Consider the following 54,960-nt stretch of genomic DNA (forward strand, 5'->3'; position numbering starts at 1 on the left):
GGCCTATGTCATCAGCGACGCTTGCGTGAGCTGTGGTTCTTGCGAGGGCGCTTGCCCCGTGGGTGCCATCTCTCAGGGCGACGATCACTACGTCATCGACGCCGGCTCCTGCATCGATTGCGGTAGCTGCGCCGACACCTGCCCCACGGGTGCTATTTCCCAGGGCTAATTTGGTGCATAAAAGTGGAAAACAGCGGCACGCCGTCCGGTGTGCCGCTGTTTTTAACCCAATCAGGAGGTAGAGACATGCAGTTGCGTGGAAAAAACCTGATTTTGGTGGGCTTTACGTTGTTTTCCATGTTCTTTGGCGCAGGCAACCTGATCTTTCCGCCGGGCATCGCGGCTCAGGCGGGCACCGCTACCTGGCTGGCTACGATTGGCCTGGCGGTGAGTGCTGTGGGTCTGCCGGTGCTGGGCGTGGTGGCGGTGGCCCGCTCCGGCGGGATGGATACCCTGGGCAGCCGGGTGCACCCGCTGTTTGCTCGGGCCTTCACCATTGCCGCCTATCTGGCTATCGGCCCCTGTCTGGCCATCCCCCGTACCGCCACCACTTCCTTTGAAATGGCGGTGCCCCCCTTTGTGGACGCGGACGCCCCCATCCCCATGTTCCGGCTGATCTACTCCCTGGTGTTTTTTGCTGCCGCACTGGTCATCGCCCTGCGGCCGGAAAAGCTCACCGACCGGCTGGGCAAGATCCTGTGCCCCATCCTGGTGGCTCTCATTATCATCACCTTTGTGGGCTGCCTGGCCAACCCGCTGGAGGGGTACGGTCCGGCTTCGGGGAACTATGTGACCCACCCGGTGATCCAGGGCTTCGTGGAGGGCTACCAGACCATGGACACCATTGCCGCCCTGGCCTTCGGTATTATTATCGCGGTTAATATCCGGGCCAGAGGGGTGGAGGAGGAGAGTGCCGTGGTTCGCGGTACCGTCCGCTCCGGCATCATCGCGGGAGTGATGCTCCTCATTATCTATTGTATGCTGGCCCATATCGGCGCCCTGTCTGCCGGAGCGGTGCCCAATCCCACCGACGGTGCTCAGGCTCTGACCAATGTGGTGGGCCTGCTCTTTGGAACCTGGGGCAATGTGCTGCTGGCGGGCATCTTCATCATCGCCTGCTTTAATGTGTGTGTAGGCCTGATCAGCTCCTGCGGCGAGTATTTTTACTCCATCTGCCCCAAGCTGAGCTATAAGGGCTGGGCGGTGCTCTTCGCGGTGGTGAGCATGGTGATCTCCAACGCGGGCCTGGCCCAGATCATCTCGGTGTCTGCTCCGGTGCTGGGCATCCTGTACCCCATGGCCATCGTGCTTATCGCCCTGTCCTTCTTCCACCGCTGGCTGGCGGGGAAGCGCTGGGTCTACCCCCTGGGCGTGCTATTCGCCGGTGTCTTCAGTGTACTGGACGCTTTGAAGGGCCTGATCCCCGGCCTGAGCGATGTGCTGAAGGCTATGCCCCTGGCCTCGGTAAGCCTGGGCTGGGTGCTGCCTGCCGCAGTGGGTATCGTGCTGGGCTTGATTTTGCCATCCAAACAGAAATAAAAAAGAGCGTCCGCAGCTGCGGACGCTCTTTTTTTATGACTTAGACTTGGGCTTGAAGAGCAGGGCCACCACCAGACCGAAGAATACCGCCGCAGTGATGCCGCCCGCGGCGGCCGTGACTCCGCCGGTAAGGGCGCCCAGCACCCCCTGTTCCGCCACTGCCTTGGCTACGCCCTTGGACAGCAGCCAGCCAAAGCCGGTGAGGGGTACGGTGGCTCCCGCTCCGCCGAACTCGGCGATATATTTATAGATACCCAGACCACCCAGAATGACGCCTGCCACCACATAAGATACCAGAATGCGGGCAGGGGTGAGTTTGGTTTTGTCAATGAGTATCTGACCGATGAGGCACAGCACGCCTCCGCAGAGAAACGCCCGGGCGTATTCCCAAAACATATCCATTCTTATCCCTGCCTTTCCTGTTCGATGGCCACCGCATGGCACACCGAGGGGATGCTCTCGCCCTGCTGGGTGGAGGTAGGGGAGAGCAGGGCACCGGTACCGCAGAACAGGATCCGCTTCCACCGGCCCTCCATCATGCCGTTGAGCAGCAATCCGCACAGCACGGCTCCTGAGCAGCCGCAGCCAGAGCCGCCGCAGTGGACGTCCTGCCCCTCCAGATCGTAGATCAGGGTGCCGCAGTCGGCCAGGTGAGGGAGCTGGAGCCCCTCCATCTGCAAGAGCTCAGCCAGCAGCTCGTGGCCCAGCTGGCCCAGGTCGCCGGTGATTACCAGATCATAGTCGGAGGGTTTCCGACCGGTATCCCGGAAGTGAGCCAGGATGGTGTCGGCGGCGGCGGGAGCCATGGCCGCACCCATATTGTTGGCGTCCTTGATGCCCTTGTCCACGATTTTACCGGTGGTGACGTGGGTGACCCTGGGCCCCTGACCCTCCCGGCCCAGAATGACGCACCCGGAGCCGGTGACCGTCCACTGGGCGGTGGGGGTGCGTTGCCCGCCGTATTCCAGCGGCGTACGGTACTGACGCTCCGCTGAGCAGAAGTGGGAGGAGGTCATGGCCGCCGTGTGTTCCCCAAAACCGCCGTCCAGGAGCAGGGAAGCCAGTGACAGGCTCTCCGCCATGGTGGAGCAGGCGCCATACAGACCTAGGAAGGGTACGTCCTGATCCCGGGCGGCAAAGGCGGAACCGATACACTGGTTGAGTAAGTCGCCCGCCAACAGATAATCCAGAGCGCCGGGGGCCAGGTTGGCCTTTTTCAGGGCGGTGGACAAGGCCATCTTCTGCATGGCACTCTCCGCCTTTTCCCAGCTCTTTTCTCCAAACGTGTCATCGGTCCCCACCACATCGAAGGTGGCGGCCAAAGGGCCTTCACCCTCTTTTTTTCCCACCACGCTGGCCCAGGAGAGCAGACAGGGCCGGGAGGGAAGTACGGCGGTCTGCCCGCCGGGCTGCTTTTTATTCATAGCCTCATCCCTTTTTCCTTGTGTGGTGCTATTTTGAACGAAAAGCCGTGAAAATATGAGGGCGGATTTTACGGGCGGGGCGCTGGTCAAAAAAGGGACTTTGCGATATAATAACAACAATATCATTTCGTTTGTGAAAGGGAGGCATAACATGGCCCAGGAAGCCAAACGTACACTGGCCTATTTCTGTCCCTCCTGCCGTCAGATCGTAGCGGCGGAGCGGACCGTTTTTCAGCTGGCCGCGTCGGCCAATACCCTGCCCTGCCCCTGCGGCAAGTCCAGCCTGCAGGTGGAGCTGATGGGAGACCGGGTAAAGCTGACGGTACCCTGCCTGTTCTGCGGCAAGGACCACTCGGTGATCTGCTCCTCCCAGGCTTTTCTCCACCAGCGTCTGCTGGGCTTCTCCTGCGCTCAGTCCGGCCTGGACTGCTGCTATGTGGGAGAGGAAGGGGCGGTGTTCGCTGCTCTGAAGCGCCTGGAGGAGGCGGTGGACAAGCTGGGTGCGGAGAACCGGGAGAAGGGCAGCTTTTTGGACGAGCTGGTCATGCATGAGGTGCTCTCCGAACTGAAGGAGATCGCCCAGCGGGACGGCATCTCCTGCACCTGCGGCTCCCACCGCTGGAAGCTCCAGGTGAATTACAGCTCCATCGACCTGTTCTGTGCCGACTGCGGGGGCGCTATGCGGATCCCGGCAGCCACAGCCAGCGATATCGACGACATCTGCTGCAAGACCAAGCTGCTGATCCACGGCAGTAAGGGGGAGGGGTAAGCGTGTTCTGGGAAGGAACTTACCCGGTGGACTCCCGGGATGTGGACAAGTGGTACAACTGCCGGCCATCTGGTCTGCTGGGAATTTTGCAGGAGGCGGCGGTGTCAGCCGCCTGCCAGCTTCACGCATCTCGGGAGGAGATGGTGGAAAAGTATAATCTGTTCTGGATGATGGCCCGACTGTGGTACCGGCTGGACCGGCCCCTGAAGTGGGGAGAGCAGGTTACAGTGCGCACCTGGCACCGGGGCGGCAAAGGGGCTTCCACTTATCGGGACTTTGATCTTTTGGTGAACGGTGTGCCTGTGGGGGAGGCGGTCTCCCTCTGGGTAGTGGCCGACGCCGATACCCATCGTCTGGGCCGAATGAGCGGCATTCAGGAGTTCCAGGGTACCGATGGTGGGGAATTGTGCAAAAAAAAGACTCTGGCCCATCTGCGAATGCCGGAGCATATGGAGCTGGCCGACCGGCGGGCCATGCATTACAGCGATACCGACGTCAACGGCCACGTAAACAACGTGCGCTATGCTGATTTTATCTGTGACGCCCTCCACATGGAGAACCTGGGCGGGGACCAGTTTGTTTCCTCACTCCAGGTGGGTTACCTGGCGGAATGTCAGGCGGGAGAGACTCTGGAACTCTACACCGAGGAGCAGGACGGCCTGTGGTATGTCCACGGGACGGATGCTGAGGGAAAGAAGCGGTTTGACGGAGCGCTTGGCCTGTCCCATATTCCTCTTGACGGAAAGGCTGTCATCAAGTAAAATAGATAAAATTTTATAAAAATGGAAAAGGAGATGCACTATGGTCAACACCGAGCAAAGCCAGAAGTTCACCCGGCAGGGCCTGACCTTTGACGACGTTCTGCTCATTCCCGCGGAGAGCGACGTCCTGCCTGCCGACATCGACCTGCACACCCAGCTCACCCGCAAGATCCGACTGAACATCCCTCTGATGAGCGCCGCCATGGATACGGTTACCGAGTACCGCATGGCCATCGCCATCGCCCGTGAGGGCGGAATCGGCATCATCCACAAGAACATGTCCATTGGAGCTCAGGCTGAGCAGGTGGATATGGTCAAGCGCAGTGAGAACGGCGTCATTACCAATCCCTTCTGGCTGGCTCCCGGCCACACCCTGGCTGAGGCGGACGAGTTGATGGCCAAGTACCGCATCTCCGGCGTGCCCATCTGTAAGGACGGCAAGCTTATTGGCATCATCACCAACCGCGACATGAAGTTTGAGACTGACATGAGCCAGCTGGTGGACAACGTGATGACCAAGGATCACCTGGTCACCGCCCATGAGGGGGTCACCCTGGAGGAGGCCAAGGAGATCCTCCGCCGCCACAAGGTGGAGAAGCTGCCCATCGTGGACGAGCAGTTCCATCTGAAGGGCCTTATCACCATCAAGGATATTGAGAAGGCCACCGTGTACCCCAACTCCGCCCGCGACGAGAAGGGCCGCCTGCTGGTAGGCGCCGCCATCGGCGTTACCTCCGACGTGCTGGACCGTGTGGCCGCCCTGGTGGAGGCCGGTGCCGATGTGCTCTGCCTGGATTCCGCCCACGGCCACTCTCATAACATTCTGGACTGCGTCCGCCGGATCAAGGCTCTGTACCCCGATGTACAGCTCATTGCCGGCAACGTGGCTACCGCCGAAGGTACTCGTGCCCTCATCGAGGCTGGTGCCGACTGCGTAAAGATCGGTATCGGCCCCGGCTCCATCTGTACCACCCGCGTGGTGGCCGGTATCGGCGTGCCCCAGATCACCGCTGTGTATGACGCTGCCTGTGTGGCGGCCGAGTACGGTGTGCCCATTATCGCCGACGGCGGCGTGAAGTACTCCGGCGATATTGCCAAGGCCCTGGCTGCCGGCGCCAATGTGGTTATGCTGGGCTCCCTGCTGGCCGGCTGTGAGGAGTCCCCCGGGGATACCGAGGTCTATCAGGGCCGTCAGTTCAAGGTCTACCGGGGCATGGGCTCTCTGGGTGCTATGAGCAAGGGATCCAAGGACCGCTATTTCCAGGAAAACAACAAGAAGCTGGTTCCTGAAGGCGTAGAAGGCCGTGTGCCCTACAAGGGACCCACCGGCGAGACCATCTATCAGCTTATGGGCGGTCTGCGGGCCGGCATGGGCTACACCGGCTGTCATAATGTGGAGGAGCTGCATGCCAAGGCGCAGTTCATGCAGATTACCGCCGCCGGTCTGAAGGAGTCTCACCCCCACGATATCTATATCACCAAGGAAGCTCCTAACTACACCCTCAATCCCCAATAAAAGAAGTAAAAAAGGCCGCTGTCCAACTGCTCCGTGTCATAGGGACACGAAGTGAACCTCCCCTAATGGGGTAATATCGATACGGTAAAAGACTATAGCTGCAAGTCATTATGAGGGCTTGCGGCTATAGTCTCTTTTCTTGTTGACGAAAATAAAATAATTGCAGAACATTTAAGTATCAAACATCCCTTTGTGCATTCTGATGTATAGCGAGATACTCTTGTAATTCTGCCGAATCCTGCTTTGTCAAATCAGGATATTCCATGATTCTCCTCCTGATTCGATGTGTGCATTGAGGTATTGGACCTTTCTTTTGTATACAAGCGCAGTCCGATTCTTTCTGTTGCAAACGCACTAAGCAAAAATGGAACAAAATATGTGGAGAGCCGATAGAGAACAAGTACAGAAGATACATCTGCCGCATCCATGTAACAGGAAAACAACAGCAGAAAAGCTGCTTCTACTGAGCCCATTCCAGCAATATTAGGCAGAGCATTGGAAATAACATGTGCCAAAGCAGATAATGTCTGTATTTGAATAAGAGAAAAATAATCAATGCCAATCGCTCTCATGCACAGGTATGGAATTGAATAGAGCCCCATCAACTTGATTGCGTTGATTCCTACCCCAACCAAGATTATATTTGGGGTGTGAAGCAAATCCTTTGCTCCTATATGTAGCGCATCTACTTGTTGTTTCCATTGAATCGCACGATCTGCCCACTTTGAAAGACTTTCTAATCGACAAATTCCTTTGCAGATGAACCGATAGAAATTTTCCAGAGTACATATCAGAATGAGCAATATAATGATAATAATACATATCAGATACCCGAACACGACATATCTGAGCAAATTTCGATGTTGCCTAAAAAGCTTCTGCCCCTCAAGCAGAAGTAGTACGCTACTACACAGCAAAATGGTTGATTTATGGAGCACATATTCCATACTCATGATTCCCGCAGCTTCTCCAGGCTCCATTCCCTTACGATGTAAATAAGCGCTTTGCATGGGGATTGATCCCACAGAAAGGGTAACAACATTTCCAAACACACCCAATAGTGTGACCTCTACCGCCTGTTTGAAAGAAAAAAAACGAATCGTCCTTCTTACGAATATGAGACAGAGCAAACTATCTAAGAGTTGATAGACAAATCCCATGCAAAGGATCCAAAGCAAGCCTCTTATACTGGCTGTTTGAATGTTTTGAAATATTTCTTTATAGTGGTTTCGGAAAACAAACCAAAGCAAGGTAAACAATGTAAGAAAACTGAGTATTGCGGAACATACTATTTTTTTCTTTGGGGACAGACTTTTTCTCATAGGGCACCTCGAAAAGTTTATAACGACTATCTCATCCGATTTCATCGCCTTTCGGGGAAAATGGCGTTTAGCAACAGTGTCGCCCCCAAAATAGCAATATGTGGTGTGAATTTTCCATACGGGTCAAATAACAGAAGGAGAGATAAAATCAGACGAATAAGTAGTTCTCCGAGAGCAGATAGGACCCCCTGTTTTGCCTGATATGCTTCCCAGAAGTCAACGAAAGCATCTGTCGTCTTCCAAAGCCCCAAGACGGCCCAGATAATTCCTATTGGCACCAGCGCGGTTTTGCCTTGAACCAGAAAAGAAAGTCCCAAGATCAATAGAACCAATTTACGAGCAAATATGTCAGGAGCCTGCCGGAATTTTTCCCCAACTGGTTGGATACCAATCAGGCCAATTAGGATCATCATAATGCCCATCAAATATGGTAAAAGAGAGGTGATTTGCTTTGGAAACAAGATACAAACTATTCCAATAAGCCCAAGTGCAATTTGTGTAACACTTATCATAAAATCTCCCCATAATTTAGAAGCCGTCGAAATCTCTGCCGCAAACAGAGATTCCGACGGCTTGCTCTGTCAGAGACAGCCCATTGGCTCAATTCTTATTTCTTTCGTTCCATAAAAGGTCCGCTTCCGGGGCCCAACAAGCAGCATAGTTACGGCACTTGTCACACAGATGGTCAGCACTCTCCGGAGATTGAAGATCCGTAGAATGGGCTCCGGACTGATGTACCATCATTTTTAACATGTCAGGATTCTCCAACATGGGGCAGGGACGCAGGTGGTTGCAATTGAAGGGCTGGTGGTTGTGATAGGCCATAAACAGAGGAGATTGGAAAGCTTCCAGCAAGGTTTTTTCTCTGATATTGGAGTCAGAGTAGTGGATAAACGCACAGGGTTCCACATCGCCATTGGCGTTAATATGGAGATAGTTACGGCCTCCTGCGATGCAGCCGCCTACATACTCGCCGTCATTCTGAAAATCAATCGTGAAGATGGGCTTGGTGGAACGGTACTCCCGCACTTTCCGGTACATGAGCTTACGCTGCTCCGGATTGGGCAGCAGGTCGGTCACTGCTTCGTTCCCCACCGGCATGTAGTGGAAGAACCAGGCAAACTTGGCCCCACACTCCACCAGATGATCGATAAAAGCCTCGGAACTGATGGAGTCCACATTTTTCGAGGTGTAGCAACAGGATGCACCAAAGGGCAATTTGTATTGTTTCAGAATAGCCATAGCCTTCATGATTGCCTGATAGGTGCCCGCCCCCCGTCGAAAATCGGTAGCGTCTTCAAACCCTTCTACACTGATGGCGGGAATAAAGTTTTTCACCCGCAGCATTTCCTTCGCAAACGCATCATCAATCAGAGTAGCATTGGTAAAAGCCAGGAACTGGCAGTCGCTGTGTTCGGTGCACAGCTGGAGGATGTCCTTTTTCCGAACCAGAGGTTCACCGCCAGAGAAGATGTACATATAAGTTCCAAACTCTTTGCCTTGGCGGACAATGTCGCTGAGTTCCTCGTATGTCAGGTTCAGCTTGTTGCCGTATTCAGCAGCCCAGCAGCCAGTACAGTGAAGATTACAGGCAGAGGTAGGATCCATGAGAATCGCCCAAGGAATATTGCAGTTCAACTCCTTACGATAGTGTTCCTGCTTGGGCCAGCCGATTAGACTGGCATTCAGGAAGAAGTTCTCAAAAACCACCTTCAACACATCATTGTCAATGTCCCGGAAAACGCTCATAATGAGCTGGTACATGCTACATTCCGGATCGTTTAAAACATTTCGAAACGCTTTGCGCTGTGCGGGGAAGCTGTTCGGTCCATCTCCTGCCAGCTTATCCACCCAGTCCATCAGTTTAAGCACATTTTCCTCGGGATTTTTTTCAATATATCCCAGCGCTGTGCGCAGAGCTGTTTTTTTTATCTGCATAGAAACGTCCATCTTCTATTTCTCCTTTTCAAATAGGATCTTTCCATTAAGTGCTGCTTACCGCACGGCTATGCACTGCACGGTTTACAAATGTTCTAACTGAAAGAATTGCTAAAATACGATATCGGTCTATTTAGTGGAAAAGGTATTAAAGGTCAGATGACATGATATTCCTTTAGCAGCTTCTCCACATCCGTACCAGAGATTTTTTTCAGCACTTCCTTCAATGCCATCCGCTCTTTTAAGCCCAAATGCATATCTGTGATCTTCCGGCCGTCCCTCAACTGTACCGTTGCATTGAGCAGGTCTCGAACATCGAAGGTACTGCCCCAGACCTCTGGCACTCCCCGGTCGATGTCCAGCAGGGTATATACCGCCTCCATGCCGGTACGCATGGAGTATTCCGTAGTGAAGATGGTATCTCGGGGGGTCTCGGCGAACTGACCGATGAAGGCAAAATTGACAGCCTCCCTGGGCACCACATCCGGTCGGTCCCCCGCCGCCCGGGGCATAAAGAAGGCGGTGATATAGGGCATCATGCAGGGGACAGTATTGGCGCTGCACTCGGCCAGAGACTCAATTTCCCCCTCAGGTACACCCAAGTGGTAGAGCCACTCCATGCAGATCTCCTTGCCGGTACACTCCCGCATGGGCTTTTTCACATAGTTGCCGGGCTTATCGCTGAACAGACCGTAGATCCAGCCCACCAGCTGGCCCTTGGGCTGGCTGCGGAACTGGGGTTGGCGGTTGAAGGTCCAACTCAAAAGCCAGTTGGAATCCTTCACGGTGACGATGCCGCCGGTGACCACCTTGCCGCTGAAAGGATCCCGCTGACAGATTTTTTGAATATAGGGCGGAATTTTGTCATCCAAGGTGGTGACGGTGGCGCTCATCCAGTTGCTCTTCTCCGGATCGCCGCAGAACTTCTCGGGATGACCGAAGGAAGGATCCTGGGCCGCGATGCGCCGCCACATATCCCAGCCGCCACCCTCTTTCAGCTCCGGCTTGTAAGGAGCGGGAGTGTTCTGAGAACCCAGAGCAGAGTTCTCCACGCAGCCACCCGGTGTGATAAAGACCAGATCCTGCTCAATAAGATCGATCTGTTCCTCTCCGGTTTCAAACTGCAAGGTGAGGCGACGAGCAAGCTTTTGACCGGCGCGAATGTCAAACTCCACATCAATAACCTTGGTATTGTAGTGGAACTGTACGCCTGCCTTCTCCAGATAGGTCACCATGGGCAGGATCATGGATTCGTACTGATTGTAACGGGTAAAGCGGAGAGCCTTGAAGTCGGGTAAACCGCCAATGTGATGGATGAAGCGACGGAGGTAGAGCTTCATCTCCAGGGCACTGTGCCAATTTTCGAAAGCGAACATGGTGCGCCAGTAGAGCCAGAAGTTGGAGTTCAGCACCTCGTCACTAAAGTAGTCTGTGATGGGCTTGTCGTAGAGCTCCTCGTCGGGGGTGAAGAACAGCTTCATGATCTCCATGGCCCCGGCGTCGGACAGGCCGAACTTCCCGTCGGTGTGACCGTCCTCCCCACGGTTCTGGGTGGCCCGCATGAGGGAGTAGTTGGGGTCCCGTTTGTTGAGATAGTAGTACTCGTCCAGCACGCTCAGTTCCGGGTTCTCAATGGAGGGAATGGATCGAAACAGGTCCCACATCACCTCGAAGTGGTTGTCCATCTCACGGCCGCCCCGCATCACATACCCCAAGCCCGGGTACTCCCAGCCGTCGCAGGCCCCGCCGGGGATAGGATCCTTCTCAAAGATATGGATGCGTTTTCCCGGCATCTGCCCATCTCTCACCAAGTAGCAGGCAGCAGTCAAAGCTGCCAGACCGGTTCCAACAATATAGGCAGATTTTCGTTCCACACCCTCCGGTTTGAGTGGCCGAACAAAAGCTTCATAGTTTCCACTGGAATAATACATTCAAATGACCTCCTTCGTCATTTCTTTGCCTTCATTGTATCTTTTCTCCAATGTCCAAACAATAAACAAAGCCTCTCGGATGATGAAAATTACATCATCCGAGAGGCTTTGTAAAAAGTTTTATCATTCCAGCTCTTTTGATAAAATTGGTGTCTCTGCCATATTTTTAATAGCTAAAAGAAGTTGGCCATGTATCATCTGACTCACCCGACTGACAAATATTTTCGGATCTTCTTTCATTCCATACTTGACCCACTCCAACATGATACCCACAAATCCATGTTTGTAAAAATCGGCGATATACTGTTTGTTTTCGAGAGAAATGGAGTAGTCCTTGGATAGTTCACATACAACATCAAACAGCAAATCATAAACAACTCGGCAAAGATAATTCTCAATTTTTTCTCGCTGGATGGAGTGATACACACCTTCCACAAATGCCCTATTCTCCCTTGTTGCGCAGCATAAAGCGAGAAAACCTTCCTGCCAAGTTTTATAATTTTTTCGTCCTTGTATGGCCTTAGCACCTTCTTCTTGGCATATCCAATCAATGAGATCAAAGATATCTTGGAAATGATAATAGAATGTCATGCGGTTGATGCCGCAGGCTTCCGTAATATCAGCAATCGTGATTTTAGACAGAGGCTTTTGTGTCATAATACATTTCAACGCCATAGCCATTGCCCATTTTGTTGTTTGAGACATTGTTATCTCACCCCTTATGTTAAGTATAGCATGATTTACAAGGTGTGAAAAGTAATTATCCTCTTTTGATGAGCATTTACTAACAATTATGTCGTGATATGCGCCATTTCTGGGAGGGCCAAAATTACGGAAGACTTTTTTAGATGAAGCATTAGATTCTGTGCCTCCTTACAAAGTTTACCAGCACTGGCATAGTTCAAAAATTTCCCTTTCAAAAAGGAATGTTAAAACCACTTCTAAAGTAACTTTTCTTCTTGCTTGTCATCCAATTCTGCCTCCAACCGGTACCGGCAAAGCCCAAAGCCTGTTTCAGATCGCTCTAAAATGGTCTCTGGGATCTGCCTGAGATACTTCCGCCCAAAGCTGGTGGTGCCGAAATATGCGTCAAAGTTGGCCACCGGCAGCACCACCCAGTCGGAGTCCTCCGTCTTGTTGGCAAAGTAGTAGGCCACCAGCGTCTCCACCATCTCCACGGGAACGCCCTTGGGCGTGAGGCTGCGAAGTCGCTCCACCAGCGCAGGCGAAAGTTCCGGATCTTCGCTGCCAAGCGGCCCAAGTTCCAGCGCCTGGGCCAGAAAACTGTCAAACCGCAGGCCCCACTGCCCCTTGGTGGTGGGGGCGAACAGGGGGATCTGCATCTGGATCACCTTGTCCCGCCAGGCCTGGTCAAAGCCTTTCTCAATGGCAACACACTTCTTCTGGGCGCTGCTGGATACCCGCTCCGGATTTTCCCGCACAAAGGCCGCCACCCGATGCACATGCCTATGGAACCATCCGCTACCGTTTTCATCCACAAGGCTGGGGAATTCAGAATGAAGGTCCCCAAAATCACTACCGAACTGCCACGCCTCCCGGGGCGTGGCGTTTTTGTTGCTTGGCACACTGCACCAGGCGCACAGGCCCCGCTTGGCATAGTCTATGCGTTCCCGGGGTGCTTCGGCGGAGCTGCCATTCTCGTTATGAAACAGAAACCCTCTCGCCAGGATGGTCAATACCCGGTTGAGCCCCTCGAAATCTAAAATAGTCTCAAAGGTAAAGCGGCCCAAATAGGTGGTGTCCTGCTTGTTCCTGGCGGTGTAGTTTACCACACCGATGTAGTCCTGAAACTCCTTCCACTCATTCAGCATGGTCCACCTCCAGAACATGTTCCTCAATGTGGTCCTGCAGCAGGTCCCACAGCAGGTTCCGCTTACCCAGGGCCACCACATAGGGCGCCGCCAGGCTGGGCCGGACAATCTTGTCCAGCAGCTTGCGGCAGACCTTGGACACTACGGCCCGCTCGTTGCCGCTGAAGGGGGCAGACAGATAGGCCTCCATCATCTTCTGGAAGGCCGGGGAGTCCGCCGGGCGGCGGAGCTGCTTCCGTTCCCGGGCTGTCGCCAGATCGTCCATATCACAGACCAAATCTCCCAGCAGACGGAACCCGCCGTGGCGGAAGTCGGTCAGAAGATCATAGTAGTCCGCCGCCTCCGGCAGATGCCCTTGCAGAAATGTTTCTCTCTGTGCTTCTGTCATCAGGTGCCACTGCTGGTCCACGATGGCCTTTCGCAGAGCGGCGATGCGCTCCGGGGAAAGCTGCTGAAAGAAGGCGTACAACTCGTCGCTGTCGAAGAGCTCCTCTTGTCCTCTGGCGTAGAGGATGCGATCAATGTCCGTTTTTCGCTGCTGCCCCTTGGCAGGAGCGCGGCAGGCCCGGATGCGGGAGAGGCAGTGCTCGTAGTCCCACAGCAAGGCAGAAACAGAAGAAAGTGTTTTCTCATCCAGCTGCCTCTTCCAGTTTCGCTCCTGGGCGAAGGTGAATAGTTCGCTATCCTTCGCTGGTTTCTCCTGAATCTTGGGCGTATTGCGCTCCAGCTGGCGTGCCAGCCAGGGCAGCCGCTCCACCGGGGAGTCCACGGTGTCCCAGTCAATCCCGGCAAAGAAGGTCTCCAACCGCTCCCGGTGGGTGGGCTCATACCAGGCGCGGCGGCGCTCCTCCGCACGCTCCAACAGATATTTGTACTGCAGGAAGGGAGTGCGCTTTACCTTCCGTCCACCCAGAAATTCATCCAGATTGGGCCGTACACCGGTCTTGGCCGCGTCGATCTCCAGCCCGCTGTAAATGGCCAGGGCCTCCAAGTCCCGGCTGCACCGCTTGCGCTCCTCCGGGTCGGCGTGGTCGTTGTAGGCGATGACGCTGCGGTCCAGGGCGGCGTTGCAGATCTGCCCGATACGGGCGGCAAAGGTGTTCTCTACCGTCTGAAAACGAGCCTGCCAGTCGTTGGCGTCGGACTTGGGTGCGGACAAGGACGGAATTTTCAGCAGGGGCAGGTTGGCGTTGTTGGAGAGCTGCTGATGGACATCGTAATCATAGTTCCGCTTCACACAGCGGTTCAGGATGGGATCGGCAATGGTCTTGATGAGGTCGCCGTCGTAGTCAGCGCCGCCCAGCCGCTCTGCTGCCAAACTGTCAGCGGACACCATGACCACATCGGTGAGGTGGCCCAGGTAGTGTTGGCGCAGTTCGTCTCCCTCTGGATACACCGACAGCTGCAATTCCTCGTTCCGGGCGATGTGGGGATTGCGGAGAAGGGTGCAGCTGTCCTCATGGTCATAGGCCGCACCGGGTGCAAAGAAGCTGTCCTCCGCAAAGAAATCTCCCATCACCTGATTGCAGAAGTCCCGCTCACCGGGCAATTGGAACACACGGGGCGCGATCAGCTGCCGCAGCAGTTCCAGCAGGTCACCTGAGAGGAAACGGTTGTCCCCTGGCACCAGAAGTCGCCCAACGGCGTAACCTCGGAGAATCTTCCGGGCCTGCCCATCCAGCTGTTCCGCATAAATAGGTTCCCGAATAAACTTCGGGTTTTTCTCCAACACCCGGGCCATGATGTTCGCCCGGCTTCCCCTGGGCTGGCTCAGGCCCCGGCGAAAGTATTCCTGCTGATATGCTTCATTGGCACGAAAGTTATAGTAGGCCGTCTCGGTGGCCTTGGTCAGCCACTGACGAGGATCATCCTCCGGACTGTGGTCCCAGCCTTCCGGCAGGTCAGCGGGGCGGAACTCCTCCGGCTGAATGGAGAGGGTGGAGAGGGACTGGTAGTTGAGCTCTACCAGCTCCTCCGGCTCCGTCTTACTCAGGTTGGTGATGTACAGGGCGTGGTTGTAGTCCCGGAAGGCGTCCCAATAGTCCTCCCAGGTCATACCGTTCTCCCGCAGCCATCCGTATGCCTTGAACTGACTGCGGGTGAGAATGATGTCCACACTGCGGACGGGGTGTGCCTTGCCCCAGATGTCCAAGATGCTCTGGGTACCGCTTCTCTTCAAAAAGTCTTTGAAATCCACCTGATGGAGCATCCCCTTGATGTAGGGCATACGGATCTGGAAGGAGGTGTGGGTGTGGATGCCGCAGCAAGCCTTGTCTACTACCTCTGCATACTCTTTGGAGATGAGGCCCACGCCGTCAAAGCAGGTGATGTCCAGATCTTCCAGTGTATCCGCCCGATAGAAGGTTCCCGGCTCTCTGCCTTCCCGCAGGGTGATGACGGAGGCTCGCTCCACTCTCTTGGTTGGATTGTCTATGACGATGACCCGGTGTTTTTTGTCAATGTGGATGCCGTCCACCCGGGTTCCGCTGGAGAACATGAGACCGTTGTAGGCGTAGAGTTTACTGAGCTGGCAGCGATCCAGTTCCATGTTCAGCATGATCCGCTGGCGCATGGGTTCATACAGATCCGCCCGGATGAAGGAGAGCCGGGACTGGCGGCTCATGCTGGCGGAGCGTTCAAAAGCCACATAGCGGTGTGGGCCGCTGCCGAAGTCCAGAGTGATCCCCTCGGGACGGAACATGTCTCTGGCCTTCTCCCGGCGGGCCTGCTGCGTCCTTCCGGTTCCACGCCGGTCAAAGATCCCGGCGAAGTCCATATAGAACAGCACATCGGAAAGCAATGTGACTTTCTCATCGCCACGCTCCCGCCAGCCCTCCCCGTGGAGTTGGTACATCAGCTGATGGAACATGGCGCAGCTGTCCTGCTCGTGCTTGGCACCCGGTACCTTGCAGTGCTCGGTGGCACTGCGGTTCAGAGCAAAGATGTAAACGCCGTCTTTCTCCGCGGCATAGCTCATCACTGCCCGGGCAGAGAGTTCGTAGATCTGATAGGTCGCCATTGGCTCACCTCCGTTTGCTCCATTCTACCATAAACCATTTCAAAATCAAAATGAATACTACTCCCACTTCTATTGAGGTGGGAGCTTTTTGTATTCAAATTTTTGAAACGGAGGTACCAAACATGAACAACAAAATGAACCATCCCCTGATCACAGTGGACGGCAGAACCCTGATGGATCGCCCACTGGAGCCGCCCAATTTTGTGGTGGACACCCTGATCTCTCAGGGTCTGCACATCCTGGCGGGCTCACCAAAGGTGGGTAAGTCCTGGTTGGCTCTGTGGCTGGCGGTGACGGTGGCCAAGGGAGAACCGGTGTGGAACATGAGCACCAAGCAGGGCACCACCCTCTATCTCTGTCTGGAGGATTCCGTCCTCCGCATCCAGAATCGACTCTTTGAAATCACTGAGGATGCACCAGACAGCGTCCACTTCTGCACAGAGTGTGCGCTCATCGGCCAAGGGTTGGAGGAGCAGGTGGACGCATTTGTCGCCGCACACCTGGACACCGTGCTGGTCATTATCGACACCCTGCAGATGGTCCGTCCGATCCACGACGCCACCTACGCCAATGACTACCGGGATCTGTCTGTGCTCAAGCGGCTGGCGGACAAGCACGGCATTGCCATCCTGCTCATCCACCATCTGCGGAAAGAAAAGGCGGAAGATGTGTTCCACCGGATCTCCGGGACCACTGCTATCAGTGGTGCGGTGGATTCCAGTTTCACACTGGTGGAAGAAAAGCGGGGCAGCGGCAGAGCCAGACTGACCTGCGTGGGCCGGGACATCGAATACCGGGAGCTGGAGCTTCGACGCAGCGAGGAAAATGTGTGGGAGTTGGTTTCGGATAGCAGAGAAGAACCCGTGCTGCGTGAGGATCGGATCGTCGTTCTCCTCTCTGCATTTATGAGTACCAGAACAATATTTATCGGCACTCCCACGGAGCTCTCCGAAAAGATCGACCCTGATAAGGCTGAAGGGGTAACGCCTAAAAAGATTTCAAGGCTGATCCTGCAAAGCGTTGAGGCCCTAAGGAAGAACGGAATTGCTGCAGTGGTCCGCCGAAGCAACGGCAAGCGTGTAATCGAGCTGAATCGTGCCGATAGTGTCGATTTGGAGGGTGCCGAAGAAATCGTCCCTATCGACCCTGTCGAGGCGCTGTGCGGCGATTTGCGGGCGGTTTCCGGGTGCGGCAAGTAAACTCCCGCAAGGCAAAAGAAACGCCGTGTTGGGCCGCTTGTGGCCCAAGGAGGAGCGCGGGTGTTCGGTGCGGGAGAATCACCTCCTTGGAGGTGGCCAGCATCGCGTTTGTCTGGTCAACGGCACAGCCGCCGCCCGCCTTCCGCATAATTTCCGGGCAGAAGCCCGGACCCACTTTATCTGTGATTTAGAGGAAACGACATGAAAAAAGATATCAAATTCAGCACCAGGATGGCATCCGAAGACCGTGAGGCCATCAAGGAATTGGCGAAACGCTCCGGGATGTCCATGAGCGATTATGTGACGGCCTGCTGTCTGGGAAAGCAGGTTGTGGTCATCGATGGACTGAAAGAAGTGCTCAAGGAGCTGAAGTCAATCGGCAGAAATCTGAATCAACTCGTCACCCTGGCGCACATGGGACGCGTCACGGCGATCAACCTGGACGGTGTACGCCAGGCATTCTCTGAACTCTGCGTTGCTGTCCGGCTGATTCTGGAACGAAGGCGGTGGTGAAAAATGGCGATCATCAGCTTCACTAACTACAAGCGAGGACAGACCACCGGATGCATGGGAGCCGTAATGCGGTACACCATGCAGAACAAGAAAACCGAGTGTGACGGGCAACAGTTGGTCACAGGCATCAACTGCCAGCCGGAATCTGTCTACGCGGACTTCATGACCACCAAGCGGCTGCATCACAAAACCGACGGTGTGCTGTTCTACCACATGGTGCAGAGTTTCCCAAAAGGCGAAGCGGTTGATCCGGTCACCGCTCATGCGGCGGCACTGAAGCTGGCTGAGTACTATGAGGGCTATGAAGTCCTGGTCTGCACCCACACAGACCGGGAACACATTCATTCCCACTTCCTCATCAACTCCGTCAACTTCGACACGGGAAAGAAACTGCACGTGGCAAAGGAGCAGCTTCAGGAATTGCGACAGCGCAACGATCAGGTCTGTGTGGAGTTTTCTCTCCCTGTGTTCAACCCCACGAACAGGAAAGAGAAGACCAAGACGATGTCCATCGGCGAGTATCACACGGCCACCCGTGGCCAGAGCAAAAAACTGCAGCTCATGAATATCATCAACGACTGTATGCTCCACGCCTCTAACCGTGAGGAGTTTATTGCGCTGATGGAGAGCGAGGGCTACAAGGTACGCTGGGAAACCTCCCGGCGGAATATCACCTACACCACACCCAGCGGCTGGCAGTGCCGTGACCGCCTGTTGTTCGGGGACAAATATTTGAAGGAGAATATGGAATATGAATTCAGGATCAGAGAAGAAATTATCTATGGACGAGCTGTTGGAAAAGAACCGTCCCGCGCAGATGGTACAGACCACGCCGCAGCTTCCGGTGCAGGAGTTGACACTGCCTCCCGAAGTGCATCCTACGAAAGCAGAGTGGGAGGATCTGCAGAGCGACCTCTACACACTGGGGTACCACACCGAGAGACAGACTGGCTATCTCAAGAAAGTCAGCGAACTGCTGGCGCAGCTCCCGACCCGGACGCAGATGGACGAGCTGCTGAAAGCGGTGAAGCATCTGGAGCAAATGAGCGAACAGGCTGGGAAACAGAAAGAGAAGCGTTTTTCTCTGCCCAGCATCAGGCTGCCCAGACTGAGTCTGCCGTACATTCCATGGACCAGTCTGCTGTTGGGACTGGCGGCCCTGGCGCTGACTGGGCTGGTGCTGTGGGTGGTGTGGTCCAGCTTGGACACGCTCTGGAGCGCGGCCAGGGGCCTGCTCCCGTGAAGGACGCCACCACTACGCACTACCACGCAGACAGCAAGGCCCTCCGGAAAGAACGACAAAAGAAAATCGCCCAAGGCCACGCCGAGGACGATCACAAAGAAGAACAGACTTGGCAGCAGACCATGTGACGGTCTGCTTTTTTGTTGCCCGAATTGGTTTTGGGAGAAAGGAACACTATGAAAAGTGAATTCGAAGTGTATATGGAGACAGGTATTCTGGGTGGTTATATTCCGGAGCGAGCAATTGGTCTCCGGAACGAAAACATGATCACACCAATCTACCGGGATACATCCTATCACGAAACGGAACATGGTACGGAGCTCCGCCGGGAGATGATCGTGGGCGGACGAAAATTCTTTGTCCGCTCCATCTTTTCAACTGCCGAGAAAGCAAAAACACCTACGGAGCAGATGCTCCAAATCATCGACAGTGATTTAGAAAAAGGTTCGATTTGAGGATAGACATTGGGCAGGAGATACGGTATGTTTGTTGTTACCGTATCGGCTTGCCCGGAAAGGAGTAGCAATGGCAAGCAACGAAAAATATACCATCCTCTATGGCCGGCTGAGTCAGGAGGATACGCAGAAAACAAATAAGACGGATGACTCTAACAGTATCCAGAATCAAAAACTTCTGCTGGAGAAGTATGCAGCTGAGAAAGGATTCACCAACACCCTCTTTCTGTATGATGACGGTTACTCTGGAACGAACTTCAACCGCCCAGGCTGGCAGCAGGTCATGGAGTTGATGGAAAACGGTCAGGTGGAAACACTGATCGTCAAGGACATGTCCCGACTGGGCCGTGAATACCTTCAGGTGGGTCAGTACACGGAACTCATCTTCCCAAGCTACGGTGTGCGCTTTATCGCCGTCAACGATGGCGTGGACAGCCTGTACGAGTCCACCAATGACTTCACGCCCTTCCGGAATCTGATGAACGAGTTCTATGCCAAAGACTGCAGCAAGAAGGGACGCTCTGTGGTTCGTCTCAAGGCTGAGACTGGTGCCAGAGTGTCCTCCCGCCCCCGCTATGGGTATATAAAGGACCCGGCAGATCCCAAACGGCACATGGTGCCTGATCCTGAGACTGCTCCGGTAGTGCGGTACATCTTTGACCTCTGCGTTTCTGGAAAGGGTCCTGCCCAGATTGCAAAGCAGCTCAAGAAAGACAAAATTCCCACGCCTGGATATTCCTACTACCAGAAGCATGGGGTGGAACTGACCGGAGTGGACATCACTCAGCCATACAACTGGTCCACCAACACCATCGCTGGCATTCTGGAGGATGAGACTTACCTGGGTCACACCATCAACCTGAAATCCACCACCCTGTCCTTCAAGAACAAGAAGCGCATTGAGCGTCCCGAGTCTGAGCAACTCCGCTTTGAGAATACGCACGAAGCACTCGTTACGCAACAGACCTGGGAGATCGTACAGGATATCCGCAAGCATAAGAGGCGTCCGGCAAAGATGGAGGAGCAGAATATCTTCTCCGGGCTGGTCTACTGTCTGGACTGCGGGGGCACCATGGTACTGCACCGAGCACACACCATGGATGCGGTGAAAAACAACTTCATGTGCTCTACCTACAAGAAGAAAGGCAAAGATGTTTGCTCTGGGCATTACATCAGAGAACAAGAACTCAGTGCCATCCTGCTGGATGACATCCGGCGTGTCACGCACTTCGCTCGTCAGAACGAGCTACGGTTTGCGGAGCATATCCGCAAGAAACAGGGCAAGGAGGCGCAGCAAGAGATCACGGTGCTTCAAAAGAAAATCGACACCATGCAAAAGCGCCAGGACGAGCTGACAAAACTCTTCAAACGGCTCTACGAGGACAGCGTCCTTGGCCGCATCCCGGACGAGCAGTATCGCATCCTCTCTCAAGAGTACACTGCCGAGCAGAAAGAGATTCAAGAACAGCTCCCTGCCATGGAAGTAAGGCTTCAGGAACTGAAAGACTCCAGCTCCAATATTACCCGGTTCATTGAGAACGCCAAACGGTACAGCCAGATCCCGGAACTGACCGCTGAGATCTTGCGCATCTTCATCAAGCGGGTGGAGGTCGGTGAGCGTGCGGAGAAATACTCCCGCACAGCACCTCAGGAGGTGCGTATCTATTACCGCGACATTGGTCTGGTGGATGAACTGCCTCAGAGTATGGCGAATTCCGTGGCAGAAGCAATCCAAAACGAGGTTGCATGAGCAGAAAAGGGAGGCTGTGCCGAAACACAGCCTCCCTCCACAGGAACAAATATTGAGTTATATGGGTAGGTTCATAAATTGTCCCTATGGAACGCCGGAGAATGGACAGCGGCCTTTTTTTCAATCCGAAAAGATGGACTCCATCCCCACTTTGCAGCAGCCGGATGGGGCGTATTTCCATTTTTCGATGCGGCCCTGGGTGAGGAAGTATTTGAGAGGCTCCGGACGGAGCATCGGGGGCAGAGCGTCGATGGCCAACAGCTTGATCTTCATTCGCTCCGGCAGGATGGCCTTGATGTACACCGAGACCCGCCCTCCCTCCTGAAGCAGGGGACTGTGCTCTGCCAGGCCGGACAGGTTGGGGGTGAGTTCCACAAAGGCCCCGTACTCCTTGATGCCCCGGACGATGCCGGGCACTGTCATGCCGGTGTGAAACTTAGCGGCGTTCTCCTGCCAGGTGCCCAGCAGCTCCTTATGGGTCAGATAGATCCGTCTGCGGACTGGGTCCAGGTCCTGGACCACTGCCAAGATATCATCCCCCACGGAGAAGCGTGCCTGTGGGTGGGGGATACGGGCCACGGAGATATTTTCAATACCGATAAGGGAGACAACGCCGCATCCGATGTCTACAAAGGCTCCGAAGGGCTCTAAATGGGTGACGGCGGCGGGAATGATCTGACCGGGCCGCCACTGTTCCAGCATGTAGTCCAGAGCCATCTGCTGGGCCCGGCGGCGGGAGAGCAGGGGAACCAAATTCCCATCGCGTGCCTCCAGCCCTTCCACGGTAAAGCATACCGGCTTGCCTACCCGAGAGAGGATAGCGATGTCCCGGGTCTCCCCTTGGGCGATGCCCAGGGCGGCTTCCTCCCGTGGAATCTGGCCGATATATGGGCCAAGCTCTACGGTCAGGTTATGGCAAGCGTCGCAGGAGAGTGCAATGCCCTCCAAAATGGTGCCTTCCTCCATGGCTCGACGCAGGGCATCGGGCGATGCGCAGACCGCCTGATTTTCTGGTGTGTGCAGCAGCCGCCCTTCCGGCGGGAAACAGCTCGTCAATATGACCAATCCTTTCTGTGTTCCGGACGTTTTTTTCTCGATAGGGCAGTATATGCACCGGGCATCCTTGAATTGACAGGGAGAAGCGGGGAAATTATAATATACTTTATAGCGATAAAGCGCCAGAGGAGGAGCGGAAGCCATGGATATCCGGGTAGGCGATGTGCTGGAACTGAAAAAAGAGCATCCCTGCGGGAGCCGCCGCTGGCTGGTGCTGCGGGTGGGGATGGACTTCCGCCTGCGCTGCCAGGGGTGCAGCCATGAGCTGATGCTGCCCCGAAGCAAGGCGGAAAAAAGCATCAAAAAGGTGATCCGAAGCGGGGAGGACGAATCAGTATGAAGGAATTCTGGAGCAAGCGTGCCAAAGCCCTGACCCCTTACGTTCCCGGTGAACAGCCCCGGGAGCGGAAGTTTATCAAGCTCAATACCAATGAAAATCCTTATCCCCCTTCGCAGACAGCACTGGCCGCTATTCGGGAGGCCGCCTGTGAGAGCCTGCGGCTCTACCCCGACCCGGAGTGTACCTCCCTGCGGGAGGCACTGGCCGCCACCTTTGATCTGAAGCCCGATCAGGTCTTTGTAGGCAATGGTTCCGACGAAGTGCTGGCCCTGTGCTTCCAGGCCTTTTTTGATCCGGACCGGACCATCCTGTTTCCTGATATTACATACAGCTTTTATCCCGTCTTTGCTGATCTGTACGGCCTGAACTACCGGGAGGTGCCGCTGGACGAGTGCTTTGGCCTGCCGGTAGAGGAGTTTATGGGGAACAACGGCGGCGTGGTGATCGCCAATCCCAATGCGCCTACCGGCCGGGCGCTCTCCCTGTGCCATATTCGTGCTCTGCTGGAGGGCAATCCGGACGCGGTAGTGGTGGTGGACGAGGCCTATGTGGATTTCGGCGCTCAGTCCGCCGTGCCTCTTATTGACAGTTATCCCAATCTGGTAGTGGTGCAGACCATGTCTAAGTCCCGGGCCCTGGCAGGGCTGCGGGTGGGCTTTGCTCTGGGCAACGCGAACCTGATTGCCGCTCTCAACAGTGTGAAGAATTCCTTCAACTCCTACACCCTGGACCGGCTGGCTCTGGCGGGTGCGGAGGGAGCCCTGCGGGATGGTGCGTACCTGCGGGCCATCACTATGAAGATCTCCAGCACCCGGGACTGGGCGGCCGACCGCCTGAAGCGAATGGGCTTTGAGGTGAGCGATTCCGCTGCCAATTTCCTGTTCATCTCCCATCCGGAGGTGCCTGCCAAAACCCTGCTGGACGGCTTGCGGGAGCGGGGCATCCTGGTGCGCTGGTGGGACAAGCCCCGTATCCGGGACTATCTGCGGATCACTGTGGGCACCGACGAAGAGATGGAGGCCTTGTGCCAGGCACTTTCCCAGCTGGTACCGGAAGTATAAGAGAATAAAAAAGTTGTGCCCGGGCACAACTTTTTTTACCCCCTACCCGTTCTGACCTTTTTTGTGGACGGGGCTTCGTATAATAATGTCTGCTGAGCGAACTGCCTTGGGGGAGGGGGAAGATGGGATGCGGACGGTCTATCTGGATGAACTGTTTCTGCTGAACTTCGTGGTGGACTACCTGCTCCTCCTGGCCGCTGGCCGACTGGCAGGAGAGGTGCTCCGTCGGGGCCGGCTGGCCCTGGGGGCGCTGCTGGGCGCGTCCTATGCCGCAGCGATCTTCCTGCCCGGCTGCGCCTTTCTCCTTCACCCCCTGTGCAAGTTGGGGGCGGCGGTTGGAATGGTGCTGACCGGCTATGGGGACAGCCGCCGTCTGCTGCGGGTGAGTCTGGTGTTCTTTGCCGTATCCGCCGCCTTTGGCGGCGGTATTTTTGCTCTGAATACCCTGGGCAGCCGAGGACTGGCACTGGAAAACGGTGTGCTGTCCTCCGCTATGGACCTGCGGCTTATCCTGCTGTCCGCGGCGGGCTGCTATGTGTTCATCACCCTGATTTTTCATCGCTCTGCCCGCCACAGCAGCCCACAAGAATTGGTTCCGGCAGTGCTGCGGCTGGACGGCCGTCAGGTGGCCCTGATGGCTCTGGTGGATACAGGCAATACTCTCACCGATCCCGCCACCGGGCGGCCGGTGATGGTGGCGGAAGGGGAGAAGGTCGTTCCACTCTTTCCACCCGGCCGGGCGCCCAGACCGGAGGAGTTGCGGGACCCGGTGGCGCTGCTGGAACGCCTGGACGGCGAGGGCTGGCATGGCCGATGCCGGCTGTTGCCCTATCAGGCGGTAGGGGTGGAGTGCGGCATGCTGCTGGCTCTGCGTCTGGATGGGGCGAAGGTAGGTACGGAAGATTGCGGGCGGCTGCTGCTGGCCCTGTCTCCCACCCGTCTGACAGATGGGGGCGGTTACTGTGCGCTGATCGGTACATAACGAGGCGGAAGAAAGGGGAAGGATCGGATGAGCTGGATGGTGCGCTGTTATGTGGGCCTGCAAAAGCTCCTTGCCCGGCTGGGATTGCGGCTGCCGGGCAAGGTCATGTATATCGGGGGGAGTGACACGCTGCCGCCCCCTCTGTCCCGGGAGGAAGAGGCAGAGCTGATCGCCTGCCTGGAACGGGGAGAAGAAGAGGTGCGCTCCAAGCTCATTGAGCGCAACCTGCGCCTGGTGGTCTATATCGCCCGCCGGTTCGAGAACACCGGCGTGGGTATCGAGGACCTGATTTCTATTGGCACCATCGGCCTCATTAAGGCCATCAACACTTTCCAGCCCGCCAAAAATATCAAGCTGGCCACCTATGCCTCCCGATGCATCGAAAATGAGATCCTGATGCATCTGCGCAAGACGGCCAACCTGAAAAGCGAGGTCTCCTTTGACGAACCGCTGAATACCGATTGGGACGGCAACGAGCTGCTTTTGTCTGATATTCTGGGCACCGAAAATGACCTGGTGATGAAGCCTATCGAGGATGACGTAGACCGCAAGCTGTTGCTGGACGCTCTGGAGAAGCTGGACGGCCGGGAGCGGCAGATCATCACCATGCGTTTCGGCCTGGATGGACGTCCGGAGCGGACCCAGAAGGAGGTGGCGGATAGTCTGGGCATCTCTCAATCCTATATTTCCCGGCTGGAGAAGCGGATCATCGCCCGGCTGAAGCGGGAGATCCTGCGTTTGATGTAAGATGTAAAAAGAGGGTTGCGGGCAACGCCCGCAGCCCTCTTTTCTTGTCTTAGAAGCCCAGGGTATCTGCCAGATCGTCCTTCATGTGGTCCATCCGGCGGGCTGCCTTTTTGGCCATCCGGCGCATGTCGGGGTTCTGCATGCCCTTGGCGGCCACCGCCATGCCAATGGCGGCTCCTGCAATGATGCCCATTCCCATTCCTTCCAGAAACGCGTGCTTTGTCATGAAATGATGCTCCCTTCTGCATTGGTGTCCGTCTCTATTATTGCCCGAAATGAAGAAAAATCCGTTGCTAAAATATGCGATTCAAGGTATAATGAAAAAACGGAAGTACGGGATTTTGTACGGAGGGTCGGGGGAAGGTGCCTGGACCCTTTTTTTGTGTGAGAAAGGAGCGATTGCGTGAAACTGCTGATACGCCAGGGACGTCTGGTGGACCCGGTAGGGGGCATCGGCGGCATCATGGATATTTTACTGGAGGACGGCAAGGTGGCCGTCATCGGCAGCGATATCAGGGAGTCAGACGCAGAAGTCATCGATGCCAGAGGCCTGACAGTATGCGCGGGTCTGGTGGATATGCATGTGCATCTGCGGGAGCCCGGCTTTGAGTATAAGGAGACCATTGAGACCGGCGCGGCAGCCGCTGCCCGCGGAGGGTTTACCTCCATCGCCTGTATGCCCAATACCAGGCCGACTACTGATTCTCCGGAGGTTATCGACCTGGTGAAGCAGAAGGCGGCCCAGGCCTGCGGCATCCATGTCTGGCCCATCGGTGCGGTGTCCAAGGGACAGAAAGGGCAGGAGCTCACTGATTTTGAGGCCCTGAAGGCGGCGGGGGCGGTGGCCCTCTCCGATGACGGTGTGCCGGTGCAGAACGCCAATCTCATGCGGGACGGCCTCATCACCGCCCACCGGCAGAACCTAACCATTCTGTCCCACTGTGAGGACGCGGACATGGTGAAAAACTATGCCGTGAACGAGGGACGTATCTCCCGCCAGCTGCGCATTGACGGCCGGCCCGCCATTGCCGAAGAACTGATGGTAGCCCGGGACGCCATGCTGGCGGAGGAGACCGGGGCGGCGGTGCATATCTGCCACATCTCTACTGCCAAGTCGGTGGCTTTGGTCCGGCGGTATAAGCGCAAAGGGGTGCAGATTACCTGCGAGACCTGCCCCCAGTACTTCAGCCTCACCGAGGATGAGATCCTGACCCAGGGCACTATGGCCCGGGTGAATCCGCCCCTGCGCACCAAGGCGGATGTGGAGGCCATCATCGAGGGCCTGAAGGACGGCACGATTGATGCCATTGCCACCGACCACGCCCCCCACTCCGCCGAGGAAAAGGCCCGGCCTCTGACCGAAGCCCCCAGCGGCATGGTGGGTCTGGAGACCGCCCTGGGCGTGACCCTGACCTATCTCTACCACACCAAGGAACTGCCCTTGTCCGATATTTTGCGGAAAATGACCATCAATCCCGCCTGCATCCTTCGTCTGCCCACCAAGGGCCGGCTGTCTATCGGTGCGGATGGCGACATGGTCATCTTCGACCCGGAGGAAGAGTGGACGGTGGACCCCGAACAGTTTGCCTCCAAGGGCCGCAACACCCCCTTCGCGGGAAAGAAGCTGAAGGGAAAAGTAAAGTATACCATTGTGGGCGGTAAGGTAGTCTATCAGGATAAAACCTGATCCCATAAAAACAGAAAAAGAGGAGTTTGAGAATTATGTCCTTTGATGCGCTGCAGGAGAAGATCATTGCTTGTAAGAACCCCACCGTGGCTGGTCTGGATCCCAAGCCGGAGTATGTGCCCGAACATATCCGCAAGGCCTGCTATGAGCAATACGGCGAGACTCTGGAGGGCGCCGCCGAGGCCCTGTACCGCTTCAACTGCGGTCTGATGGATGCCCTGTGCGACATCGTGCCCGCCGTGAAGCCCCAGTCCGCCTACTACGAGCGCCTGGGCTGGCGCGGCATGGAGGCTCTGGAGCGCACCATCCGTTACGCCAAGGAGAAGGGCTTCTTCGTCATTGCCGACATCAAGCGGGGCGATATCGGCTCCACTGCCGAGGCCTATGCCGACGCCTGGCTGGGTACCACCAAGGTGGGGGAGCAGGACCTGAGCGTGTTTGATGCCGACTGCGTTACCCTCAACGGCTACATGGGGGGCGACAGTGTCAACCCCTTCCTGAAGGTGTGCAAGCAGACCAATAAGTGCACCTTCTCTCTGGTCAAGACCTCCAATCCCGGCTCCGGCGAGCTGCAGAACGTCAATGCCGGCGACGGCGACACCGTGTACGGCCTGATGGCCGATCTGATCGAGAAGTGGGGCGCCGGCACCGAAGGTAAGTACGGCCACACCATGGCCGGCGGTGTGGCCGGTGCTACCCACCCCGACGAGCTCAAGCAGATCCGTGCCCGTATGCCCCATACCTTCCTGCTGGTACCCGGCTACGGTGCCCAGGGCGGTACCGCCGAGGACGTGCAGTATGCCTTCCAGGACAAGGGACGGGGTGCCATTGTCAACTCCTCCCGGGGCATCATCTGCGCCTGGCAGAAGACCGGCAAGAACGGCCAGGACTACCAGGAGGCCGCCCGCAATGCCGCCATCGCCATGCGGGACGACATCTGCCGGTTCATCACCATCGAGTAAGGAGGGGAGACCATGCCCATCGAACAGCTCTGTAAGGTCGTAGAGATGACTCCTCTCAACGACAGTACCTACTGGATGACCCTGGAAGTGGGGAAGATGGTGGAGGAGCAGGGGCTCCGTGCCGGACAGTTCCTCCACGTGGCCTGCGGCGAGGGGCTTCTCCTTCGCCGCCCCATCTCTGTGGCCTGTGTCGTGCCTGATGAGCCGGAGAACACCGCCGCCCTTATCTTTGAGGTGAAGGGTGAGGGTACCCGCTGGCTGGCTCAGCGTAAGGTTGGGGATCAGGTCAATGTGCTGGGCCCCCTGGGCAACGGCTTTACCGTGGAAGACGGCGGACGCTACCTGCTGGTGGGTGGCGGCATCGGTGTACCGCCTCTGCTGGGTTATGCCGAAGCCTTCCATGAAAACACCGTGGCCGTGCTGGGTTTCCGCTCAGCCGACCGGGTGATTCTGGCTGACCGGTATCAGGAGGCCTGTAAAGAGGTATACCTTTGCACGGATGACGGAAGCCTTGGGCGCCATGGCTTTGTGGACGCCCAGGTGAAAGGCATCCTTGAACAGGATAAATCCTTTACAGCTATTCTGGCCTGCGGCCCTAAGCCCATGCTGAAAAACGTGGCCAAGGTGGCGGCGGAATACGGTGTGCCCTGCCAGGTCTCCATGGAAGAGCGGATGGCCTGCGGCGTGGGTGCCTGCCTGGGCTGCGCCATCCAAATGGCCGACGGCACCATGAAGCATGTGTGCAAGGACGGCCCGGTATTTGACGCCAAGGAGGTGGACTGGAATGTCTAAGGTGGATCTGTCCGTCGAGCTGGCGGGCGTACGTCTGAAAAATCCCATCGTGGTGGCTTCCGGCACCTTTGGTTTCGGCCGGGAGTACGGTGAGTTTTATGACCTCAGCGAGTTAGGCGGCATCTGTGCCAAGGGCCTGACCCTTCATCGCCGGGAGGGCAATCCGCCACCCCGCATTGCAGAGACCCCCATGGGCATCCTCAATTCCGTGGGCCTCCAGAACCCCGGTGTGGACGCCTTCATCGAGCATGAACTGCCCGAGCTGCGCAAGCACGACCTGGCGGTGATCGCCAACATCTCCGGCAACACGCCGGAGGAGTACGGCATCATGTGCGAAAAGCTGTCGGCGGCCGGGGTGGATATGATCGAGGTCAATATCTCCTGTCCCAACGTGAAGGCCGGCGGTCTGGCCTACGGCACCAAGCCGGAGCTGGCCGCCGAGGTCACCAAGATGGCCAAGGAGCACGCCACCGTCCCCGTGATGGTGAAGCTCTCTCCCAACGTCACCGACATCACCGAAATTGCCCGCGCAGTAGCAGATGCCGGGGCGGACGCCCTGTCTCTCATCAACACCCTGCGGGGCATGCGGATCGATGTGAATACCCGCCGTCCCATCCTGAAGATGAACACCGGCGGCATGTCCGGCCCCGCCGTGCTGCCTGTGGCAGTGCGGATGGTGTGGGAGGTGGCCAATGCGGTTGACCTGCCTATCCTGGGCATGGGCGGTGTGGCCAAGGGGGAGGATGCGGCCCAGCTGATGCTGGCGGGCGCCTCTGCCGTGGCGGTGGGTACCGCCTGCTTTGCCGATCCCTATGCGCCCATCAAGGTCCGGGAAGGTTTGGCGGAGATCGCCGCCAAGCAGGGCCTTGACAAAGTATCTGACCTGACGGGCGGTGTGCGCCCCTGGTAAAGAAGGAGGAAGGGCAATGGAGAGCACATATTATGTATCCTGTTCCATGGAGCAGTGCAGAGACCTGATTCACAGCGCCATCGTGGATGGCAGCATTACCGGCGAACTGCTGGATCACTATGTGCTCCAGGGCCCCAACGGCCTGAAGTGTGCGGTGATGGTGTATGAAAAGCACTACTGGCGGGCGGGTAACCGCCTGACCCTCACTGTTACCGTCGACAACCTCAGCGGCCGCACCCGGGTACATACCATCGGCGGCGGAGGCGGTGAAGGCCTGTTCCGTTTCGACTGGGGTGCGGCGGAATCCTTTGAGGGCGTGGTACAGGACGCCCTCTCTTCCTACATGCTCTGAGCTCACAGGGCATGTGAATCCCAAAGAGAGCAGGTATTAACATGACAAGAATTTACCTCATCCGTCACGCGGAAGCGGAGGGAAACCTGTATCGCCGTGTCCATGGCTGGTATGACAGCCTGATCACCGACAACGGCTACCGGCAGATCTCCGCTCTGCGGGGGCGGTTTGACAATATTCCCATCGACGCGGTGTATTCCAGCGATCTGTTCCGTACTATGACCACCGCCAAGGCCATCTATGTCTCCCACGGCCTGGAGCTGCATACCCGCTCCGATCTGCGCGAGATCGGCGTAGGGGAGTGGGAGGATGTGCCCTGGGGCGAGCTGTCCCACCGGGACGGGGAGCGGCTGTATGAATTCAACCACAGCTCTCCCAAGTTCCAGGTAGAAGGCAGCGAGACCTTTGCCCAGGTGCAGAAACGGATGCTGGACGCGGTGCGGGATATTGCGGAGAAGCACCCGGACCAGACGGTGGCGCTGTTCTCCCACGGTACCGCCATCCGTTGCCTCCAGGCCGCCATCCGCGGTCTGGGACCGGGCGAGATGGACGGTCTGGGCCACAGCGACAACACCGGTGTCACCTGCCTGACGGTGGACGAGCACGGCATCTGCCGTCTGGTGTTTGAGAACGATAATTCTCACCTGCCAGAGGAAATCTCTACCCTGGCCCGCCAGAAGTGGTGGAAGTCCCGGGAGAGCAGTTTGGCCGACGCCAACCTGTGGTTCCGCCCTCTGGACATGGAGGCGGAAGGTGAATGCTACCGGACTGCCCGGGCGGATGCCTGGCGGGATATCCGCGGAGACGAGATCCCCTGCGACAGTGAAGGCTTCCAGCAGGACGCTCTGCGGTGCTGGAGTCAGGATCCCCAAAAGGCGGTAATGGCCGCCATGCTGGGGGAGGAATTTGCCGGCGTCCTCCAGATGGATCTGGAGCGCTGGGCTGACCAGAGAATTGGCTACATACCCTTTGTGTACATGGCGCCCGACTACCGGAAGAAGGGGCTGGGCGTCCAGCTCATCGGTCAGGCAGTGGCCACCTACCGTCCTCTGGGACGGGATCGTCTCCGGCTGCGCTGCGCACCGGACAATGGGGTTGCCCAGCGGTTTTATAAAAAATATGGGTTCGTGAAGGTCGAGGAGGTCCAGGGAGCCGGCGGCGTGCCGCTGGATCTGATGGAAAAGTACATCGGCTTTGACGCGGACGGATCGAGGTAATATGAACGCATTTCTTCCCGTTTCCAAGGCAGATATGGAGGAGCGTGGCTGGTATTGGTATGATTTTCTTATCATTACCGGCGACGCCTACGTGGATCACCCCTCCTTCGGCCCGGCCATCATTTCCCGGCTTCTGGAGTCGGAAGGGTACCGGGTGGCTATCCTGGCCCAGCCGGATTGGCGCAGGGCGGAATCTTTCGCAGCCCTTGGTCGCCCCCGCCTGGGTGTGATGCTCTCCGCCGGCAATATTGACTCCATGGTGGCCCACTATACCGTGGCCAAGAAGCGTCGGCATGACGACGCCTATTCCCCGGGGAATAAGGCCGGCCTGCGGCCCGACCGGGCGTCGATTGTCTATTCCAATAAAGTACGGGAGGCCTTTGGCAATATCCCTTTGGTCATCGGTGGCCTGGAAGCCTCTCTGCGGCGGTTTGCCCACTACGACTATTGGGAGGACAAGGTGCGCCGCTCGGTGCTGTTTGACAGCCAGGCCGACCTGCTGGTGTATGGCATGGGAGAGACCGCCACGAAGGAGATCGCTGCCCGCCTGGCCTCTGGCACGCCGATTGGAGAGATCAAGGATGTAAAGGGAACTGCCTTTATCGGGAAAACACCCGCAGACTGTGCCTATCCCATGGTGGAGTGTCCCTCTTTTGAGCAGGTGCGTTCTGACAAGCGGCAGTATGCGGTGGCCAATCAGATCCAGTATGAAGAGCATGATCCGGTGCGGGGGAAGGCCATCCTCCAGCGCCATGAGGACAAGCTGCTCATCGTCAATCCTCCCGCCATGCCGCTGACCACGGCGGAGCTGGACTTTGTGGCTGAGCTGCCCTACGTCCGGGAGCCCCACCCCATGTACGACTCCATGGGCGGTGTGCCCGCCATCGAGGAGGTGCGCTTCTCGGTGGCCCACAACCGGGGCTGCTTCGGTGCCTGTAACTTCTGCTCCCTGGCCTTCCACCAGGGGCGGATCATCACCTCTCGCAGCCATGAGAGTGTGCTCCGTGAGGTGGAGGCCCTGACCCATCATCCCGGCTTCAAGGGCTATATCCACGACGTGGGCGGCCCCACCGCCAACTTCCGCCGTCCGGCCTGCAAAAAGCAGATGAAGGCGGGCCTGTGCCGTGGAAAGGCCTGCCTGGCCCCAGAGCCCTGTCCCAACCTGGACGCCGACCACACCGATTATCTGACCCTGTTGCGGAAGATCCGCGCGGTGCCGGGCGTAAAGAAGGTATTCATCCGCTCCGGTATCCGGTTCGACTATATGATGCAGGACAAGAGCGGCGAATTTTTTGCCGAACTGGTAAAGTATCATGTCTCCGGTCAGCTGAAGGTGGCCCCGGAGCACTGTGTGGACGGTGTGCTGGACTACATGGGCAAGCCTCATATTGCGGTATACGAAAAGTTCCGGCAGAAGTATGAACGGCTCAACCAGAAGTACGGAAAAGAGCAGTATCTGGTGCCCTATCTCATGTCCTCCCACCCCGGCTGTACTATGGCCGACGCGGTGCGCTTGGCAGAGTGGCTGAACAAGTCGGGCCGCCAGCCGGAGCAGGTGCAGGACTTTTATCCCACTCCCGGCACCCTGTCCACCTGTATGTACTATACCGGTATCGATCCTCGCACCATGCAGCCGGTGTATGTGCCTAAGGACCCCCACGAGAAGGCCATGCAGCGGGCGCTGATGCAGTGGAAACGGCCTGAAAAGCGCCCTCTGGTGCGGGAGGCCCTCCATGTGGCCCACCGGGAGGATTTGATCGGCTACGGCAAGGAATGTCTCCTGCGTCCTGCCAGCCGGAAGCCGGAGGGAGAGCCCCGCCGGAAGGGGAAGGAGCCGGAGCGGCCCAGCCGTCCGGAAAAGAAAGCCCGCCCGGTAAAAAAGGCGGGTTGGGCAGCTGCCAAACCCAAAAAGAACGCCCGCCCCAAGAAAAAACGAGGCTGAATTGAAATATTATAGTCCCGATCCGAAAATAATTTTTGTATGAAAATACAAAAAATAGGATATTCTCTCAAAAATGGGTTGACAGAGAAACTGGGGTGGGCTATGATAATGGGCAATCGAATACCGCACAATAGAGGCGCGGACTGCAAGAGTACCGCCGGGTGAGGCCTGCCGGCCCAGGACCCCGTCGGAAAAGGGTATTCCGCCGAAATTTCGCCTGATGCGGCAGCGAAGGCGTTGTTGGGGTGCAGCCTAACAGACTGCACACTCTCACTTGTATAAGTGATGGCGCTATTGGTGTTTGCGAGTATAGGCCAAGGGACCGTAATGCAAATTCCAGCGTTACGGTCTTTTTTTTCGCGTTCCAACGGAATTGTGCTGGTATTGAGAACAATATGGGAGGTTTTCAACTATGAGCCAATTTCTGAACGCACTGAACAATTTCATCTGGGGTCCACCCCTCATCATTTTGATGATCGTCACGGGTACGTATTTTACCATAAGGTCGGGGTTCTTTCAGGTACGTCATCTGGGCTATATCTTTCACCGTACGCTTGGCCGTCTGTTTCACCATGATGAAGAGCCCGGTGAGGAGAAGGGCCTGCTGACGCCCTATGAGGCCATTGCCACCGCCGTAGGCGGCTCGGTAGGCTTCGGTAACATCGCCGGCGTGGCCACCGCTGTTACCACCGGCGGCCCCGGCGCGGTGTTCTGGATGTGGCTGACCGCTTTCCTGGGCATGCTCATCAAGCAGGTGGAGGTGTCGCTGGCGGTGTACTACCGCCGTACCGATGAAAACGGCGTCCCCTACGGCGGCCCGACCTACTACATGGAGCGGGGTCTGGGTGAGGAGCGCCACTGGGGTAAGCTGTGGATGCCGCTGGCCTTTATCTTCGGTATCGGCATCTTCTCCACCTTCTTCATCAGCGCCTCTACTTACACCACCTCTGAGGTGGTGGCCCAGTCTCTGGGCATCCCCCAGGCCATTGCAGCCCTCATCATCGTGTGCATCCTCTATGTGATGATCTGGGGCGGCGTGAAGAAGCTGGGTCAGATCCTCACCAAGCTGGTGCCCGTCATGAGCCTGTCCTATCTGATCCTGGGCCTGGTCATCATTGTGATGCACTATGAAAACATCCTGCCCACTCTGGGTGCTATTTTCAGCCAGGCTTTCACCGGCAGCGCCGCTGTGGGTGGTTTCGCAGGTGCCACGGTGGCTCAGGTTATTTCTACCGGCATGGCCCGCAGCGTCTACTCCAACGAGGCCGGCTGGGGCTCCAGCCCCATGGTGCACGCCTCCAGTAAGACCCGCCACCCCATTGAGCAGGGCCTCTGGGGCTCCTTCGAGGTGTTTGTGGACACCTTCATCGTATGTACCATCACCGCACTGACGGTGCTGGTGTCCGGCGAGTGGACCAGCGGCGCCACCAACGCTACCCTGGCCCTTAACGTCTTTACCAATAACTTCGGTGCCTTCGGTACCGTTGTGCTGACCCTCATCATGATCGTCTTTTCTGTCACCACCTCCGGCGGCTGGTATGCCTACTACGAGGCGGTGCTCCGTCACCTGGCCAAGAACCATCCCAACGTGAAGAAGTACCTGCTCATCGTGTTCAAGTACTTTTACGCTGTGCCGCCCTTTGTGCTCACCCTGTACCTGATCTATGTGGGCGACCTGAGCATCTGGACCCTGGTGGACATCACCAGCGGCATCCCCACCTTTATCAATGTGGCGGTCATCCTGATCCTGTCCGGCCAGTACTTCAAGCTGCTGAAGGACTACAAGGCCCGGTACATGCACATCGGCGAGGTGCTTCCCGACGCGGTCATCTTCTACGAGGACAAGCCCGAAGTAAAGGCTGCGCTGGCAGCGGAAAAAGCACAGAAGCAGTAAGATACAGGACAGTTCGGCCGGGGCATTGCCGCCCCGGCCGCCGTCCGTGCAGGAAGGGAGTATCATCATGCGAACCATTTATTACGGCGGGCAGGTGTATACCGGTAGTCTGCCCCTTGCGGAGGCCTTTGCTGTGGAGGATGGCCGATTTGTCTTTGTCGGCACCAACCAGGAGGCCATGGCCCTGGCGGAAGAGGGCGGGGAGACGGTTGATCTGCAGGGGCAGTTCGTCTGCGCCGGCTTCAACGATTCCCACATGCACCTGCTCAACTACGGCTATGCCCTGCAGGTGGCCGACCTGTCCTCCAATACTGGATCTTTGGCCCAGGTGCTGGACACCATGCGGGCCTTTTTGAAGGAGAAGGGCTTTGCTCCCGGCCAGTGGGTGCGGGGCAGAGGCTGGAACCACGATTATTTCACCGACGAGCCCCGGTTCCCCAACCGGCATGATCTGGACAAGGTGAGTACCGAGCACCCCGTGTGCATCGTGCGCACCTGCGGCCATACCTGCGTGGTAAATACCAAGGCGCTGGAGCTGATCGGCGTCACGGCGGACACCCCCCAGCCGGAGGGCGGCTGCTTTGAACTGGGAGAGGATGGCCAGCCCAACGGTGTGTTCCGGGAGAACGGCATGGACCTGGTCTACGAAAAGCTGCCTCGTCCCGGCGTAGAAGAGCTGAAGGCCATGCTGCTGGACGCCCAGGCTCATCTCAATTCCTACGGCGTCACCTCCTGCCAGACCGACGACTTTACCGCCTTTGCCAACGTGGACTGGCATGACATCATGGAGGCCTACCGCCAGTTGGAGGCGGAGGGCAAGATGACCGTGCGCATGGCCCAGCAGGCCCAACTCACCACGGTGGAGGATCTGGAAGGCTTCCTGGCCGAGGGCTACAACACTGGCTGGGGCGACGAGTGGGTAAAGGTCGGTCCGCTGAAGATCCTGGGCGACGGTTCCCTGGGCGCCCGCAGCGCCTATCTCAGCCGGGATTATGCCGACAAGCCCGGCTATCGTGGTATCCCCATCTATACCCAGCAGCAGTTTGATGATCTTATCGGCTGCGCCAACCGCCACGGTATGCAGGTGGCAGTCCACGCCATCGGCGACGGAATCCTGGACCGGGTCCTCAGCGCCTACAAGAAGGCTCTGGCGGAGCATCCCCGGGACGACCACCGCCACGGCGTGGTCCACTGCCAGATCACTCGCCCCGATCAGCTGGCGGACTTTGCCTCCCTCCACCTGCACGCCTATGTCCAGCCCATTTTCCTGGACTATGATATTCACATGGTGGAGCAGCGGGTGGGTCCTGAGCTGGCCGCTACTAGCTACGCCTTCCGCACGCTGATGGATTCCGGTGTGTGGACTTCCTCGGGCACCGACTGCCCTGTGGAGCTGCCCCGTGCCCTGGCCTGCATCCAGTGCGCCGTCACCCGCCGTACTCTGAAGGACCGGGTGGGGCCCTATCTGCCTGAAGAGGCCCTGACGGTGCAGCAGGCCATCGACAGCTACACCATCCACAGCGCCCACGCCACCTTTGAGGAGGACAGCAAGGGCCGCATCGCGCCGGGCTACCTGGCAGACTTTGTGGTGCTGGGAGGCAATCCCTTTGAGGTTGATCCCTACTCCATCGGAGACATCCCCGTCCTCGCCACCTATGCGGGCGGGCACTGCGTCTATCAAGTCAACAGATAACAAAAATGGCCGCCAATTGGCGGCCATTTTTTTGTTGCGGAAAGAGGCTCAGCAGCCCATTTCCCGGATCAGGTTGACCATCTCGATGGCGCCCTCGGCGCACTCAGAGCCCTTGTTGCCTGCCTTGGAGCCGGCACGCTCAATGGCCTGCTCGATATTCTCGGTGGTGAGGACGCCGAACATCACCGGGATGCCGGTCTCCAGGGAGACGGCGGCAATGCCCTTGGACACCTCGTTACACACATAGTCATAGTGGCTGGTGGAGCCCCGGATGACAGCGCCCAGGCAGATCACCGCGTCGTACCTGCCGCTCTTGGCCATTTTGGAGGCGATGAGGGGGATCTCAAAGGCACCGGGGACCCAGGCCACCTGGATGTCCTCTTCCTTTACATTGTGACGCAGCAGTCCGTCCATGGCGCCGCTGAGCAGCTTGGAGGTAATGAATTCGTTGAACCGGGCCACCACGATGCCCACCTTGATGTTGCTGGATACCAGTTTTCCTTCAAATGTCTTCATAATAAGATCTCCTCTCATTTATTTAATAAGTAAGGATGTGTCCCATCCGTTCCTGCTTGGTCTTTAGGTAGAACAGGTCGTAGTCATTGGCGTCCATCTGGATGGGCACCCGCTGGGTGATCTCCAGGCCGAACTCGGAGAGCTGATAGACCTTGTCCGGGTTGTTGGTCAGCAGCCGCATGGTGCGCACGCCCAGATCCCGCAGGATCTGCGCTCCGGTCCAGTACTCCCGCAGGTCGGGGGCGAAGCCCAGCTCCACATTGGCGTCCACGGTGTCGAAGCCCTTCTCCTGGAGGGCATATGCCTTCAGCTTGTTGATAAGGCCGATGCCACGGCCCTCCTGCCGCATGTAGAGGACCACACCCCGACCCTCTTTCTCGATCTGCATCATGGCCGCGGCCAGCTGCTGACCGCAGTCGCAGCGGCAGGAGCCGAACACGTCTCCAGTGAGGCACTCGGAGTGGACCCGGCAGAGCACATCCTGTCCATCCCCAATGTCGCCTTTCACCAGAGCCACATGGTGCTCCCCGGTCAGGTCGTTGGTGTAGCCGTAGATCCGGAACTGGCCGTAGCGGGTGGGCATTTCTGCCACAGCCTCCCGCACCACGTGCTTGTCGTGGAGGCGGCAGTAGTCCTGCAGAGCCTTGATGGTGATGATCTTCAGACCCCACTCTTTGGCCTTTTCCAGCAGCTCGGAGGTGCGCATCATGGTGCCGTCGTCCCGCATGATCTCACAGCACAGGCCGCACTGTGCCAGACCGGCCAGCCGACAGAGATCCACCGTGGCCTCGGTGTGGCCGTTGCGGGTAAGCACGCCGCCCCGGCGGGCCACCAGCGGGAACACATGGCCCGGACGGCGCAGGTCCTCCGGCCGGGTGGACGGATCCACACACATCCGGCAGGTGAAGCCACGCTCCTCGGCGGAGATGCCGGTGGTGGTCTTGACGTGGTCGATGGAGATAGTGAAAGCAGTCTGATGGTTGTCGGTGTTGACCTTCACCATCTGTTCCAGCTGGAGCCGGTCGGCCAGCTCCTGACTCATGGGGGTGCAGATAAGGCCCTTGGCATGCATGGCCATAAAATTGACGTTCTCTGTGGTGGCAAACTGGGCGGCGCAGATCATGTCGCCCTCATTTTCCCGGTCCGGGTCGTCGATGGAGATGATGATGCGGCCTGCCCGCAGTTCCTCCAGCGCCTCTTCGACTGTACAGAACAATTCTTCCATAATTAACGTCCTCCTCGCTTAAAATCCGTTCCTGGCCAGAAAATCCAGGGTGATCCCGCCGGACGCCCGGGCTTCCGGGGCGGGCTTGAGCAGTTTCTCTACATATTTGCCAATGATGTCGGTCTCCAGGTTCACCAGATCCCCTTCCTTGCGGTCCCGCAGCACGGTTTGCGCCACCGTGTGAGGGATGGCGGAGATGGCGAACCGGTCGTCCTCCACCCGGGCCACCGTCAGGCTGATACCGTCCACGGCGATGGAGCCCTTTTCCACGATGTACCGCAGCACCTGAGGTGCGGCCTGGATGGTGTACCAGATGGCGTTGTCATCTTTTTGTACCTCCGCGACCCGGCCGGTGCCGTCAATGTGTCCGGCCACGATGTGTCCGCCGAACCGGCCGTCAGCAGCCATGGCCCGCTCCAGATTGACGGCGCTCCCGCGCTTGAGCTGCGCCAGGGAGGAGCGATCCAACGTCTCATGCATCACATCGGCGGTAAACCGGTCGGTGGAGAGGGTAGTGACCGTCAGGCAAACACCGTTCACCGCAATGCTGTCTCCGATCTTGGTGCCCTCCAGCACCGTTTTGGCCCGGATAGTGAGTATGGCAGACTGACGCCCTCGTTGGATGCCCTCCACCTGGCCCATCTCTTCAACGATTCCCGTGAACATCCGGGACCACCTCGCTTTCTATGAGAAAATCCTCACCAATTTGTGTGACAGTGCTGTGCGTCAGCCGGATCGCCTGAGACATCAGCGAAATTCCGGTCCCCTCCACCGGGGTCTTGGCTTCCTTTCCTCCTGCCAGTTTGGGCGCAATATAGGTCAGCACTTTCTGGACGATACCCTGCTCCAAAGCCGCCCAGTTCAGGGTGCCGCCGCCTTCCAACAGGATACTGTCGATCTCCCGCCGGCCCAGTTCATCCATCAGCCAGTTCAGGTCCACGTGACCGTCACGCTCCGGACCGGTCAGCACCTGGCAGCCTGCCGCCTCATAGGCCGCTCGCTTCTTCGGGTCTGTACAGCAGGTGGCCAGCAGGGTAGGGGAGTCCTTGGCGGTGGTCACCACCTGGGCAGTAAGAGGAGTGCGGAGCTGGGTGTCACAGATGATGCGCGTTGGGTTTCGCCCGCCGGGGATACGGCAGGTGAGAAGTGGATCGTCAGCCAGCACGGTGCCTATCCCCACCATAATGCCGGTATATCGGTGGCGCAGCTGCTGGACATGGGCCCGGGCCTCCGCGCCTGTGACCCATTTGGAGTCCCCGGTATAGGCGGCGATCTTGCCGTCCAGGGTCATGGCATATTTCATCACCACATAGGGGCGTTTGGTACGGATGTAGTGGAAAAAAACCTCATTCAGCTTCACACATTCGTCTTCCAGTACGTGCTCTGTGATCTCCACGCCGGCCTGCCGCAGCAGGGCCAGCCCTTTGCCCGCCACCAGAGGGTTGGGGTCACCCGAGCCTACCACCACCCGACGGATGCCTGCGTCCAGAATTGCCTGGGTGCAGGGGGGCTGTCTCCCGTAGTGGCAGCAGGGCTCCAGGGTAACGTATATCGTAGACCCCTGGGGGGATTCGGTACAGGCGGCCAGGGCATTGCGCTCGGCGTGCGGCTGACCGCATTTCTCGTGCCAGCCCTGTCCAATGATCCGGCCTTCTTTTACGATCACCGCCCCAACCATGGGATTGGGGGAGGCCCAGCCTACCCCTCGTTTGGCCAGCTCCAGGGCCAGAGCCATATAGTCCCGGTCCTCCATGGCATCATCTCCAAAAAACAAAAATTGCCCTGAACCATTTGTTCAGGGCAATCAAAAAGGCCGCACAAAACAGCTTCTGTGCAAACAAAAAACTCTGGGATGTTTTCACATACCAGAGCAATCGCAAAGTCCGCAGAATAAATATCCTGCATGGCAACGATCTTCTTTCATCCAGACTGTACTGTCGGCTTCGGAATCACACCGAATCATGCCTTACGGCTCGTGGGCTATACCACCGGTAGGGACTTTCACCCTGCCCTGAAGATCTGATTCAATTGACGGGATAAGTATACGCCGTCGGTACCCCGTTGTCAAGAGGATACCGACGGCATAAGGAAAAGTTTTCCGTCAGCGCACGGCGTTCTTTACACCGTTCGTCACATCCTTGGCTGCGTCGCCGATACCGTCGGCGATATCCTTTCCGGCCTCGCCAATATCGTCCATGATGCCCTCGGGCGTGGAGGTGACCTCCGGCATGGGACTGGAGGAGATCATAGGCGTGGGGCTGACGGTCTCGGGCACATTGGGCTTACAGGCCGCCAGCGGGAGCATCAGAGCAAAGGCCAATACAAGAAAAGTCAAATTCCGTTTCATTTCGGTCCTCCTGTTGTTTCAATGGGCTGCAAAAGTTAGTGTGGGCGGACAAAAGAAAACTATGCAAAAATTTTTTGCCTATTTTGCCGTTTGTCAAGAGTAAATGCACAAAAAAGCAAAAATATTTTTTATGAGGCCAGAATGAGGGCGATTTCTTCCCGGAAAAGCTGCTCGGAGCACAGATAACCGAACATTTTGCGGGGGTAGTTGTTCAGCCAGTCCTCGATCCGCTTGGTCTCCTCGTAGGAGACCGTGCTCAGGTCGGTGCCCTTCGGCAGGTGCCGACGTATGAGACCGTTCTGGTTCTCATTGGATCCGCGCTCGCTCGGCCGGTACGGGTGGCAGTAGTAGACCTCGGTGCGAGGGCCTCGGCCGGTGATGCTGCGCTCGATCCCGGCGGCGTCGGCAAACTCGCAGCCATTGTCGCAGGTGATGGATCTGAATACCTTCGGGAACAGGTCGCCGTACTTGGCCTCGAGCCCGTCAATCGCAGCGACGACGCTGGCGGCCGTCTTGTCCGGCGACGGTATAATGAGCTCCCAGCGCGTTTTCCGCTCGGTCATCACGATGTAGGTGTTGCTGACGCCTTGGCAGCTTTCGACGCTGTCCATCTCCCAGTGACCGAAGGTGCTGCGGTCGTTGATATGCTCGGGGCGATCCTCGATGCTCCGGCCGGCAGGCTTGCGGGGCATGGATCCGGCCGGGCGCTCTGGCTGGTGGCGCTTGCCGTGTTGCGGCAGCATGGAGACGGTCAGCTCGTCGCCGAAGATCTCGCCGCGGATGTAGTTGTAAGCGGTGCTTGCGCAGATGTGGGTCTTGAAGGGCCAGCCCTTGACCTCAGCCTCGCCGATCGCAGCCTCCGGGCTGTACTTCTCGTCGCGGATCTTGGCGATCAGGTAGTCGGCCAGCTCGTAGTCGTTGCCGATCTTCAGCTCCGGCCCCTTGGCGCGGAGGTTGGCCTCATAGCGGGCCTGTGCGCCTTCGGGGTTGTATCTGGTCTCGGTGGTGTAGTCGCTGTTGAGGTGCTCATAGGTGCACCGCTTCAGCTCCCGGTAGATGGTCGTATGATGGACGCCGAGCTCTTTGGCGATGTCTGTCGGCTTCATTCCTGCGCGGATGAAGGCGTCGAGCTGGATGCGCTTGGTCGGCGTCAGATGGCTCCAGTGCTGTCCCATTGTGTTCCCCTCCGTGATAAAAGAAAAGGGGCGGCCCGCCGGCCGCCCCTTCTGTGTGTCAGTGTTCCTCGTACTTTTTCAGGAGCTCGAGCGTCTCCTCGTCTGTGATGATGTCGGCCAGCCTGCACTCCAGCGCGTTGCAGATCTTCAGCAGCGTCGGCAGCTTCGCGCCGTTGATGTCCCGGGCGCCGCGCTCGTACTGCTGGAGCACCTGCACCTTTATCCCGGCCAGATCGGCGAGCTGAGACTGAGACAGGCCGGCAGCCTTGCGGAGCTTTTGCAGCCCCTCGCTTTTGTAGGTCACTTTGATCGAGATGTCCATGTTGTTCCTCCCGCTTGACTTTGCCGTGGTTTCGTGGTTATAATGAAAAGGAACGGCGGGCGGGATTTTTCCCGCCGTCCTTCGACCTTACTGCTTGGGCTTTTGGTTCGGCTTTATTGTGATCGTAATGGTGGCAACCTGTTCACACTTTAGAGCCTGTTCCAGCAGCTCGAGCAGTTTTTTCATCTGCTCAGCATCCACGGCTTTGCCTCCTTTCCGCGGTTTTGCTCTCCTTTCTTTCTGTACTCGGCTATCCCTTGCCTGTGATTATATTATAGAGCATTTGCTCTATAATGTCAAGCATAATTCGGCAGATTTTCAACATTTTCCCGCGTTTTTCCACAAAAAAAGCCGCACGGCGTCGCTGCCGTGCGGTTTTCTCATTCTTTCCCGAGCAGGTGGTTGATGGTGGTGCCGAGAGCGGTCGCCAGATAGTACAGCTCGTAGTCAGCGACGACTCTGCTGCCGTTTTCGATCCGGCTGATGACCTTCTGCGTGACGTCCAGCCCGATGATCTGGAGCTTGTAGGCGAGCTGTTCCTGTGACAGGTTTGCCCGCAGCCGCTCCTCCCTGACTCTCTCCCCGGAGATGTTGCACCTGCCGTCTGGTTTGTATATTTTCGCAGCCCTCGCCTCCCTTTATGCTAAAGATGACTATGCAATATTGACTTTACCAGTTTTGGCGTGGTAATATTATGCCAAAGATGACTAAACGCTAAAAAGCGCACATAGGAGGGAAAAGCATGGGTACAAGGTTTAGACGCAGCTTTAAGGTGGCCCCGGGTGTCCGGGTAAACCTGAACAAAAAGAGCGCGAGCATCAGCTTCGGCCCGAAGGGTCTGAAGCACACGGTCAGCACGACGGGGAAAAGCCACACGACCGTCGGGATCCCCGGGACGGGTCTGTCATATACGACGAGCTCCGGCGGGAAGTCCGGCGCGCAGCAGGGCGCGGTCAGCGTCCCCGCAGCGCAGCGGCCGACGTCGCCGAAAAGCAAGACGGTGGCGCTGCTGCTGTGCATCTTTCTCGGCTTCTTCGGTGTCCATCGGTTCTATGTCGGGAAAACCGGCACAGGCGTCATCTGGCTGCTGACGGCCGGGGCCTGCGGGATCGGCTGGTTGGTCGATATTTTCACCATCCTGCTCGGCGGTTTCTATGACTCCGAGGGCCGTGTACTGCGGTTCCGGCCCACAGAGGCCGATCTCGCCGCTGCCGGTGAAGCGCCGGATCCTGACGCCGAGGAGTAAAGCCCTACATAACAGAAAAAGCCCGCCCGGGATCTCCGGGCGGGTTTCTGCTTTTCTATGCGGTTTTAGAGTTTCGTGACGTAGTCCAGAGAGATCCAGCCCGCGCCGCTCTTGAGCTTGCCCCACTTGGTCGCGCCGGGGCCTGCGGCTTCGGCGACGATGGTGTAGATGCCCTTGCCCTTGATCTGGCCGGCGACGCCGTAGTTGGTGCCGGGGCCCTTACGGATGTTCAGCACGTCGGCCGTCGTCCGCACGCGGTAGCTCGTGGCCGTGCCGGTGCTGCCGGTCGAGATGTCCGCAGCGTTTACCCAGCCGTAAACGGTGGAGCCGCCGCCGCTGATTGCCTTCAGGTGGTACGGGTGCGCCTTGCCGGCCGCGACGGCCGTGATGGTGGCCTTGCCGGGCTTGCAGGTCTTGGCGTCCTTGGCTGCTGCGCTGGTGTAGTGCTGCGTGCCCTTGAAGTCGACCACGTCGCCGACCTTCAGGCCGGATGTAGTGCCGCCCGAGGTCTGACTGCCTGTGCTGCCGCCTGCATCCTTGACGCCGAGGCGCTTGTTGACCTCGGCCGCGATCTGGCCGTGGCGGTTGTAGAGGTAGTCGCCCGGGCAGCTCTTATTCGCGTAGTCCCTGTGCACGGTCATGTTGCAGCCGTTCAGGTGGTTCACGCGATCGTTTTTGCTGGTCGACCAGACGAGGCGCTTGATGCCGTTGCGCTTGCAGATGTCGGTCACGAGATCCAGCAGCGCGGCGTATGCCTTCGCGGAGACGGGCCAGTCAGGCGCGCCGCCGTTGTTGGCGACTTCGATGGTGACGGCCCGCTGGTCGTTGGCGTTGGACGAGGTGCACCACGAGCGGTTTGCCTCGTCGACGTACAGGGCGATCCGGCCGTCGGTGCCGATGCCGTAGTTGCTGGACGCCTGCCTCGAGGAGCTTGCGAACAGGTTGCCGCAGGTCTCGACGGAGCAGTTGCCCGCCATGCAGTGGATCGTGATGGTGTCGATCTTCTTGGTGCGCTTGCCCGAGTGGTTCGGGCTGAGCTTGGTGTAGACCACCAGAGGGCTGTTACTCATTGTCGTCTCCTTTCCCGCCGGTCAGCTCGTCGAGAGTCTCGTCTGTGATGGTCTCGCCGGGCTTCAGCTTGATGTCGTCGGTGTTCTGGTTTTTCATGGGTTTACCTCCTTTACAAGCAAGAAAAGGGCGGGCCGGAGCCCGCCCTCTCCGTTATTCGATGGTCAGGCCCTCAGTGTTGAGCTGCTTGACGATTGCCTCGATCGCGTTGACGACGCTTTCCTCGTCGACCTTGAAGCCCTTCTGCTTCAGGAAGTCGAGGACGTACTGCTTCTTCTCCTCGCCGCGGCCCTGTCCGACGTAGAGCTGCTCAGCGGCAGCGACGCCGATCTTTACCCACGCGGTCAGCTCCTTGCGCTGTGCCTCGGTGGTCTGCTTCTTCAGCCACGGGATCAGGAAAACGCTGACGCCGGCGCCGATCAGGGCGAGGGTTGCGTTGACGATGGGTGTGATGTCGATGGTGTTCATCCCTTTGCCTCCTCATTGTTGAGAGTGTCCCCGGACGGATCCGGGAGCGGGTTGCCGTCGGCGTCGAGCCCGTGGCGGTTTCGGCTGATTTTCTCGCCGAGGCTCTTGCCGGCGTATGTGATTAGATAGCCGACGCAGGCGGTGAAGATGGTGCCGGTCAGCTCACCGACCGGGTCGCGCCCGAAGGCAGAGAGCAGCAGAGAGCTGGCTGCGCTGAGCGTCGCCACGCTGGCCGCCCAGTATGCGAGCTTTTTGCTCGCCTCGATTTTCTTTTTACGCTTGCGCCGGCGCTTCTTTGCGGCCATGCTGCTCACCTCCTTAGTCGATGATCGCGTGGATCCCCTGACTGGTGAGGAAGTCCTTCTGCGCGTGTTTGATTTTGGCAGCGTAGTCGAGGGCCGCGTGCATATCCCCGTTACAATGCGCGTCAGGGATGCGCTGCACGGCCCGGGCCGTCGCCTCGCCGAGGGCGATGGCTGCCGACGTGCCCTGAATGGTGATGATCTGGAGATCTTCACGGGCACGCTCTCGGGCCGCTGCCTCTTTCTGTCGTTTGGCCTCCTCGGCCTCCTTTTGCTTCTCGCGCTTCTGGATCCTGTGCTCGAGCATCCAGAAGCAGAAGCCGGTCACGGCCGTCGGGATCCCCATAAGGACGACGAGCGCGCCGATGTTGATTTCGATCATTGTGTCACCTCATAAAAGCCGGAGGGCCGCAGGACGCGGCCCTCCTTGTTGTTGGGCTTACTCCTCGACGTCGTCGAAGTAGCCCATGTCGACGAGATACTTGTGCACGCGGGCCTTCAGCTTCGCGGGGACGTTGTCCTCGGTGATGCGGCCCATGATGATCTCGCCTGCATACAGACGTACCAGCATTTCACGCTCCTCCTTTCCTGCAATTTTTAATAATAGCCACGCGAGGGCCCGGGCGATCATTCGCTCGCCCCTTCCTTCGCGGTGCCAGCGTTTGCGGCTGCCTCGATGGCAGCGATGGCGTCCTCGACCTGCTTGCGCAGCTTCTTCGGGACGTCGTTGATGGTCATGGTGGAGCCTTCGCGGGTCAGCTCCCTGACGTACAGCTCGACGATCTTGCTCATGCTGTTACCTCCCCTCCGTCGCCGTAGACCACGTCGGCCAGCTCCATGATGCAGCCCTTCAGCAGCTCGATGGTGTCAGCCTGCTCGGCGATGGTTTTGTCCTTCTTGGCCTCTGCGGCCTGTTCGTCGTTCAGCTTTTTGATGCTGTCGGCTCTGTGCTTAATCATGCAAAGTTACCTCCGATCGACTGGATGTAGCAGGTCTCCGTAGCAGAGCCGCGGAGCAGCTTGGCCTTGACCTTGACGCCCCATGCTGCGGCCGTCTTGGTCTGGTTGGTGAAATAGTGCTTCTGGCCGGTGCGGGCCTTCTGCGTGATGTCCTCCCACGTCGGGCTCGCGTCGTTGCCGTTGTTGCAGATCCAGACCTGAAGCGTGCAGCCGGCCGGGAAATTGCCCTGAATGTTGACGAGGGCCTTGGTCGGCATGGCGTCGGCCTCCATAGCGAGGGTCTGCTCGAACTCGACGGACGTAACGGCCTTGGTGAAGAAAAAACGCACAGCCGACTCACTTGAGTCTCTGTGCGTTTAATGATAACGGACGGCTTTTTTGCCTATTTTGAAAAAAACACTTGCGCCTAAAAGAAAAATCTGCTATTATATCAATAACAGTAATGATTACTGTTTATAAACGATTGAAAGAGAGGTGGAATATGAACGGAAAGCGCTACTCCAGACAGCGGGAGCTGATTTTTGAAGCTCTGAAGCATACCACGGAGCATCCCACGGCGGAGATGGTATATCAGTGGCTCAAGCCGGAGAATCCTAATCTGAGCCTGGGAACAGTATACCGCAATCTGAATCTGCTGGCAGACGAGGGGACGATTACCCGGATGGCCTTTCCGGTGGAGCGGTATGACTACAACACCGCTGCCCACCCCCATTTCTGCTGTGAGGTCTGCGGTGCGGTCTATGATCTGGACCTGCCCTATGACGCCGGATTGGATGAAAAGGCCCTTCTGGCCAGCGGACACGATGTGACCGGACATGAGGTTTTATTCCGCGGCACATGCGTCAAATGTAAGAATCTCCAGTAAATATTGTTATAAATACCCGGGAACGGGACAAAGATAAGAATGAATCAGAAAGGTTGGTAATCTTTATGGAATTTAAGTTGTATCGCTGCGCTCACTGTGGTAACATTGCGTTCAAGGCGGTGGATAAGGGCGTGCCCCTGTTCTGCTGCGGTCAGAAGATGGAGGAGCTGGTGCCCAACACCACCGACGGCGCTCTGGAGAAGCACGTGCCCGTGGTGGAGAAGAACGCCCACGGCAGCGGCAATTCCGTTACCGTGAAGGTGGGCAGCGTGGAGCATCCCATGCTGCCGGAGCACTACATTCCTCTGATCGCCGCTGTGACCGAGGATACCGTGGTTCTGAAGTTCCCCAAGCCCGGCGAGAAGCCGGAGCTGAAGACCTTTGTCTATGGCGACGAGAAGGTTACGGCCTATGAGCTGTGCAACCTCCATGGCTTCTGGAAGGGCGAAGGCTAATCGAATCAAATAAAAAATAGGAAGGAAGGCGTTTTATATGGAACTCAAGGGCAGCAAGACTGAAGCTAATCTGTGGAAGGCATTTGCGGGAGAGAGCATGGCCCGCAACAAGTACACCTATTTTGCCAGCAAGGCCAAGAAGGAAGGCTACGAGCAGATCGCGGCCATCTTTGAGGAGACCGCCGGCAACGAGAAGGAGCATGCCAAGCTGTGGTTCAAGGAGCTGGGCGGCATCGGTGACACCGCTGCCAACCTGAAGTCCGCCGCCGCTGGCGAGAACGAAGAGTGGACCCAGATGTACCGGGAGATGGCTGACACTGCCCGGGAAGAGGGTTTCGAGAAGCTGGCCTTCCTGTTTGAGGGCGTGCTGAAGATTGAGAAGGAGCACGAGGAGCGCTACCTGACTCTGCTGAAGAACCTGGACGAGGGCATGGTCTTCAAGCGCGGCGACGAGTATATGTGGAAGTGCCGCAACTGCGGCCACATCCACTTCGGCAAAGAGGCTCCCCAGGTGTGCCCCGTGTGCGCCCATCCCCAGGCCTACTTTGAGCTGCGGGCTGTCAACTACTAAGAAATAAAACGAAAGGCGTCTGCCTGTCTGAACGACAGGCAGACGCCTTTTTCTTTATGCGCTTCGAGGCAGGATAACGGTAAATATGGTTCCGGACTCCGAAGAACTGGATACCGAGATCTTGCCCCGGTGATGTTCTGTAATAGCCTTTGCGATAGCCAGTCCCAATCCGTAGCCGCCCTGTGCCCGATCCCGGGCGGCGTCCGCCCGGTAAAAGCGCTCGAACAGATGGGGCAGGTGCTCCGGCGGGATGGGTTCGCCGGTATTGCGGACGGTAAGCCGCAGCTTGTCCTGCTGCCTTGCCAGGGTCACCTCCACCGCGCCGCCTTCACCGGCGTATTTGACCGCGTTGTCCAGTAAAATGCGCACCAGCCGCCGCAGCTGCCCTGCATCTCCGGTAAGGGTAAGGCCTGGGTCCACCCGGGCCTCCAGCTGGACACCGGCCTCGAAGGCCACCGGCTCAAAGGGCAGCAGACAGCCCTGGATCAACTCACTCAGATCTACCTCGCTGGTACGAATCTCCTGCCTGGCCGCGTCGGATTTGGCCAGGAAGAGCAGGTCCTCCACCAGCCCCTTCATCTGCCGTGCCTCTTCCTGCGTGTATTCCAGCCACTTGGACTGGGCAGATACGGAATCCTCCGGATGGGCCAGCACAATGCCGGTGTTTGCCAGGATGACTGTGAGGGGTGTTTTCAGCTCGTGGGAGGCATCCGCAACAAACTGCCGCTGCTGCTTCCATGCCTTTTCCGCGGGCCGCAGGGCCAGACCGGAGAGAAACAGTCCCACGAAAAAGAAGGCCGTCATGGCCAGCAGCCAGATCAGCAGACAGCTCAGGATCAGGGTCCGCAGCGAAGTGCTTTCCCAGCTCTGGTCGGCAAAGGCAATCTGTATTGTGCCGTCCGGGCGCTCCTCACGAAGAAACCGCAGATGGAGCGTATTCAGCACACCCCGCTCCGTGCCGATGTCCAGAGCCAACTCAGCTGCCAATTCCGCCGTTTCCTCCGATACCTCCACCTGACCACCGTCATTGACGGAGGTGACGATGCCGTCCCCTATGGTCACTACGAAGACCGGGACCATGCTGAAGCGGCCTCCATCATCCTGATGGACCCGATCGGGGGGCGGGCTGCCGATCTCAAAGCGAGGGCTCTCTCCGTCCTGCCAGTTTAGGGCCATGCGCATAGCCGCATCGCTTTGATCACAGAGCCTGCGGGCGTTGGAGGCCACCAATAGAACGAACACTACAGTCAGTACCAGCCCGACCAGCAGCAGGTTAATGAGGATGAACTTTCGCCGCAGCTTCCGTATCATTCCGACGGCGCCTCCAGATAGTAGCCCACCTTCCGAACGGTGCCGATGGTAACAGAAGAGGACAGATAAAGCAGCTTTTTCCGAAGAAAGGAGATGTACACCTCTACATTGTTGTCCTCCGCGTCTGACTCCAGACCCCACACCCGTGAAATAATATCCTCCTTGGGAACCACAGAGTGGGAATGGCTCATCAGCAGCCGCAGCACATCAAACTCCTTAAAGCCCAGCCGCACAGACTTTTCACCCCGCCGCAGACAGCGGGTGGACAGCTCCAGCGTCAGGTCTCCCACCAGAAGCTGTTCTCCGATCACCTCGCCCTGTCGGCGGGTGAGGGCGCGCACCCGGGCCAGAAGCTCACCAATGTCAAAGGACTTGGTCATGTAATCGTCGGCGCCGTGGTCCAGACCGGCGATCTTATCGGGCATCTCATCCCGGGCGGTGAGCATCAGGATGGGGGTGGATACATGGGCGCAGCGCAGCCGTCGGGCCACCTCAAAGCCGTCCACCTTGGGGAGCATCACGTCCAGAATAATGACGTCATACTGACCGGTGAGGGCATAGTCCAGCCCGTCGGCCCCGTCATAGACCAGGTCGGCCTGATAGCGCTGTTCCTCCATGATCTGCCCCAGGGCCTCCGCCAGCCGCCGTTCGTCTTCCACGATCAAGATCCGCATAGTAAAATTCCTTTCATCACGGTTTTTTCCATGATATTCTGTCATCCTGAAATTTGTCTGAAAAAAGTATAGCGGATCCGAAAGAAAAAAGGTTTTACAGAGTGTTAACAATTTCCATGGATGCTTTTTCAGGGTAATTTCAGCTTGCGGAACTATACTGTCCCGGAAACAGGAACAGAATGGGAGGACGCATGCATGCAGCTCTTAGCAGTAAAAAAGGGAAAGGCGGACACTGAAGGAAGCCCGCCGGTATCGGCCAAACCCCGCCGGAAGCTGACCCGGAAACGGGTGATCCTTCTGGTGGGGTTGGTGATCGTGGCGGCGGCGGCCGGAGTAGGCATCAAAGTGCTGTTCTTTACCGGCGAGGAACGGACGGCCCTGACAGAGCGGACCACCTACGGCAGTCTGTCCACTACCATTGAGGGCACCGGCACTACCATGCCGGCAGACAGCGTGACTTATACCACCGCTTCAGACAGTGAGATCACCGCCGTCTATGTCTCCGCTGGAGATACCGTAGCGGAAGGCGATCTGCTCTACACCCAGGATTCCAGTGAGCTGGATGAGGAGATCGAAGGCTATCAGGATGAAATCACCGAGCTGGAGAACACTTTGTCCGACGCGCAGGACCAGCTGGCCGACCTGCAGGAGACTATGGCGGCCCTGTCGGTGACTGCTCCCTTTGCCGGTCGGGTGACTGATGTGTCAGTAGATGTGGGAGACAGCGTCAATACCGGTACCAAGCTGGCTACCCTGGTGGATGACAGCAAGATGATCCTGACTCAATATTTCAGCTATGCCTATGAGGATCAGGTCTATGTGGGTATGAAGGCGGGCATTTCGGTAGCCAGCCTGATGAATACATTCGAGGGTACCGTTACCGAAATCAAGAAGGTGGACCGGGTCACCTCCGAAGGCACCCGCTGCTTTGCCGTGACGGTGACGGTGGATAATCCCGGCGCTCTGTCCGAGGGTATGGGCGGCGCCGGCTATCTGGTGGCCGACAGCGGAGAAAAACTCTACCCTGCAGTGGAGGGTACCCTGGAGTATTACGCCAGCAAGGACATCGTGGCGGAGACCAGTGGAGAGCTGACCGCCGTCAACGTTTCTGATTATGAGTCTGTGTCTAAAGGCAAGGTGCTTTTTTCTATTGACGGCTCGGATCTGGAGAAGCAGGTGGAGTCTGTGAACAAGAGCATCACCCAGACTCAGGACAAAATCACGCAGACGCAGGAGAAGATCACCCAGGCGGAGGAGAAACGGGCGGATTACAACGTCACCGCGGAAATCTCCGGTAAGATCATTATGGTGGGCGTGCAGGAGGGAGAGAACCCCCGGCAGGCCGGTCAGACGGCGGTGACCCTCTACAACATGGACTCCATGACCATTACCGCCAACATCGACGAGCTGGATATCGACAGCATTGAAATGGGCATGGAGGTGGATATCACCCAATCCGGAGCGGAGACCGACACCCACTACACCGGCACCGTGACTGCCATCAGCTATGAGGCCACCAATACCAACGGCGTAGCTTATTTCCCCATTACCATCACCATTCCCAGTGAAGGAGCCCTTTCCGCCGGGGTGAATGTATCCTATACCATCACCGTTGGCGACGAGTCGGAAGGAGTTCTGGCCCCCATCGCCGCCCTTCAGAGTACCAGCGAGGGCACCTGCCTCTTTGTGAAGGCGGACAGCCGCCCGGACAACGCGGTGGATCTGGAGGAAGGTGTGGTACCTGATGGCTTCTACGCTGTGCCGGTGGAGACCGGTGTGTCCAACAGCCAGTACGTCCGCATCCTCTCCGGTGTGGAAGAGGACGTAGAGGTCTTTACCCGCTATCAGCAGTCCGCCCCCTCCGGCGGCGAGACTACCAGCCAGGGCGAGGATAGTCAGGAGTTTGAAGGCCGGCCTGATTTTTCTGAGGGCGGCGGCATGCCCGGCGGAAACATGGGCGGCATGGGCGGCGGTATGCCCGGTGGCATGGGCGGCGGACCCATGGGTTAAGGAGGTACCATATGAGTTTGATCCGACTGGACAATGTCTATAAAATTTACGGTGAAGGCCAGGAAAACCAGGTCAACGCCCTGGATGGAGTGACTTTGGAGATTGAACAGGGGGAGTTTGTGGCTATCATCGGCACCTCCGGCTCCGGCAAGTCCACCATGATGAACATTCTGGGCTGTCTGGATGTACCTACCGCCGGAGAATATTATCTGGACGGAACCCCCATCAGTGGCCGCAGCCGCCGGGAATTGGAGCTGATCCGCTCCCGGAAGATTGCCTTCATTTTTCAGGGATACAATTTGATTCCCTCCCTCAGCGTATGGCAGAATGTGGCCCTGCCCATGTTGTACCAGAAGGTGCCGCTGGCCCAGCGGCGGGAGCGGGCCATGGAGGCGCTGAAACGGGTGGACATCGCTGCCAAGGCGGATTGCCGGCCCAGCCAGCTCTCCGGCGGACAGCAGCAGCGGGTGGCCATCGCCCGTGCCATTGCCGCCCGCTCGCCCATCCTCATGGCCGACGAGCCCACCGGCGCACTGGACTCCAAAACCGGCGCCCAGGTGCTGGCCTTGATGCGCGAGATGAATCGGATGGGCACGACTGTCATCCTGATCACCCATGATAACGGCATCGCCGCCCAAGCCAATCGTACCGTTCGTGTCATGGACGGAAAGATCGTCCATGACAGCCTGTGGGACGGGGTGCTGGTGGACCTGCCTGTGGCCCGGGCGGTGGCGCCGTGAATGCGTTTTTGATGGCCCTGGACTCCATTCGGGAGAAAAAGGGGCGTTCCTTTCTTACCATGCTGGGTATCATCATCGGCGTGACGGCCGTGCTGGTGCTGGTGGCTCTGGTTTCAGGCTATAACGCCGATATCACCGCTTATTACGAAAAGCTGGGTGTCAATAAGGTCAACGTCAGTATTGCCTGGTACGATACCAGCCGGGCGGTAGACGTGATGGATGCTTTGTACGACTATGGCAACGGAGAATTGGGCGACATGGTGGAGGGTGTCAGCCCTGACGTATCTACCTCACTGCCCTTGAAATACCGCACCACCACCTTGGACAGCTCCACGGTATATTTCGGCAGCGACCAGTACGCCGCCTGCAACAACTATACCTTGGAGGACGGCCGAGACATCAACGCCTTTGACATTGAGCAGCGCAACATGGTGTGCGTACTGGGCTCCTACGTGGCGGACAGCCTGTTCCAGTACGCCGATCCCATCGGTGAGACAGTCTATATCGGCGGAAATCCCTTCACCGTGGTGGGCGTCTACTACCAGAAGGACGGAGGCACGGAGAGCTCCATGGATGATATGGTGGTGATCCCTTATTCCCTGGACCGTACCCTTCTGGAGACCGATTACATCACCTCTTTCACAGTGAAGGTGGATACCTCCGACCACATGGACAGTGTGATGGCCAGCCTGGAGCTTTTCCTGGCAGATACCATCTCCTCCACCGTGGGGGAGTATGAACTGGAGAACGGGAACTCCGCCATGACGGAATCCACGGAGGAGATGACCTCCATGAGTGTGGTGCTGGGTGGCATCGCTGGTATCGCTCTGTTGGTGGGCGGTATCGGTATCATGAACATCATGCTGGTGACGGTGACCGAGCGCACCCGGGAAATCGGCATCAAAAAGTCCATCGGTGCGCCCAGAGGTGAGATCGTAGGCCAGTTCCTGGTGGAGGCAGCTATCCTCAGCGGCATGGGCGGCGTCATCGGCATCCTGTTGGGCTTTGGCCTGAGCCTGGTTCTGGGTAAGGCTATGTATGATCTGATTTTGCTGCCGGGCGCGCTGGTAACGGCGGGTGCCTTTGGCTTCTCGGTGATCATCGGCATTGTGTTCGGCATTTATCCGGCAGTGAAGGCCTCCAACCTCCAGCCGGTGGACGCCCTGCGGGCGGATTGAACAGAAGGAGGAAGTACCATTGAACCGAAAAATCTGCGCCCTGCTGACGGCGGTGGGGCTTTGCATGACCCTGGTGGCTCTGCCCGCTCCGGCGGCAGCCTTTACCGATGTCAGTGGAGATACCGCCGAAGCGGTGGAGGTGCTGTACAGCCTGGGTATCGTCTCCGGCTATTCCGACGGAGCCTACCACCCCTCCGACGGCCTGACCCGTGCCCAGTTCTGTAAGCTGGCGGTGCTGGCGGAGGGCCACGGCGACCAGGTGACCGGCAGCGCCTACCGTACCCTATTTTCCGATGTGTCCGGCAGCCACTGGGCGGCCCCCTATATCAACCTGGCCTATGAGGAGGGCCTGGTCTCCGGCTACGGGGACGGTACCTTCGGTCCCGATGATCCGGTAACGGTGGGTCAGGCGGTGACGGTAGCTCTCCATCTGCTGGGCTATACCACCGAGGATGTGGGACCCTTCTGGCCGGAGGACTATATGAGCATGGGCGAGAAGCTGGGCCTGCTGGACGGGATCTCCAGCGATCCGGACCACGCACTGACCCGGGGCGAGGCGGCCCTGCTGCTCTATGGCCTGCTGTCCCAGACCGACAAGGAGAGCGGCGACTACATCGACAAGCTGTGCGCCTCCAAGGTTACCGACGCGGTGCTGCTGGATGTGGACGCTGAGGCCGATGAC

60 protein-coding genes and 2 riboswitches (2 of these 62 only partly in view) are annotated in these 54,960 nt (G+C 57.7%); of the genes, 31 read left to right on the forward strand and 29 right to left on the reverse strand.

Going from position 1 to position 54,960, the window contains the following annotated elements; all coding sequences use genetic code 11:
- Positions 1-169: the 3' portion of a DUF362 domain-containing protein gene (locus ACTNB1_RS00855; protein ID WP_441167398.1), read on the forward strand. 2 nt of this gene lie to the left of the window's left edge; the window shows 169 of its 171 coding nt (coding positions 3-171); the start codon is cut by the window's left edge — 1 of its three bases falls inside, at position 1; its stop codon occupies positions 167-169.
- Positions 170-246: 77 nt separating this feature from the next.
- Positions 247-1,539, forward strand: coding sequence for a branched-chain amino acid transport system II carrier protein (gene brnQ, locus ACTNB1_RS00860; RefSeq protein ID WP_441167399.1), 1,293 nt, complete (start codon positions 247-249; stop codon positions 1,537-1,539).
- Positions 1,540-1,572: 33 nt separating this feature from the next.
- On the opposite strand, the gene spoVAE is transcribed toward brnQ, so the two are convergent.
- Positions 1,573-1,941 (reverse strand): stage V sporulation protein AE, encoded by a 369-nt coding sequence (spoVAE, locus tag ACTNB1_RS00865; protein WP_441167400.1) that lies wholly within the window; start codon positions 1,939-1,941, stop codon positions 1,573-1,575.
- 2 nt (positions 1,942-1,943) lie between these two features.
- A complete protein-coding gene (gene spoVAD / locus ACTNB1_RS00870) occupies positions 1,944-2,963 on the reverse strand; it encodes a stage V sporulation protein AD (protein ID WP_441167401.1) in 1,020 nt (339 codons plus the stop codon).
- 151 nt (positions 2,964-3,114) lie between these two features.
- On the opposite strand from spoVAD, the gene ACTNB1_RS00875 reads away from it, so the two are divergent.
- The 3 genes from ACTNB1_RS00875 to guaB are packed head-to-tail and all read left to right on the forward strand — an operon-like array spanning position 3,115 to position 6,009.
- Positions 3,115-3,732: a hypothetical protein gene (locus ACTNB1_RS00875; protein ID WP_441167402.1), complete on the forward strand. Its 618-nt coding sequence runs from the start codon at positions 3,115-3,117 to the stop codon at positions 3,730-3,732.
- A gap of 2 nt (positions 3,733-3,734) precedes the next feature.
- On the forward strand, positions 3,735-4,493 hold the full coding sequence (locus ACTNB1_RS00880) for an acyl-[acyl-carrier-protein] thioesterase (RefSeq protein ID WP_441167403.1): 759 nt from the start codon (positions 3,735-3,737) through the stop codon (positions 4,491-4,493).
- Positions 4,494-4,533: 40 nt separating this feature from the next.
- Positions 4,534-6,009, forward strand: coding sequence for an IMP dehydrogenase (gene guaB, locus ACTNB1_RS00885; RefSeq protein ID WP_441167404.1), 1,476 nt, complete (start codon positions 4,534-4,536; stop codon positions 6,007-6,009).
- A gap of 251 nt (positions 6,010-6,260) precedes the next feature.
- On the opposite strand, the gene ACTNB1_RS00890 is transcribed toward guaB, so the two are convergent.
- The 7 genes from ACTNB1_RS00890 to ACTNB1_RS00920 all read right to left on the reverse strand — a co-directional run bounded on the left by ACTNB1_RS00890 (position 6,261) and on the right by ACTNB1_RS00920 (position 16,051).
- On the reverse strand, positions 6,261-7,331 hold the full coding sequence (locus tag ACTNB1_RS00890; protein WP_441167405.1) for a lysylphosphatidylglycerol synthase transmembrane domain-containing protein: 1,071 nt from the start codon (positions 7,329-7,331) through the stop codon (positions 6,261-6,263).
- Positions 7,332-7,372: 41 nt separating this feature from the next.
- Entirely contained in the window at positions 7,373-7,843 is a 471-nt protein-coding gene (locus ACTNB1_RS00895) for a hypothetical protein (RefSeq protein ID WP_087233313.1), read from the reverse strand.
- 88 nt (positions 7,844-7,931) lie between these two features.
- Entirely contained in the window at positions 7,932-9,281 is a 1,350-nt protein-coding gene (locus ACTNB1_RS00900; RefSeq protein ID WP_441167406.1) for a radical SAM protein, read from the reverse strand.
- 143 nt (positions 9,282-9,424) lie between these two features.
- Positions 9,425-11,200, reverse strand: a complete 1,776-nt coding sequence (locus ACTNB1_RS00905; protein ID WP_195279860.1) for an oleate hydratase — start codon at positions 11,198-11,200, stop codon at positions 9,425-9,427.
- 123 nt (positions 11,201-11,323) lie between these two features.
- Entirely contained in the window at positions 11,324-11,905 is a 582-nt protein-coding gene (locus ACTNB1_RS00910; protein WP_195279861.1) for a TetR/AcrR family transcriptional regulator, read from the reverse strand.
- 236 nt (positions 11,906-12,141) lie between these two features.
- Positions 12,142-13,032: a hypothetical protein gene (locus tag ACTNB1_RS00915; RefSeq protein ID WP_441167407.1), complete on the reverse strand. Its 891-nt coding sequence runs from the start codon at positions 13,030-13,032 to the stop codon at positions 12,142-12,144.
- The gene (locus ACTNB1_RS00920) at positions 13,022-16,051 is read right to left on the reverse strand and encodes an RNA dependent RNA polymerase (protein ID WP_441167408.1); all 3,030 of its coding nucleotides are present in this window, start codon (positions 16,049-16,051) and stop codon (positions 13,022-13,024) included. Before ACTNB1_RS00920 ends, ACTNB1_RS00915 begins: the two co-directional genes overlap by 11 nt.
- A 122-nt stretch (positions 16,052-16,173) precedes the next feature.
- On the opposite strand from ACTNB1_RS00920, the gene ACTNB1_RS00925 reads away from it, so the two are divergent.
- From ACTNB1_RS00925 to ACTNB1_RS00945, 5 genes are all read left to right on the forward strand, one after another.
- Positions 16,174-17,250, forward strand: a complete 1,077-nt coding sequence (locus tag ACTNB1_RS00925; protein WP_441167409.1) for an AAA family ATPase — start codon at positions 16,174-16,176, stop codon at positions 17,248-17,250.
- 201 nt (positions 17,251-17,451) lie between these two features.
- Entirely contained in the window at positions 17,452-17,763 is a 312-nt protein-coding gene (locus ACTNB1_RS00930) for a plasmid mobilization protein (RefSeq protein WP_441167410.1), read from the forward strand.
- A 3-nt stretch (positions 17,764-17,766) separates the two neighbouring features.
- Entirely contained in the window at positions 17,767-19,134 is a 1,368-nt protein-coding gene (locus tag ACTNB1_RS00935; protein WP_441167411.1) for a relaxase/mobilization nuclease domain-containing protein, read from the forward strand.
- Between the two features lie 48 nt (positions 19,135-19,182).
- Positions 19,183-19,461, forward strand: coding sequence for a hypothetical protein (locus tag ACTNB1_RS00940; RefSeq protein ID WP_441167412.1), 279 nt, complete (start codon positions 19,183-19,185; stop codon positions 19,459-19,461).
- Between the two features lie 70 nt (positions 19,462-19,531).
- Positions 19,532-21,211: a recombinase family protein gene (locus tag ACTNB1_RS00945; protein WP_441167413.1), complete on the forward strand. Its 1,680-nt coding sequence runs from the start codon at positions 19,532-19,534 to the stop codon at positions 21,209-21,211.
- 120 nt (positions 21,212-21,331) lie between these two features.
- Here ACTNB1_RS00945 and ACTNB1_RS00950 read toward each other — a convergent pair whose 3' ends face one another.
- Positions 21,332-22,267, reverse strand: coding sequence for a S1 RNA-binding domain-containing protein (locus ACTNB1_RS00950; RefSeq protein ID WP_441167414.1), 936 nt, complete (start codon positions 22,265-22,267; stop codon positions 21,332-21,334).
- 142 nt (positions 22,268-22,409) lie between these two features.
- On the opposite strand from ACTNB1_RS00950, the gene ACTNB1_RS00955 reads away from it, so the two are divergent.
- From ACTNB1_RS00955 to sigE, 4 genes are all read left to right on the forward strand, one after another.
- Positions 22,410-22,607 (forward strand): DUF951 domain-containing protein, encoded by a 198-nt coding sequence (locus tag ACTNB1_RS00955; protein ID WP_441167415.1) that lies wholly within the window; start codon positions 22,410-22,412, stop codon positions 22,605-22,607.
- Positions 22,604-23,668 (forward strand): histidinol-phosphate transaminase, encoded by a 1,065-nt coding sequence (gene hisC / locus ACTNB1_RS00960; protein WP_441167416.1) that lies wholly within the window; start codon positions 22,604-22,606, stop codon positions 23,666-23,668. Before ACTNB1_RS00955 ends, hisC begins: the two co-directional genes overlap by 4 nt.
- 127 nt (positions 23,669-23,795) lie before the next feature.
- On the forward strand, positions 23,796-24,650 hold the full coding sequence (locus ACTNB1_RS00965) for a sigma-E processing peptidase SpoIIGA (RefSeq protein ID WP_441167417.1): 855 nt from the start codon (positions 23,796-23,798) through the stop codon (positions 24,648-24,650).
- 27 nt (positions 24,651-24,677) lie between these two features.
- A complete protein-coding gene (gene sigE, locus ACTNB1_RS00970; RefSeq protein WP_441167418.1) occupies positions 24,678-25,397 on the forward strand; it encodes an RNA polymerase sporulation sigma factor SigE in 720 nt (239 codons plus the stop codon).
- 49 nt (positions 25,398-25,446) lie between these two features.
- Here the strand turns inward: sigE and ACTNB1_RS00975 are convergent, their stop codons facing one another.
- Positions 25,447-25,623, reverse strand: coding sequence for a hypothetical protein (locus ACTNB1_RS00975; RefSeq protein WP_441167419.1), 177 nt, complete (start codon positions 25,621-25,623; stop codon positions 25,447-25,449).
- 177 nt (positions 25,624-25,800) lie between these two features.
- On the opposite strand from ACTNB1_RS00975, the gene ACTNB1_RS00980 reads away from it, so the two are divergent.
- From ACTNB1_RS00980 to ACTNB1_RS01020, 9 genes are all read left to right on the forward strand, one after another.
- Positions 25,801-27,084: a dihydroorotase gene (locus ACTNB1_RS00980; protein ID WP_441167420.1), complete on the forward strand. Its 1,284-nt coding sequence runs from the start codon at positions 25,801-25,803 to the stop codon at positions 27,082-27,084.
- Positions 27,085-27,119: 35 nt separating this feature from the next.
- Positions 27,120-28,046, forward strand: a complete 927-nt coding sequence (gene pyrF / locus ACTNB1_RS00985; RefSeq protein WP_441167421.1) for an orotidine-5'-phosphate decarboxylase — start codon at positions 27,120-27,122, stop codon at positions 28,044-28,046.
- A gap of 12 nt (positions 28,047-28,058) precedes the next feature.
- Complete coding sequence (locus ACTNB1_RS00990; RefSeq protein WP_441167422.1) at positions 28,059-28,838, forward strand: dihydroorotate dehydrogenase electron transfer subunit; 780 nt, start codon at positions 28,059-28,061, stop codon at positions 28,836-28,838.
- The gene (locus tag ACTNB1_RS00995) at positions 28,831-29,748 is read left to right on the forward strand and encodes a dihydroorotate dehydrogenase (RefSeq protein ID WP_441167423.1); all 918 of its coding nucleotides are present in this window, start codon (positions 28,831-28,833) and stop codon (positions 29,746-29,748) included. The genes ACTNB1_RS00990 and ACTNB1_RS00995 overlap by 8 nt, the downstream gene beginning before the upstream one ends.
- Positions 29,749-29,764: 16 nt before the next feature.
- Positions 29,765-30,100 (forward strand): DUF6054 family protein, encoded by a 336-nt coding sequence (locus tag ACTNB1_RS01000; RefSeq protein ID WP_441167424.1) that lies wholly within the window; start codon positions 29,765-29,767, stop codon positions 30,098-30,100.
- Positions 30,101-30,141: 41 nt separating this feature from the next.
- Entirely contained in the window at positions 30,142-31,317 is a 1,176-nt protein-coding gene (locus ACTNB1_RS01005; RefSeq protein ID WP_441167425.1) for a GNAT family N-acetyltransferase, read from the forward strand.
- A gap of 1 nt (position 31,318) precedes the next feature.
- Positions 31,319-33,259, forward strand: coding sequence for a YgiQ family radical SAM protein (locus ACTNB1_RS01010; RefSeq protein ID WP_441167426.1), 1,941 nt, complete (start codon positions 31,319-31,321; stop codon positions 33,257-33,259).
- A gap of 123 nt (positions 33,260-33,382) precedes the next feature.
- Positions 33,383-33,561: riboswitch (Lysine riboswitch) on the forward strand.
- 110 nt (positions 33,562-33,671) lie between these two features.
- The gene (locus ACTNB1_RS01015; RefSeq protein ID WP_441167427.1) at positions 33,672-35,153 is read left to right on the forward strand and encodes an alanine/glycine:cation symporter family protein; all 1,482 of its coding nucleotides are present in this window, start codon (positions 33,672-33,674) and stop codon (positions 35,151-35,153) included.
- Between the two features lie 67 nt (positions 35,154-35,220).
- On the forward strand, positions 35,221-36,846 hold the full coding sequence (locus tag ACTNB1_RS01020) for an amidohydrolase (protein ID WP_441167428.1): 1,626 nt from the start codon (positions 35,221-35,223) through the stop codon (positions 36,844-36,846).
- A gap of 48 nt (positions 36,847-36,894) precedes the next feature.
- Here ACTNB1_RS01020 and ribH read toward each other — a convergent pair whose 3' ends face one another.
- From ribH to ACTNB1_RS01060, 8 genes are all read right to left on the reverse strand, one after another.
- A complete protein-coding gene (gene ribH / locus ACTNB1_RS01025) occupies positions 36,895-37,362 on the reverse strand; it encodes a 6,7-dimethyl-8-ribityllumazine synthase (protein ID WP_441167429.1) in 468 nt (155 codons plus the stop codon).
- 22 nt (positions 37,363-37,384) lie between these two features.
- A complete protein-coding gene (locus ACTNB1_RS01030; protein ID WP_441167430.1) occupies positions 37,385-38,587 on the reverse strand; it encodes a bifunctional 3,4-dihydroxy-2-butanone-4-phosphate synthase/GTP cyclohydrolase II in 1,203 nt (400 codons plus the stop codon).
- Between the two features lie 18 nt (positions 38,588-38,605).
- Positions 38,606-39,253, reverse strand: coding sequence for a riboflavin synthase (gene ribE / locus ACTNB1_RS01035; protein WP_441167431.1), 648 nt, complete (start codon positions 39,251-39,253; stop codon positions 38,606-38,608).
- On the reverse strand, positions 39,234-40,340 hold the full coding sequence (gene ribD, locus ACTNB1_RS01040) for a bifunctional diaminohydroxyphosphoribosylaminopyrimidine deaminase/5-amino-6-(5-phosphoribosylamino)uracil reductase RibD (protein ID WP_441167432.1): 1,107 nt from the start codon (positions 40,338-40,340) through the stop codon (positions 39,234-39,236). The genes ribE and ribD overlap by 20 nt, the downstream gene beginning before the upstream one ends.
- A gap of 155 nt (positions 40,341-40,495) precedes the next feature.
- Positions 40,496-40,610, reverse strand: a riboswitch (FMN riboswitch).
- A 78-nt stretch (positions 40,611-40,688) separates the two neighbouring features.
- Positions 40,689-40,934, reverse strand: a complete 246-nt coding sequence (locus ACTNB1_RS01045; protein WP_441167433.1) for a hypothetical protein — start codon at positions 40,932-40,934, stop codon at positions 40,689-40,691.
- A 128-nt stretch (positions 40,935-41,062) separates the two neighbouring features.
- Complete coding sequence (locus ACTNB1_RS01050; RefSeq protein ID WP_441167434.1) at positions 41,063-42,109, reverse strand: IS30 family transposase; 1,047 nt, start codon at positions 42,107-42,109, stop codon at positions 41,063-41,065.
- A 58-nt stretch (positions 42,110-42,167) separates the two neighbouring features.
- Entirely contained in the window at positions 42,168-42,431 is a 264-nt protein-coding gene (locus ACTNB1_RS01055) for a helix-turn-helix domain-containing protein (RefSeq protein WP_008981396.1), read from the reverse strand.
- A 380-nt stretch (positions 42,432-42,811) separates the two neighbouring features.
- Positions 42,812-43,048 carry a helix-turn-helix domain-containing protein gene (locus ACTNB1_RS01060; protein WP_441167728.1) on the reverse strand — a complete coding sequence of 79 codons (237 nt, stop codon included), beginning with the start codon at positions 43,046-43,048 and terminating at the stop codon, positions 42,812-42,814.
- A 125-nt stretch (positions 43,049-43,173) separates the two neighbouring features.
- Between ACTNB1_RS01060 and ACTNB1_RS01065 the strand changes: the two genes are divergently transcribed.
- Positions 43,174-43,677 carry a DUF4236 domain-containing protein gene (locus ACTNB1_RS01065; RefSeq protein WP_441167435.1) on the forward strand — a complete coding sequence of 168 codons (504 nt, stop codon included), beginning with the start codon at positions 43,174-43,176 and terminating at the stop codon, positions 43,675-43,677.
- A gap of 65 nt (positions 43,678-43,742) precedes the next feature.
- Here ACTNB1_RS01065 and ACTNB1_RS01070 read toward each other — a convergent pair whose 3' ends face one another.
- The 8 genes from ACTNB1_RS01070 to ACTNB1_RS01105 all read right to left on the reverse strand — a co-directional run bounded on the left by ACTNB1_RS01070 (position 43,743) and on the right by ACTNB1_RS01105 (position 46,731).
- Positions 43,743-44,747, reverse strand: coding sequence for an N-acetylmuramoyl-L-alanine amidase (locus ACTNB1_RS01070; RefSeq protein WP_441167436.1), 1,005 nt, complete (start codon positions 44,745-44,747; stop codon positions 43,743-43,745).
- Between the two features lie 151 nt (positions 44,748-44,898).
- Positions 44,899-45,213: a phage holin, LLH family gene (locus ACTNB1_RS01075; protein ID WP_330047228.1), complete on the reverse strand. Its 315-nt coding sequence runs from the start codon at positions 45,211-45,213 to the stop codon at positions 44,899-44,901.
- The gene (locus ACTNB1_RS01080) at positions 45,210-45,518 is read right to left on the reverse strand and encodes a hypothetical protein (protein WP_020989838.1); all 309 of its coding nucleotides are present in this window, start codon (positions 45,516-45,518) and stop codon (positions 45,210-45,212) included. The genes ACTNB1_RS01075 and ACTNB1_RS01080 overlap by 4 nt, the downstream gene beginning before the upstream one ends.
- 13 nt (positions 45,519-45,531) lie before the next feature.
- Positions 45,532-45,897: a serine/threonine protein kinase gene (locus ACTNB1_RS01085; RefSeq protein WP_195495660.1), complete on the reverse strand. Its 366-nt coding sequence runs from the start codon at positions 45,895-45,897 to the stop codon at positions 45,532-45,534.
- Positions 45,898-45,954: 57 nt separating this feature from the next.
- Positions 45,955-46,086: a hypothetical protein gene (locus tag ACTNB1_RS01090; protein ID WP_020989839.1), complete on the reverse strand. Its 132-nt coding sequence runs from the start codon at positions 46,084-46,086 to the stop codon at positions 45,955-45,957.
- Positions 46,087-46,142: 56 nt separating this feature from the next.
- Positions 46,143-46,307 carry a hypothetical protein gene (locus tag ACTNB1_RS01095; RefSeq protein WP_008981403.1) on the reverse strand — a complete coding sequence of 55 codons (165 nt, stop codon included), beginning with the start codon at positions 46,305-46,307 and terminating at the stop codon, positions 46,143-46,145.
- Positions 46,304-46,474 carry a hypothetical protein gene (locus ACTNB1_RS01100; protein ID WP_278985075.1) on the reverse strand — a complete coding sequence of 57 codons (171 nt, stop codon included), beginning with the start codon at positions 46,472-46,474 and terminating at the stop codon, positions 46,304-46,306. The genes ACTNB1_RS01095 and ACTNB1_RS01100 overlap by 4 nt, the downstream gene beginning before the upstream one ends.
- Positions 46,471-46,731, reverse strand: a complete 261-nt coding sequence (locus ACTNB1_RS01105; protein ID WP_441167437.1) for a hypothetical protein — start codon at positions 46,729-46,731, stop codon at positions 46,471-46,473. Before ACTNB1_RS01105 ends, ACTNB1_RS01100 begins: the two co-directional genes overlap by 4 nt.
- A 224-nt stretch (positions 46,732-46,955) precedes the next feature.
- Here ACTNB1_RS01105 and ACTNB1_RS01110 point away from each other — a divergent pair, with 224 nt between their 5' ends.
- From ACTNB1_RS01110 to rbr, 3 genes are all read left to right on the forward strand, one after another.
- Positions 46,956-47,339 carry a Fur family transcriptional regulator gene (locus ACTNB1_RS01110; RefSeq protein WP_441167438.1) on the forward strand — a complete coding sequence of 128 codons (384 nt, stop codon included), beginning with the start codon at positions 46,956-46,958 and terminating at the stop codon, positions 47,337-47,339.
- A gap of 65 nt (positions 47,340-47,404) precedes the next feature.
- Complete coding sequence (locus ACTNB1_RS01115) at positions 47,405-47,794, forward strand: desulfoferrodoxin family protein (protein WP_441167439.1); 390 nt, start codon at positions 47,405-47,407, stop codon at positions 47,792-47,794.
- 37 nt (positions 47,795-47,831) lie between these two features.
- Positions 47,832-48,365: a rubrerythrin gene (gene rbr / locus ACTNB1_RS01120; protein ID WP_441167440.1), complete on the forward strand. Its 534-nt coding sequence runs from the start codon at positions 47,832-47,834 to the stop codon at positions 48,363-48,365.
- A 54-nt stretch (positions 48,366-48,419) separates the two neighbouring features.
- On the opposite strand, the gene ACTNB1_RS01125 is transcribed toward rbr, so the two are convergent.
- Both ACTNB1_RS01125 and ACTNB1_RS01130 read right to left on the reverse strand, forming a co-directional pair.
- Positions 48,420-49,676 carry a sensor histidine kinase gene (locus ACTNB1_RS01125; protein WP_441167441.1) on the reverse strand — a complete coding sequence of 419 codons (1,257 nt, stop codon included), beginning with the start codon at positions 49,674-49,676 and terminating at the stop codon, positions 48,420-48,422.
- A complete protein-coding gene (locus ACTNB1_RS01130) occupies positions 49,673-50,350 on the reverse strand; it encodes a response regulator transcription factor (RefSeq protein ID WP_441167442.1) in 678 nt (225 codons plus the stop codon). The genes ACTNB1_RS01125 and ACTNB1_RS01130 overlap by 4 nt, the downstream gene beginning before the upstream one ends.
- Positions 50,351-50,545: 195 nt before the next feature.
- On the opposite strand from ACTNB1_RS01130, the gene ACTNB1_RS01135 reads away from it, so the two are divergent.
- The 4 genes in view from ACTNB1_RS01135 to ACTNB1_RS01150 are tightly spaced (at most 19 nt apart) and all read left to right on the forward strand, a layout consistent with a single transcriptional unit that may run on beyond the window.
- On the forward strand, positions 50,546-52,360 hold the full coding sequence (locus ACTNB1_RS01135; protein WP_441167443.1) for an efflux RND transporter periplasmic adaptor subunit: 1,815 nt from the start codon (positions 50,546-50,548) through the stop codon (positions 52,358-52,360).
- Positions 52,361-52,371: 11 nt separating this feature from the next.
- Entirely contained in the window at positions 52,372-53,100 is a 729-nt protein-coding gene (locus ACTNB1_RS01140) for an ABC transporter ATP-binding protein (protein WP_441167444.1), read from the forward strand.
- Complete coding sequence (locus ACTNB1_RS01145; RefSeq protein ID WP_441167445.1) at positions 53,097-54,278, forward strand: ABC transporter permease; 1,182 nt, start codon at positions 53,097-53,099, stop codon at positions 54,276-54,278. Before ACTNB1_RS01140 ends, ACTNB1_RS01145 begins: the two co-directional genes overlap by 4 nt.
- 19 nt (positions 54,279-54,297) lie before the next feature.
- A protein-coding gene (locus tag ACTNB1_RS01150) for an S-layer homology domain-containing protein (RefSeq protein WP_441167446.1) crosses the window boundary here: on the forward strand, positions 54,298-54,960 show its 5' end (the start). Its footprint extends 1,371 nt past the window's final position; only the first 663 of its 2,034 coding nucleotides appear in the window; the start codon lies at positions 54,298-54,300; the stop codon falls past the right edge of the window.

It is taken from the genome of Flavonifractor sp. HCP28S3_F3, assembly GCF_052065355.1.
Classification (GTDB): Bacteria; Bacillota; Clostridia; order Oscillospirales; family Oscillospiraceae; genus Flavonifractor.

Bases quoted from the DNA above. Each gene is read 5' to 3' on its own strand.
- ribH (WP_441167429.1), bottom strand. From the start codon at position 37,362: ATGAAGACATTTGAAGGAAAACTGGTATCCAGCAACATCAAGGTGGGC.
- ACTNB1_RS00920 (WP_441167408.1), bottom strand. From the start codon at position 16,051: ATGGCGACCTATCAGATCTACGAACTCTCTGCCCGGGCAGTGATGAGC.
- ACTNB1_RS00935 (WP_441167411.1), top strand. From the start codon at position 17,767: ATGGCGATCATCAGCTTCACTAACTACAAGCGAGGACAGACCACCGGA.
- ACTNB1_RS01100 (WP_278985075.1), bottom strand. From the start codon at position 46,474: ATGATTAAGCACAGAGCCGACAGCATCAAAAAGCTGAACGACGAACAG.
- ACTNB1_RS00890 (WP_441167405.1), bottom strand. From the start codon at position 7,331: ATGAGAAAAAGTCTGTCCCCAAAGAAAAAAATAGTATGTTCCGCAATA.
- ACTNB1_RS00925 (WP_441167409.1), top strand. From the start codon at position 16,174: ATGAACAACAAAATGAACCATCCCCTGATCACAGTGGACGGCAGAACC.
- ACTNB1_RS01125 (WP_441167441.1), bottom strand. From the start codon at position 49,676: ATGATACGGAAGCTGCGGCGAAAGTTCATCCTCATTAACCTGCTGCTG.
- ACTNB1_RS01130 (WP_441167442.1), bottom strand. From the start codon at position 50,350: ATGCGGATCTTGATCGTGGAAGACGAACGGCGGCTGGCGGAGGCCCTG.
- ACTNB1_RS00995 (WP_441167423.1), top strand. From the start codon at position 28,831: ATGTCTAAGGTGGATCTGTCCGTCGAGCTGGCGGGCGTACGTCTGAAA.
- ACTNB1_RS01070 (WP_441167436.1), bottom strand. From the start codon at position 44,747: ATGAGTAACAGCCCTCTGGTGGTCTACACCAAGCTCAGCCCGAACCAC.
- ACTNB1_RS01055 (WP_008981396.1), bottom strand. From the start codon at position 42,431: ATGGACATCTCGATCAAAGTGACCTACAAAAGCGAGGGGCTGCAAAAG.
- rbr (WP_441167440.1), top strand. From the start codon at position 47,832: ATGGAACTCAAGGGCAGCAAGACTGAAGCTAATCTGTGGAAGGCATTT.
- ribE (WP_441167431.1), bottom strand. From the start codon at position 39,253: ATGTTCACGGGAATCGTTGAAGAGATGGGCCAGGTGGAGGGCATCCAA.
- ACTNB1_RS01140 (WP_441167444.1), top strand. From the start codon at position 52,372: ATGAGTTTGATCCGACTGGACAATGTCTATAAAATTTACGGTGAAGGC.
- ACTNB1_RS01045 (WP_441167433.1), bottom strand. From the start codon at position 40,934: ATGAAACGGAATTTGACTTTTCTTGTATTGGCCTTTGCTCTGATGCTC.
- ACTNB1_RS01090 (WP_020989839.1), bottom strand. From the start codon at position 46,086: ATGCTGGTACGTCTGTATGCAGGCGAGATCATCATGGGCCGCATCACC.
- ACTNB1_RS01010 (WP_441167426.1), top strand. From the start codon at position 31,319: ATGAACGCATTTCTTCCCGTTTCCAAGGCAGATATGGAGGAGCGTGGC.
- ACTNB1_RS00945 (WP_441167413.1), top strand. From the start codon at position 19,532: ATGGCAAGCAACGAAAAATATACCATCCTCTATGGCCGGCTGAGTCAG.
- spoVAD (WP_441167401.1), bottom strand. From the start codon at position 2,963: ATGAATAAAAAGCAGCCCGGCGGGCAGACCGCCGTACTTCCCTCCCGG.
- ACTNB1_RS01085 (WP_195495660.1), bottom strand. From the start codon at position 45,897: ATGATCGAAATCAACATCGGCGCGCTCGTCGTCCTTATGGGGATCCCG.
- ACTNB1_RS00955 (WP_441167415.1), top strand. From the start codon at position 22,410: ATGGATATCCGGGTAGGCGATGTGCTGGAACTGAAAAAAGAGCATCCC.
- ACTNB1_RS00990 (WP_441167422.1), top strand. From the start codon at position 28,059: ATGCCCATCGAACAGCTCTGTAAGGTCGTAGAGATGACTCCTCTCAAC.
- ACTNB1_RS01065 (WP_441167435.1), top strand. From the start codon at position 43,174: ATGGGTACAAGGTTTAGACGCAGCTTTAAGGTGGCCCCGGGTGTCCGG.
- ACTNB1_RS00975 (WP_441167419.1), bottom strand. From the start codon at position 25,623: ATGACAAAGCACGCGTTTCTGGAAGGAATGGGAATGGGCATCATTGCA.
- ACTNB1_RS00910 (WP_195279861.1), bottom strand. From the start codon at position 11,905: ATGTCTCAAACAACAAAATGGGCAATGGCTATGGCGTTGAAATGTATT.
- brnQ (WP_441167399.1), top strand. From the start codon at position 247: ATGCAGTTGCGTGGAAAAAACCTGATTTTGGTGGGCTTTACGTTGTTT.
- ACTNB1_RS01000 (WP_441167424.1), top strand. From the start codon at position 29,765: ATGGAGAGCACATATTATGTATCCTGTTCCATGGAGCAGTGCAGAGAC.
- ACTNB1_RS01075 (WP_330047228.1), bottom strand. From the start codon at position 45,213: ATGAACACCATCGACATCACACCCATCGTCAACGCAACCCTCGCCCTG.
- ACTNB1_RS01015 (WP_441167427.1), top strand. From the start codon at position 33,672: ATGAGCCAATTTCTGAACGCACTGAACAATTTCATCTGGGGTCCACCC.
- ACTNB1_RS01005 (WP_441167425.1), top strand. From the start codon at position 30,142: ATGACAAGAATTTACCTCATCCGTCACGCGGAAGCGGAGGGAAACCTG.
- spoVAE (WP_441167400.1), bottom strand. From the start codon at position 1,941: ATGGATATGTTTTGGGAATACGCCCGGGCGTTTCTCTGCGGAGGCGTG.
- ACTNB1_RS01020 (WP_441167428.1), top strand. From the start codon at position 35,221: ATGCGAACCATTTATTACGGCGGGCAGGTGTATACCGGTAGTCTGCCC.
- ribD (WP_441167432.1), bottom strand. From the start codon at position 40,340: ATGGAGGACCGGGACTATATGGCTCTGGCCCTGGAGCTGGCCAAACGA.
- ACTNB1_RS01050 (WP_441167434.1), bottom strand. From the start codon at position 42,109: ATGGGACAGCACTGGAGCCATCTGACGCCGACCAAGCGCATCCAGCTC.
- ACTNB1_RS01135 (WP_441167443.1), top strand. From the start codon at position 50,546: ATGCAGCTCTTAGCAGTAAAAAAGGGAAAGGCGGACACTGAAGGAAGC.
- pyrF (WP_441167421.1), top strand. From the start codon at position 27,120: ATGTCCTTTGATGCGCTGCAGGAGAAGATCATTGCTTGTAAGAACCCC.
- ACTNB1_RS00905 (WP_195279860.1), bottom strand. From the start codon at position 11,200: ATGTATTATTCCAGTGGAAACTATGAAGCTTTTGTTCGGCCACTCAAA.
- ACTNB1_RS01105 (WP_441167437.1), bottom strand. From the start codon at position 46,731: ATGCCGACCAAGGCCCTCGTCAACATTCAGGGCAATTTCCCGGCCGGC.
- ACTNB1_RS01030 (WP_441167430.1), bottom strand. From the start codon at position 38,587: ATGGAAGAATTGTTCTGTACAGTCGAAGAGGCGCTGGAGGAACTGCGG.
- sigE (WP_441167418.1), top strand. From the start codon at position 24,678: ATGAGCTGGATGGTGCGCTGTTATGTGGGCCTGCAAAAGCTCCTTGCC.
- ACTNB1_RS00875 (WP_441167402.1), top strand. From the start codon at position 3,115: ATGGCCCAGGAAGCCAAACGTACACTGGCCTATTTCTGTCCCTCCTGC.
- ACTNB1_RS00940 (WP_441167412.1), top strand. From the start codon at position 19,183: ATGAAAAGTGAATTCGAAGTGTATATGGAGACAGGTATTCTGGGTGGT.
- ACTNB1_RS00895 (WP_087233313.1), bottom strand. From the start codon at position 7,843: ATGATAAGTGTTACACAAATTGCACTTGGGCTTATTGGAATAGTTTGT.
- ACTNB1_RS01095 (WP_008981403.1), bottom strand. From the start codon at position 46,307: ATGAGCAAGATCGTCGAGCTGTACGTCAGGGAGCTGACCCGCGAAGGC.
- ACTNB1_RS01115 (WP_441167439.1), top strand. From the start codon at position 47,405: ATGGAATTTAAGTTGTATCGCTGCGCTCACTGTGGTAACATTGCGTTC.
- guaB (WP_441167404.1), top strand. From the start codon at position 4,534: ATGGTCAACACCGAGCAAAGCCAGAAGTTCACCCGGCAGGGCCTGACC.
- ACTNB1_RS01110 (WP_441167438.1), top strand. From the start codon at position 46,956: ATGAACGGAAAGCGCTACTCCAGACAGCGGGAGCTGATTTTTGAAGCT.
- ACTNB1_RS01080 (WP_020989838.1), bottom strand. From the start codon at position 45,518: ATGGCCGCAAAGAAGCGCCGGCGCAAGCGTAAAAAGAAAATCGAGGCG.
- ACTNB1_RS00965 (WP_441167417.1), top strand. From the start codon at position 23,796: ATGCGGACGGTCTATCTGGATGAACTGTTTCTGCTGAACTTCGTGGTG.
- ACTNB1_RS00900 (WP_441167406.1), bottom strand. From the start codon at position 9,281: ATGGACGTTTCTATGCAGATAAAAAAAACAGCTCTGCGCACAGCGCTG.
- ACTNB1_RS00930 (WP_441167410.1), top strand. From the start codon at position 17,452: ATGAAAAAAGATATCAAATTCAGCACCAGGATGGCATCCGAAGACCGT.
- hisC (WP_441167416.1), top strand. From the start codon at position 22,604: ATGAAGGAATTCTGGAGCAAGCGTGCCAAAGCCCTGACCCCTTACGTT.
- ACTNB1_RS00915 (WP_441167407.1), bottom strand. From the start codon at position 13,032: ATGCTGAATGAGTGGAAGGAGTTTCAGGACTACATCGGTGTGGTAAAC.